This is a genomic window from Shewanella sp. MF05913 (assembly GCF_059758095.1).
In genome coordinates this window covers 1-57,671 of the sequence record NZ_JCAYNT010000010.1, presented here as the reverse complement: position 1 = coordinate 57,671, position 57,671 = coordinate 1, and the positions used below count along the sequence as shown (strand labels likewise).

Genomic DNA, 57,671 nt, shown 5'->3' with positions numbered 1-57,671 from the left:
TTACTGGAGCGGCACCAGAAATATACTCATCTATGAACACGCATCACTCCTTAATTATCGATGTTAGGGTATCGATAGCATCCAAAAACTCGAGCTGACTGACCTGAGACTTTAATCTTAACCACTCTTTATCTGTCGCTATATTATCTGATAATTGCTCGAGATAGCTAATAGCATCTAAATTTTGCTCAACTAATAAAGCCATTAACTTATCCATTTTGACTGACGATATACTGGTTATCGGCAATAATTGCGTTTTATCCAGCTCATTTGCTGTTAGCGCCACCGTTTCATCAGGAAATAAAGTGTCGAGCACATGTAAACTGTCGTTAATTTGCCCTTGGATCTGACTCAAATAAACATTCGCATCTATTTTAACATTATGTTTTATGTTCTGTTCAAGCAATGCAGCAAAAGCGGCTAAACGCTTTGCACCAATATTACTGGCGGTACCTTTAATGGTATGAGCAATTATGCTTATTTTATCGGTGTCTTGTTGTGTAAACGCCTGGGTTAATGCTGAGAGTTGTTCTGACATTTCTACCGCAAAGTGATGTTTTACATCGATAAAAAATGCTAACTCACCACCAAAGCGCCTTAATATCGACTCAGGGTCTTCAATAATCACATCATCGTCGCCTGTGGGTTCATCAGGTGACTCAATTAATGCATTTATATCATTTACACCGCCCAATAAAGGTGCACTTTGACCTAACAATCCCAACATACAAGGCAGTAAACGCGTCATGTCTATCGGCTTGCCAATATGTTCATTCATACCAGCATCAAGACATAACGCCTTGTCCGCCAATGAAGCGTTGGCGGTCATCGCTAAAATCACCAAATCATTAAATCGACCATCAGCACGGATTAAACGCGTTGCCTCTAAACCATCCATATCTGGCATTTGCATGTCCATAATAACAATATCAAATGTGTTGCTAGATTGGGTCACCCACTCCACACCTTCAACACCGCCTTTGGCTAATGTAACAACCGCACCTTGTAATCTAAGTAGTTCATCAATGACTTGACGATTTAATTGATTATCTTCAACTACCAGCACTCTAATGCCTTGCAAGGCTAAGTGGGTTACTTTTTTCGTTTCTAACGGTATTTCTTCACCGCTAATAGCCTGATGTACCGCCTCAAGCATTAAGTTAGCCGTAATCGGTTTGGTTAACATATTCACAAAAGGTTGTTGCTCATACTGCTTAGTTTGCTTCATCACCTCAGAGCCGTAAGCCGTTAACATAATAATGGCTGGTGCGGCGCCTTCAGGAAACATTAATTGAATATGCTGTGCGGTTTCTAGGCCATCCATTTCAGGCATGCGCCAATCCATAATAATCACGTCATAGTGGTTGGTGGCATGTAAACTTTGTTCAATAAGATTAATAGCCTGCTTACTGTTGCTTGCTTCGTTAACATAAGCGCCATGAGCCATAAGTGTTTTTGATAAAATTTTACGACTCATTTTGCTGTCATCAACAATAAGAATATTTTTACCTTGTAAATCAATATCCAAATAAGTATTTTTCATCTCGACAACAGTAAAAGACAAATCAAAGCCAAAACGACTGCCGTGACCTAACTCACTGGTTAAGGTTAATTCGCCCCCCATTAACTCCACTAAACGTTTGGTGATAGCAAGCCCTAACCCAGTGCCACCAAATCGCCTTGAGGTAGAGGACTCCGCTTGCACAAAACCTTGGAATATTTTATCAGCCTGTTCTTTGCTGATCCCGATGCCGCTGTCTGATACTGAAATGGTCAGTTTCACTTCATCCTGGTTAAGCTGATGACAATGCACCCCAACAATCACATGCCCCTGTGAGGTAAACTTAATCGCATTACCAGCAAGATTGAGTAAAACTTGCCTTAAGCGCTGCTCATCACCTTCGATAAGGTAAGGAAGCTTTGGATCAAGGTCGAAAATCACTTCTATACTTTTACTGTGAACATTGGTCGCTAACATCACCGCAAGTTCACGCATCAAGGTTTCCATTTGAAATGGATGAAGATCAAGTTCAAGCTTACCCGCATCAATTTTTGAGAAATCCAAGATATCATTGAGTAACCCCAACAAGGATTTAGCCGCTATTTCTGCTTTGGTCACATAATCAAGTTGTTGCCGGGTCATATCAGAATGTTGTACTAACTGGAGCATGCCCAATACCGCATTCATCGGGGTGCGAATTTCATGACTCATATTGGCTAAGAATGCCGACTTAGCGGCGCTAGCAACATCGGCAGCCTGTTTAGCCAAACGCAATGTATGTTCTAATTCACGCTGCTCTGTGATATCGCGGTTAATCCCCACGACACGGACCGCTTTACCCATTTTATCGTAACTGATTTGCGCGCCAGCATGGATATAGCGCACCTGTTCTGCACGATTGATAATTCTAAAGGTCGGTTGATAAGTTGAATGGCTCTCAATGGCCTGTTGCAGTGCTTGTTCTGCCATATAAAGATCATCAGGGTGAATGCGCTGTTGCCAATGTCGATAATTAAGGCCTTCTTCTTTTATCTCAATTGGGTAGTCGTACATCACAAACATACGATCGTTCCATTGCAATTCATCCGTTAATAAATCAAAGTCCCATATACCCAGCTCTGCAACTTCGGCGGCTTTGACTAATTGATTACTGGCCGACACTAACGCTTCCTGCTGTTTCAACATGGTATCGATATTAACAGCAACCCCAAGATAACCAACAAGCTCTCCAGACTCATCACGCATTGCGGTAACAGATAACGACACCTGGCATTGAGTGTAATCTTTGCGGACATAGGTCCAAATACGCGTTTCGGGACCAAAGTTTCTGGGCTTATACACAAAGACATCAAATGCACTGATCTCTTCGCCAAATTCCTCGGTTAATTCTTTACCGCGCGCCCTAACTTCGGCAGGCACATGCATTATTGCCGGACTCATTTTGCCGACAATTTCACTCGCACTATAGCCCAGCAATAATTCAGCTCCGCGGTTGAATATGGTAATCAGCCCCTCACTATCAGTTGAAATAATGGCAATTTCAGAGGCCGCAGCAAGCACATTGGTCAATAATGAGGTCAGTTTAAGGTTTTCAAGTTGAGTATGCTTACGCTCGGTAATATCAATTCGCAGAGCAATACAGCGTTCTAACTCACCATGACTATCCATAATGGGAGTAATGACGGTATCAAACCATTTCGCATCACCTTGCTTATCATGGTTACACACTTCACCGTGCCAGCTATCCCCATTAATAATGGTTTCCCACATGTCTTTCCAAAATGCATCATCATGGTGATTTGATTTTAAAATAGAATGCTTTTGGCCTACCATTTGCGCACGCGTATAGCCAGAAGCAATACAAAAGTTGTCGTTAACCGCTAATATCACGCCATTTTTATCTGTTTCAGAATATAAGAGCTGTTGGTTAATATTATCGAGTAAGGTTTTATTTTCAGAAAGCGCTTGCTGCAAAGCTTGTGTACGCTGAGTGACTTTCAATTCAAGTTCGGCATTCAAACTTAAAATTTGTTTTTCTGCGTTTTGTTGCGCAGTAATATCTCGAATGGTTTGACTCACCCCAGTAATCACACCGGACTCATTGTAAATGGCTAATGAGGTCATTGTGGTTGAAAGCAATTCGTTATCTTTGCGCTTATGATAGCCAATAAAGTTTAATAGTGGTTTACCCTTTAGCACTTGTTCAAAAAGTGCGTTTTCCTGGCTTTGCCCTTCGTCGGCAACAATAAAACCATGCTCTTTATACCCAACAACCTCAGGATTGGTGTAGCCAAAAGTAAGCTCCGCACCTTGATTCCACCCAGTGACAAGACCGTCGCAATCGTAACTAATGATGGCATCTTGTGAGTGCTCTAAAATGTTGGCGCGTCGTTCATTATCGGCTAAGACCAGTTGCCTTCTGCCTAAGGCATAACTATAAAAGGCAACAAAAGACGCCAACAATAAACTCAAAATAAAGCCATAAATAAATGCAATATTCGGCGAGGTTAAATGCAATCTACTGACAAAGTTAGGGTAAGCAACTAATGATATTTGCCAATGACGACCAAAAACTTCACGTTCGACGGTAACAATATGCTCAGTTAACGGGCTTGAGTCGTCGATATGGTTTTCATAAAAGCTCACCATATTGGCAGTATCGGTAATGTCTTTGACCAATAACTTAGTGTTTACTCGCGATAACGATAAATCGTCAAACACTTCATTGGCCACCAGTGGTGCATAACTCCAGCCAAAAGCTTGCTGCTCCCTTAACGCTGGTGTGACAGGGGTTCCACCAGCACGATAAATCGGCATTAAAATTAAAAATGCCTGTAACGGACTCCCCGAAGCCTGTACTAATGTTATAGGCCCGGTTAATCTTACCTCTCCAGTTAACATCGCATCTAAAGCCGCTTTTTTACGATTGGCTTCAGAGGCGATATCTAATCCGACAGCGGAAAAGTTACGCGCTATAGGCTCAATATATTGAATGATATAGCGCTCACCATTATGATCACTAAGCTGCCTAACACCGAAGGTGGGCCAATCATCTAATTGCGCTGCGGTAATAAAATTGGTTTCTTCAGCAACACTCACGCGCCGAATAAAACCAAACCCTCTTGCGCCAGGAAACTCCTCATCGATATCACGCGTCAAACTGTATTTCTGAAACGCTTCTCGATTAATACCCTTCTCACCTACGGTAAAAATAATACCTCGCGCACTGCGTAAGCCGTACTGATACAGCTGGATACGATCAGTAATATTATTGGCGACCTGCTCTGTGACGGCCTTAAGTTCATTAACAATGATGTTATTGTTTTGATTTTTAACACTTAACATCGCGCCCACACTCATGACTATGCCAACAGCGAAGACTCCGATACCCAATTTAAGCGCGTTTTTATAATTAGCAAATCTGGTCATGTTTATGCGTTTCAAGTTAAGGAAGTTTAACTGTGGACGATAACCTTCTTTTTTACAAGCTACACATTGAAAAACATACTATTTTCACAAATTAAAGGCCGTTGCGCTACAATGACTACGTTGGTGACACTGCACTTGGGATTACTCAAAGGTATATTGTTAATCGTACTGCACAAAGGTGAGTTACAACTGTAGCTGAAACCCTTAATCGTAAAAAAAAGAAATTGAAATAGAGTGCGGCAATCAAATTTAAGTCCGTAAAATCGTGCAGCCAGTCATCTTTATTGACATCAAACACATCATCCAAAATCTACACAAGCATCAACAACGTTGAGCTTTTTGTATTGAAAAGTCATGCAATATCGCTCGCACAAAAAAGGCTACCTCGAGGTAGCCTTTTTTTGTTATCTGTTCACCATTATCGGCCTACGGTTGTCTCGGCCAGGGCGTCAAATTGGATAATGTAATAACGCCCATCGCTCATATCTTGTTGGTTATTCACCGCTGGCGATAAGTGTAACTTATTCACCGCAACCAGAATTTTGCCATCTGCCGTGGTAGCAAAACCATCTGCCCAACTGAACTTATCGGCGTCTTGATGCAAAATATGGTATTGGCGATCCGTATCAATATAGCCCACTGCATTGTGGGTCATGTCAGTCACATAAATGTTGCCGCTATTGTCTATGGTGATACCATCACTGATAGGCTTATTGGCATAAAATTCGACTTTGCTGCGCAACATATTGGCCGAAATTTTAGCGTCTAATAAATATTGAGTGTGAACTCGATATAGCTTCTCACCGCTCAACGCGCCAAAATAAACCCACTCATTGTTAATGTCTAACGTAATCGAATCGATACCAATACGAATAGGCTGACCGCCAATCGATAATGTTTTGCCATCAATCACGGCATCAATATCTTCTGGACGAGTATAAATGCTGCTGTCTAAGACTCTGCGGGCCTGACCAGTGGTTAAATTAACCACCAGTAAACCGGCGTTATCGCCACCAGCAGGATCGCTGATGTAAACCGCTTCATGATCGCGGTCGACCGCTAAGTCATTCAAAAATGAATTGACCGGCAATACTGCGGCCGTTAACTCAATGGTTTTATACAGTTGGTTATTTAACGTGTCCCAACCGATTAAATGCCCTGCTCTGTCATGACCAGTAGCCGTTTCAAGCATCCATAAAATACCCTGTTCATCAATCACAACGCCGAGCACAGGGTTAAGTTTTTGATTAAATTCACGACTTGGATAATCCATTATCGTACCGTCTTGCTTAAGCTCTACAATTCGCGCATCCACACCGTAAAAGTGATGATTACTCATAAAAACACGACCTGTTGCAGACACAGCTACATTACCTGGAGGGTGTTGTTTATCGAGCTCACGAAAAACAGAATAATCAGCTGCAAATGTTGTACTACTCAATAGCGTCAATGCGGTAAACATTGATACCAATACCCATTTAATCGACATGAATATAAACCTTATAGTGTCTTCAACGTTGCAATAATGTCTTGTGGGTCCATGCGATAAGTATAATCAGCATTCACAAATGCATCGGCAATGATGCCGTCTTTCGTTACCACAAACGTCGCCGCTAATGGGAAATCAAATTGGCCAGAACCATTATGTTTTTCAACTTCCACACCAAATTTAGCGTACAAAGCACGGATTTCATCGGGTAATGAAAATACAACCCCAAGTGCTCGCGCATAATCGGCATTGATATCAGACAAGACTTCAAATTTAAGTTCATTTTTTTCAGTTGTCGATAATGAAATATCGGGTAATTCAGGGGTTATCGCGACAAATGTGGCCCCCAGCTGTGCAAACGTGTCCAAATGCTGCTGATATGCACGTAACGCTAAATTACAATAAGGACACCAACCACCACGATAAAACGTAACCACTAATGGCCCATTGGCGAGCAAATCCCCCAAATTACGAATTTGGCCTAATTGATTAGGTAACTCAAAATGCGTTAATACATCACCGATTTTCGGCGCTTTTTCAATTACACCTGATAATTGCAGTTTTTGTGTCGCATCCGACATAATCGCCATTAACTCAGGAGGGATTTTGACGGCACTGGCTTCGCGTTGTTGATCGAGTTGGGTAGATAAAGACATTGTTACGCTCACTTCTAACTTGAATATACATTCAAAATAACGATTATTGCTAAGATAAGCAAGCTTTTTTGAACAATCATTCAAGTGGTGTTATTATTCTAAACAAGCCTTATGGATAACTCATTCAATCAGGCTATTTTAACTATGCAGTAGGATTGAGGAATAAGCGCTATGGCGAAGAAACATTATCAACGCGAAGACGTATTAGATAAGGTTATTACTTTATTTTGGCAACAAGGCTATGCCGCATCAAGTGTCCAACAGATCACCAAAGCGACGGGATTGAAGCCGGGCAGTATTTACCATGAGTTTGAAAGTAAAGAGAAGCTGTTTCAGGAAGCGTTAGCTCGCTATGCCGCGTCTTCAATTGCTTCAATTCACCAAAAAATGGCCAATGCCTCTAACGTCAATGAAGGTATCAAGCAAATATTGACTGATTTAATAGAACAGTCAAAATCCTGTGATTATTGCGGCTGTTTTTTGATCAAAACACAACTTGAGTTGGCTTCACAAGGTAATACCTTGTACCAATTTGCATCAGCGCAATTAGCCAGCATAGAAAAAATTTATGTCGATTACCTCAGTCGCGTTTATAGCGACCAACTGGCTAAAACGTATGCAGCACAACTGATGACGGTCATTTTTGGTATTCGTATATACGGTTACCAGGCAGACTCGGCCAATACCATCACCCAAACATTCAACGCGCTGCTACCCTGGTTAAATGAGCACTAATCCGAATAAGTGCGATAAGAGCTCATTATCGCCATATCAACAGAGCTTTCAGGTCAAAAACGGCTTGAAAGCTAAAGCGGTGTATCTGTAAGTGATTTAATGACCTCATAAAGCCGCTCTTGAAATGACGGTGTCGCATCAGCTGCTAAGGTGATAAAAGCACCAACCAATACCTGAGTTCGATATTCAGCCAAACTAATATAGCCATTTACCCAATCATGTCTGGCCAAACGTTGGCAACCAAACAACTGTTTAGCCAACCAGGCTTCGTCAACCTGACCTTTTAAAAAACCATTATTTTTGGCATCGACACATACTTGCGTAGCAATCGCTAACGATTTATTAAAGATGCCGTTAGGTAATTCATGATCAAAAAACTGAGTGCGTTCACCTGCAACAAATGCTGCTTTATAAAAGGCTTCATTGGCCGCAAAAAGATCTAACAAACTGTCAATAAACGCTTCGGTAGCCACAATAGGATCGTGAATATTAGGCTGCGCTAAAGCGACTTCAACCTTAGCCACCATCTCAACAACAAGCTGTTCAAAAATATCGCTTTTTTTACCCAATAAGTTATGAACAGTAGGAATACTCAACTGCGCCTTAGACGCCAACTCATTGATGGTAAAGGCTTCAAAACCATTATTCGAAATAAGCTCTCTGGCGATAGAGAGTAACCTCTCTTTTCTTAACGCTTTATTGGCTTGGCGAGTGGCATTACCACGGGCATTACTTATCTGTGTCATGGGGATGAGCCTAAAATAAAACTTGACCACAGATTTTATTATGCGTTAAATTTTACTTACAATAAAAACTGCAGAATAAAAACTGTAAAATAAAAACAAGGCCCTCATTATGAACCAAGATATAACTAAATCAATCAACGCATGTGCCGCGCACTATGGCGAACACGCTGAACAAATGAAATCCTACCTGCTTAATGGTCAAGCCCAGGCTTATAAAATGAATAACCGCGGCCCGATTAAGTTTGATGAAAACGGCGCCCTTGCCAAAGATATCCTTGCTGAATATCAACAATGTGGGTTTTACATATTTGAAAATGTACTCAGTGAAGCCGAGCTTGATGATGTTAAAGCTGATTTAGCCCAAATGCGCAGCACATTTTCAGCCGCGCCCTATGGTAAAACAACCGCTGACGGTAAGCCTGCGCTCGGTGCAGATAATATTGCGCCAAGTTTAATCTGGTCTAAATCGTTAGGCGATCCTCTCGGTGGCACCGCTATTGCAAATGGCCGTCACCAGGTAAAACTATTTGAACCAACAGCCGCTAAAGATTCGCCAGAATATGCGCCATTTGTATTACTCGGCTCGCTGCAATTTTCAGAAGCGTGTTTACGCATTTACGGCCACCCACAATTATTACGTGTGGCCGAGTGCATCAATGGTGCCGATTTTGCGCCTTTTCATGAATGCTTATTTATTAAAGATCCGGGTGTAGGCGCCGCGGTGTCATGGCATCAAGACGGTGACACTCATTGGAACAGCCAGCATTTTGATGACGGGATTCATGGATTTAACTTTATGGCTCAAGTGTATGGCAGCACAGCTGTAAATGGCGTTTGGGTATTACCTGGCAGCCATAAAACTGGCAAAATCGACATCAAAAATCTTATCGAAGCATCAGGAAGCGAGCGTATTGAAGGGCTGGTACCTTTACTGTGTGGTCCAGGCGATGTGGTCATTTGCAACAGACAACTACTACATGGATCATTTGCCAATACCGGCTTTGAGCCACGTGTCACCGTCAATTTCGGATTTCATCGTCGCTCATCAGTGCTCGGCGTCATGGGGGCTGGCATGCACAGTGAAGCGCAAGAATACACAGAAGCACTTATCGATGAACGCTCTAAAGTGATTGGTTACGCTATTGATGCGCGTCAGCAAAAATACCCCGACGAAACCCCTTATCAATATCAACCATTTATCGATAAAGGTGTGCAATACACCTGGGATCAACACGCTAAAAAAGACATTAAAGATTACAACCTACGCGATCTCAGTATATAACGTTCACGCTTTCTGGTCTCAATGACAGAAAGCGCACTTTAAGGTTTTAAGATGCCCATCTCACGAGACATTTATCCTGTAATACACTTGCCATTACAACCAGAATAATCATTCGACATATTAAGTGTAGAGGTGTGTTTAAACCGTTATCTCAAGACAAGTATGGCGAGTATTATCATTCAATAATCTCATAGCACATTTGGCTTAACGTTAAGTACACGATACGCTGTCATTAATATTGGCAGTGTGTAAAAGCTGATTAAGTTAATTCAGCAATGTCGCTCAGATATGTAGTCTGAGCATTTACCCTGCTACGTCATCAACGCCGGCGATTAAAAAATGATGACTCACAGAGCCCTGAGTTCGTGCGTTTAAATGCGGCACATACCCAGGATCTTGCATAAAGCCTAACGCTGCTTCTTTTGAAGGCCACTCAATAATAATTCGTAACGCGGCATTATCACCTTGGCCTTCTAAACGCTCATGTTGTGAGGTACGCGCTAAATATTTTCCACCGTATTTAGCCAAAATCGGTCCAGATTCGGCAACATATGCTGCGCCCCAATTAGGATCGGTGGGGGTGACCTCTAACACTGAATAATAAGCCATGCTGTACCTCACAATGTTGATAACGTAAAAACAAAGTCACTATCTTGCAAAACCTCCAAAAGGCTTCAACATTTTAGGCGCTAATGCAGCATGACGAACTCGAAGCTCTTCTGGTAAGTCACCTAAATGTACCATACGTGTTGCTGGAGCGGCAGCAACCCAACGTTCAGCATAATTGTCCCAGTTAGTAATGTGGATATGAGCCGATTCAATTGAACCAAAACGCTCATATACTAAAACGTCACCATCGTCAGACACAAAGTATTGATAGTTTAAGGTGCCGCCCTCTTTGCGAGTTGCAGCAACAATCTCATTCATAACGGCTTCAAATTCATCACGTTTACCGTCTGCAATTTTAGCCTCTACAATCCAACCGATATTTTCAAACATATATTACTCCATGACTTTATTAATGCCCTGTCACAAGACAAAGCGCTGTGAGTGCTTAGTGAATGAAGCAAAGTATATGGAATCATTTACAAATTGATAATAGGGGATAAAATAGAAGTAGTTTATAGATTTTGTTGATAATTGTTGATTAACCTTGAATATCGAACACTTAAAATTATTTATTAGAGTGGCTTCAACCCATAACATTAGCGCTGCAGGCCAAGAGCTTGGATTGTCACCCGCGGTTGCCAGCACTTATATTAATAAACTTGAAGAGCATCTCGGCGTGCGTTTAATGCACCGCACTACCCGTAAAATTGCACTCACAGAAGCCGGCATGTCTTTTTTACCTCACGCAGAAGATGTATTAGCCAGTATTGATGCTGCCCGCTCAGCAGTGGGCGTGGGTAATTCTGCGCCTACAGGTAATTTGCGTGTCACTGCACCAACATCATTTGGCCGCATGCATCTCACGCCGGCGTTAAAGCCCTTTTTAGCCGCGTACCCTGGTATTGATCTCGACTTACGCTTTTCTGATTCGATTGTTGATATGGTAGAAGGCGGGTTTGATATCGCAATCCGCAATGCAGAGCTTAAAGACTCCAGCTTAATAGCGCGCAGATTAGCCAGCGACAACCGAATTGTATGTGCTTCTCCCGACTACCTTAAACAATACGGCCAGCCAAAGACCCCAGACGACTTAGTCAATCATCAGTGCATTGCCCTAATGGGATTAGAGCAGTGGACGTTTAAAGTAAACGGTGGCACAAAAAGCATAAAAACCAAAGGTCGAGTCCGCACCGACAGTGGCGAAGTCGTCAGAGATGCCTGCGCTGATGGCGTGGGAATTGCCATTAGCTCAACCTGGTGTACTTATCAGCATTTACGCCGAGGTGATTTAGTGCCTATTTTGACCGACTACCCGTTAGCCAGCCAAACGTCAATTTGGGCGGTATACCCAAGCTCACGCCTACTTGCGCCTAAAGTCAGAGCCTTTATCGACTACTTTGCCGATTACTTCGGGGATACTCCCTATTGGGATAAACCTTAACCTTCAGTTTAAAAGGCATTAGAGGTTGAGAGACATGGAGCCCAGCAGAAGTGTTATACGTGATAATAAGATTATCGTGGCTAACGTTGATGCGGAGTTTAACAGTCCTGATAAACCAATAAAACCGCTGACCAGCCTATTACACGATCCGTTATTAGGCTTCAGTAACCCGAATACGCTTTACGTGTCTTATGCTTCGTCACATATCAAGAGAACAAGTAAACCTGATGCTGAGATAATCTCATCACTTGCAATCTGCTTCATCTTACATCATAGATTTTTTCGCTTATTTCCCTCACATTTATCCGCCTTACCATTCATTGCTACGCCACTCAGTATTTCGTTTTTATGCAAATATTATTGGATAAACGATCGTTTTATGGCAACCTGAATATACTTGTTAAATGATATTGTTTTGACATCCTGTTTAATGGCTTATTTGATGCCACAAGAGTGACAGCCCCATATGATATTAATGCCAAGCGGTTCAATAACAGAAAGGATTAAGCATTGCTAGCACTCATCAAAAAACACCGAAACAGTACTGCAGAGCTGCAACAAGCTCGGGTTATTTCGTTGTTTTCATTGGTTGGAATGTCAATCACGTTATTGATGGGATTAATAAGCTTATTGGGTGAAAACACCACCCTCACAATCGTGTTGTTTATTGCCAGTATCACCTACCTGCTCGCCTTCTTTTCTGTCAAAAGGTTTGACCTCAGCATTGGTGCCACACTGGTTATTTATTCGCTGTATTTATTGATGTTTTATTTGGTGTTTAGTGGTGGCGTTTCCCAAACAGGCCCATTGTGGATTTTCATTGTCGCGCCGGTATCGGTTTACGTGTTGGGTTTACGTCACGGCTTAATTAACTTAACTATCTTCCTCAGTATCGTTAGCATTATTATGTTTTTACCCCAGCAATGGGTTACTCATGCGCAGTACAGCAATGAATTTGCGCTCAGACTGATTATCTCGTTTTTAACCATGTCATTTTTATCAGCCCTGTATGAATACTCCAGAATGCAATCATACAAAAATGCACTTGAGCTCAGCAGGCAATACCAAGAGCTCGCCATGCGCGACCCTCTCACAAAATTGGCCAACAGGCGCAATGCCGCGGCTATCCTAGAGCAAGAGAAATCAAGGTTGCAGCGTAATAATGAACCGCTTTCAGTCTTATTGTGCGATTTAGACCACTTTAAACTGGTCAACGATAAATACGGTCATAATGGCGGGGACATGGTGCTGACTGAATTATCAGCCCTCTTTAAAGAGCAAGTTCGACAACAAGATTGTGTCGCACGCTGGGGCGGCGAAGAGTTTTTGATTATTCTGCCACAAACCTCCTCTGAGCAAGCAAGCATCATCGCTGAGAAAATCCGTAGCAGCGTTGAACAATTCACAATCCACTTTGTTAAACACCAGATCCGCATCACCATCAGTATTGGCATCGCACAACTTGCTGAAGATCAAACTATCGATGAATTGATCAACAATGCCGATAAATGTTTGTATCAAGCTAAAACATTAGGCAGAAATCGGGTTCATCCTTAAATATGACTGGGTGTATGGCTTACAGCAAGCTGCAGTTAGCTTTTTATCTTCTCTAAAATTCATTTTACTGACATTAAAAAGCCCCAAAATATTGGGGCTTTTTAATCTATCTACTCAATCCAATTACTGCTCTGCAGTTTCAGGATAAAGGCTGTTCCACCATTGCGGTTCATCTTTGAGTTTCATATCAAACCAGGCCATGGTGGTGTTCCACCAATCAAAGCGCGCCTGACGGGTGTTGATGTGATGGTCCTGATCATTAAACTCCACCAGCTCCACCTCTTTACCTAACAACTTAAGTGCGGTGTACATGTAATGGCTTTCGCCCACCGGCACGTTGGTATCAGCATTGCCGTGAATGAGTAATAACGGGGTAGTGATTTTATCGGCATGATAAAGCGGGCTTTGTTCAACATAAAGCTCAGGGTTATTCCACGGAAAACTGCCGCGACTCGCCACACCAGAATACCCATAACCCCACCAGCCATGTCCCCAATACGATGACAAATTACTGATCCCAGCATGTGACATCGACGCGGCAAAAATATCGGTTTGTGTGGCCAAATACATAGTCATAAAGCCGCCATACGATGCGCCCATGTTGCCGACGCGTTTCGCATCAACATAACTATGGGCATTCAAGAATGCTTTAGTGCCTTCAATAATGTCATCTGCACTGTACTTGCCCCATGCATTAACATGGCGTCCGCTAAAGGCCTGGCCGTAACCGGTGGCGCCATTAGGTTGCAACACATACACCACATACCCTTGCGCGGCCCACAAGTTAAATGGCCAGCGACCGGTAAAGTGACGTCCAACCGGTGACGTTCCGCCATAGTAGTACACCAATGCAGGGTACTTTTTATTGGCATCAAAATCGGCAGGAAGATACACGCGACCATCAATGTTGTGGCCATGCTTGTTGGTAAAATCAAAGTCTTCGATTTTCCCTAAACGCGTATCAGCATAGCTTTGCTTTTGGCTGTCAAATAACACTTGTTTACGGCTTGAATTAAGCGACATGCTGTAAGCTTTTTGCGGCGCTGTGGCCGAGGTGCCTGCAACCACTAAGGTCGGTGTCGATTGCTTGGTGGCCACACTGAAACCATCAACCATATCAACACCGGTGTCGATAAGACTAAAACGGCTTTTACGCTTATCAAACCAATAAAGCGGTGAGCGATCGCCTTCGGTAACCGAGACCAATAAATCATCATTTTCAAGCTTGGTCATACTGCCAATAGCGGGGTCAAAGTCTTTGCTTAATGCGCTAACATTGCCCTTTGCATCACGCCAATATAACTGACCGTCATAGTCATTAACTTCAATATTAGGATCTTGCATGCCAACGCCATTCATAAAGCGCGGACCAGCCGTGATGTACATGCCATCATCTGCGTATAATGCGCCACTGAAGCTGCGATATTCACCAATCATGGTTTCGCTTAAATCCGCTACCTTAAGTTCGATAAGCTGAGTGATACCATGAGCTGGTGCTTTGTAATCAACAGGTGAGCGAGTGAGCAACACGCTGCCGTTATCGGCATTACTGTCTAACAGCGAACTGGTGATTTTACTGTCGGTAAGTTGGCGAATAAACCCCGAGGCCACATCTAATTGATAAAGCTGACTGTTGTTACGCCAATAACTCCAGCGATCTTCTAATGCTTGAAAGCGCTTTGAAGTGGCTTTGTCATCTGCTTTAAACGGCTTTTCCCAACTAAACAGTAAACTGTCGCCAAACCACTGTAAGCCAGACACATTATCAAGCTCAGTGGCGGCAATATCGATAGTTAAATCAGCGACATTGAATAATTGAATTTGCTTGTTAGCCGCAAACGCAAGTTGTTTTGAATCATCAGACCATACGGCGCTACTAGGACGACTCTCCTGCCAGCGATACAGCACGCTGTTGTTTGGCAATTTGCGCAGCTCTGTTACTTGAATAGGTTTATCGCCCTGGGCCGCCTGGTATTCAATCGTTGATTGCAGTAGATATTTACCATTTGGCGATAAGGTTAAATTGCTAATCACTTTTGAGTCAAAAAGCTGCTCTGCCGATACGCGTTGTGTTTGTTGCGCGCTAAAATCGAGCTCATCAACATCGCTTTTACCTTGCCAATCCAGGCTAAAAGGCACATCTTTTTGTAAGCCATCGGCAAGCAACATGAGTTGATAATCACCGTTAGCGAATTCAAGCTCGACCTTGTCTGCTGATTTCACTAACTGACCATTAAGGTACACTTGAGGGTTTTCAAGGCCTTTAACGGTTAATGTACCTTGCGTAAAGCGCTGTGTAGAAACAGGTAAACGATAAGCTAACCAGCCCTCTCCTTCTACTTTCGATGTGGCGGCTTGCCAGGAAAGCGCTTGATTAAATACCCTAACCTTACTGGCCTTATTTGCCTGACTGAGCTTTGCCACTACATTGGCACGCAAGGCATCAGCTTGAGCGCTTTTAGATAACGTCGTAGCAGAGGCTTGTGTCACCGGGCCAATACGCTCAATGTGCTTAGCATCAATCTCGACGCCGTGAGCCATGCTCGAAATGGCCATCGCTAAACTGGTTAACACCAGAGAAAAAGCTTTCATTACATGTCCTTTTGTTTTAATAAATCAGTGCGTAATTAACCAGTGCGTAATTAATCAGTGCGTAAAAAACCAGCTTGTAATAAATCAGTTTTTAATAGGCCAGTTAATTATTTTTAGTGAGTTATTTATTATTCATCGCTATCTATTTTCGATAATCGCTGAGGTAAACCACATTCGTGGTGTCTACCGGGCCTTCTTGAACATCAAGATCGTGTAACCAGGTATCGATAAACACATCGTTAGCAAAAAAGTGGCTACTGCGCCCTTTTGCATTTCGAGGGAATTTCCCCATAAAGGCGCTAAAATCAATAAATTCGTTTGGCATTAATAGCATTCCATCTTCATAACATTGTTGCTCTAAGTGCCAGGCAACCTCGTTTAAATGCCCTTGTACGCTGCGATCACCTCGAGGATGAAATGCACAGGTAGTAAATTTATCGTGATATCGTGCTAAGGCTAAATCAACTTCGATACTGTCCACGCCTTTTTTATTGGCTAAAAACGTGAAATTCGATACCATCATTTTCTCGAACATATTGAGAAAATCGATTTCATCACCCTTTTTTGTCGCCAAAAAAATCAAGCAATAACGGCTAACATAATCCATCACTAATAAGTATTTTTTGCGTTTAACCGTCACACAGTGCACCACCCAATGCCATTGAGTGCCATCGTGTTCTTGTGGTTCAACATCTAAGGGGAAAACAGGTGCAGCGACTGACTCTGCAATGGTTTTATGCGGCGCGGCTTCTAAACAAGACAACACTTCGCCTTTACGAGTCACACTAAAAAACTCTGCAGCCGCTTTGGTACAGTTAAACACTAACATTGGTATTCCATCGGGTAGAAACAAAAATTAAGCTGATTATATCAACAACAGGATATTCACGACCACAACACAAGGTTAATTAATGCCAAATATCATGCTTAGGGCCTGTTGATCTTTCAAGGTTATTTTTGCAGCTAATTGTTGGCCATTACTCACATATACAACTGCGCGGCAAAGACTTCGAGATGTAGTTATTCTACATAACAAGTCGATAACGCAGTAAAAATAACCAACAAACGCTGCCCGAAGGGTTCGGCTAAAAACGTTTTACTCTTTGTTGAATGAATTTTGCTTAGATGACTAGGCATCAATCCATTCGCCTCGATTAAAACGTTTTTAACTCGAACAAAATTTAACCAACAAAGAACAACCGGCCCTAATTTGTAAGCGCTTATTATCATTAGCATTACTCGTGAATGCACTCCCCGTTTGCCAGCGTATGTTAATGGTTATCTCGCAAAATACGGTCTCCACTGCTAAGTTAACGAGGGACTTATTCAATTCAAGGACTCATCATGCAGATCATTCACCATGGAGCGGTAAACGGCGTCACCGGTTCTTGTCATCAACTCGACATTAACCTACAACATCCGAGTAGCTATCTTATCGATTGCGGCTTATTTCAAGGAGCGGAAACCGCAGGTCAAAACTCAGCGGATCAATTGCAAATAGAATTTAACATCGACAATATAAAAGCCTTAATCGTTACTCATTGTCATATCGATCATGTTGGCCGAATTCCCTATCTACTCGCAGCTGGTTTCAACCAACCGATTTACGCCACTACGGCAACCGCGGCGTTATTGCCATTAGTGATTGAAGATGCATTAAAAGTGGGCGTGACTCGCGATAAAAAGCTGATCCAGGCCTGTTTAAATCAGCTCAACAAACTCATTGTGCCGGTAGACTATAACCAATGGGTTTCATTGCCGATAAACCTCAACAATGCGACTCAACCTGTTAGGCAAATTAAGCTTAAGTTTAAACCTGCGGGGCATATTTTAGGCTCGGCCTATGTTGAGCTTGACCTTAAAGGACCAAGCTACAAGCATAGAGTCGTATTTTCAGGTGACTTAGGCGCAACCTACGCCCCATTACTTGCCAGCCCTAAAAGCCCTTACCGAGCAGATACCTTAGTCATTGAATCAACCTACGGCGATAAAAATCATCAAGGCCGTAAAGATCGCAGCAAACAGCTCAAAGGTATCATCGAAAAAGCGGTAAACGATAATGGCGTCGTGCTTATCCCTGCTTTTAGCATTGGCCGCACGCAAGAGTTGTTATACGAATTTGAGCACATTATTTATCGCAATCAGCACAACCCAATGTGGCAAAATATCGACATTATTGTCGACTCACCAATGGCAGCCAATTTTACCCAACAATATCGTGCATTTAAGGACTTATGGGACAAAGAGGCTAAACAAAAACTCTCACAAGGCCGTCATCCACTCGATTTTGAACAACTCACCACCATCGACAGCCATCAAGATCACTTAGCGGTGATCAACTATTTAGATTCAGTCAATAAACCCGCTATTATCATTGCCGCATCTGGCATGTGCACGGGTGGCCGTATTAGTCATTACCTCAGCCGCTTTTTAGCCAAAGCCACTACCGACGTATTATTTGTCGGTTATCAAGCCCAGGGCACCACAGGTCGTGATATACAAAAATACGGACCTCGAGGCGGCTATGTGTATATTGATGAACAGCGCATAGACATTAAAGCGAAAATTCATAGCATTAGCGGCTACTCTGCTCATGCCGATCAGCACAACCTCATCAACTTTGTTAAACGCATGCACCACAAACCTAAACACATCCGCATCGTTCACGGCGACACTGAAGCCAAGCAAGCCTTAGCCAATGAATATCAAAAATTATTGCCAAATACAGAGATTGAAATCGGTAAGGAGTGATTCAACTCAGACTTTGTAGTGAGTATTGCTGGCCAATAATCGCCATTAGGAAGCATTAGGATTATTAGTAAGTACTAAAAATCAACACGATATCACGAGTAATGTCACGTTCTATAGCAACTACAATTCGTTAAGTGATGACTTGCGAGGGTGTAAAAGGGAACAACCATGACGACATAGCAACACCTTAATCAAAAATCGCTAAACGCATTAGGAGTGGTCACTGATTAATGCGCATTGGTATAAGTCATTATCGCCTTTACGTCATGCGACTAAACGATTATGATTCAGCCTTATCAACTGTTACGTATACTGTTCTGTTAACGAGCTCATTTGAGACGAGTCAAATCGCATGAATATCGAGACGTTGTAGACTTTTTAGCATTATAAAGGATCACCTGGGCATACCCAGAAAATGTATGGATACAACAATGAAAACACAAACGATAACGGTACTTTATTACCCAGCTGAACTGGCCATTAAACCCATAGCAGAAGTGTTATACGACCTTGAGGTTGGCGTAAACGGCCGCGTGATTATTCCAATGGAATATAAAGTGGATAAAATTATCGTGGCGGTATTTAAAGGAGAAGTTGAGCTGTTAAATGCTTTAGGCGATAGGGTCGCATCAGAGTTTAATGACGTGGCTTAACTAGCTGATTCAATTGCATTAAGTTTACAGTTAAATCACTCTCTATTGTATTTCCCCGAATAGGTCTCAATTGTGCTCGCAGTAAAAATCGGTAAAACGTGCTTATAACATATTTACGCGGTAAATGTTGTTCAAAGGTGTTTGGTTTAGAGAGTCAGCATATTGTCGATAACGCCGCTCAAAGTAACCACAGTCATAGTCTTCTGCGGCCAAAGCAAGCGGCGTCAATAAGCAATACCACTTAATCATTACAGTCGAGCGAAACACATTATAAAGCCGTAACGCTGACACAAAATCAAACAGCTAAATTATTTACAGGCGCTTATTTACGGGCATGGTTCGCAAAACCATGAGCATCTCCACTAAAACGTTTTGTATAAATCAGATACGTATCATCTTTAGCAAATGACCTTTCACTTGTTCCATTGAGATAGCGCCTAAAAATATCCCTGTTTTGCCCGTAACCACCATCAATGACTTTGGGTACAAACAAAAATGTTTTAATAACGACTCAACAGAAAAATCGGTAAAACAAGTATGTTCAACCGGCGTAAGGATTTGATGTGCTCTTTTGGTTAACGTTAATCGATCATGCTTTGTTTCAGCATTAGTATTCACATAAGGACTAATTGCCGCATTAATGTCGTGACGAGAAATATAACCAACACTTTTACTGTTATTGAGCACCATCACAACATCACTGTTGTCATGCATATCAATAAACAACTCAATTCTATCGTCTGGCTGAACATGTGGCGGTGTCGGCATCAAAAAATCAATAATCGTGGGTATTTTTTTCATCTCACTGACAAGAAGTTTAAGCTGCAACCTTTCTATAATAATATTCATATTACTAAGGGTATTAGCATGTTCAACTAACGACAGTGGTTTACTAAAAATATAACCCTGTACATAATTAACGCCCATTTCCACTAAAGCCTTAAAAACATCTAAGCTTTCCACCCCTTCAATGACAATTTCACCTCCCATTGAATGAATATACTGGGTAAACATTTTCACCATTAAGCGCTTTTGCTTATCTTTTACGATCCCATCTGTTATGAGCTTATTGATTTTAATTAACGTTAGAGGGAGCACTGATAAATCAGTAAAAGAGGTATAACCAGAGCCAAAGTCATCAATAGCCAACACGATATCGTTATCTGTAAGACGTTTAATATCGTCAAGAATGCTTTGGTTATCGGTAAACACAGCAGACTCAGTTAATTCAATGGTAATTCTGCCTGGGTCAATACCTGTCGAACGAATGAGTTCTAGCGTGTCATCAAGCGTAAAACGGTTTTTAGCACTATGAATCATTGACCGGTTAATCGACAACCCCAAATTATCATTCCCTAACACAGCAGCCAAAGCCGGGAGCTCATTTATCGCGGTGAGTAACACTTGTTTATCAATGATATTAATCCAATCATTTTCCTCTGCTAGCGCGATGAGCTCTTGCACATTATGATTAATTGACGTGTTTAGATTAAAACGAGCCAGCGCTTCAACCCTATCAATTTTTAAGGTTTTTACATTAACGATGGGTTGATAGGCTACATAAATCAGCTTATTGTCTAAACAGTTGCGCAAAGCCGATTCTAACTTTAACTTGCGATTATTAAGAATATTAATTTTTTGATTAAAATACTTAACGTTATGTTGATTAACCGAGCTAAAACCGACAGAAGATGTCTTTAATGCCTCTAGTGCATTCGATAATAACTGTTCATTCTCTTTGGCATCAACACCATCAATCGAAACACCAATATGACATTGAATTTTGTTGTCTAATTGTAATTGGTCCTCTTCCAGTAATATGCCGAATATTTCAGTTAAATCACTGTGAATAGTCTTAACTAATTTTGAAGAAATAAAAGTCCCACAAATTTGATCATCGTTTAACAAGCCTAATTTAACGATACTCTTAAAGTTTTTCAGCTTAGGAATAGATTGGTCAATTAACCATCGAGGTGAGATCGAGTTTTTTGATGAGTGAAAATAAGTATCCAAAACAAAAACGACTAAACTCTCTTGATTGCTCCGTAACGCTCGCATGTTGGTTAATGAATTGAAAAAATCAACTTTATGAGTCCAATCCCAGTTAGGCTTTTGTTGCGAAAACTCAGCAATTTCCGAGAAAGTAAAGTCCAATTTTTTTAATTGAAAAATATTGAGTGGGTTACAGTTGTTAGAGTCAGAGTAATGTAAAATGTTAGCTTTAAAGACTACGTGAGAGCCATCTTTATGGTAAAAAAATAACTCACCATCCCAGGTGCCATTGGTTTCACAATTGAACAAATACTCTTTGAATACATTGTTTTTATCATGGATAAAAGCGCTAATATCTTGGCCGATAACCTCATATTCTTCATAACCAAGATACTCAACAAGCATTTTGTTAATCAGTAATATTTGATTTTTATCATCGCATACAAACAGTAACCGAGAAGACTGATAAAAAAGCTTATTTAAAATAGAAGCTTCTTCTTTTTTAGAGGGCAATAAACGTTTAAAAAATAGACTACCAGTAACAAGTTTTAAATTACTCGAATAAATGGCAACTTCGACTAGGTACTTAACACCGCCAATGGTAAAGACCAAATGACTCGTCACAATATCTTTAGAAAAGATACTCGCTTCAATAATTTTTTTGAAATAAATCGCTTGATTTTTATCCAGCAAATCGACAAGTAACCGAAACTTTACTGCGCCAGGATTTTCAGGACCAAATATAATCTTTAATAGTTGTTCACTGTAAAATAGCTTTTCATCAATATTCCATTTCCAGAGAAAAGATTGATCAAGCAGATCTTTTTCGGCGCTCTCGAGCGTCATCATGATTCCATTCATTTCTAACTGCTTCCCTATGACTTGTCAGACATTAGCCTTTGCTCAAATCATCACTCTACTCAAATCTATCAAAAAAGTGAGTAGTCACTATTGGCCAAAATTTTTACCTTAGGCCGATAAGTGAATGCGATAAGTAGACTTGCTAATGTTGCATGCTGGCTACAACACTTAAATTCGTTATCGCAATAACGTAGTAAAGCTATTTATACATGCTACAACTTGTATACGCAACTCCACCTCAACCGATATCATGCTTATTTTGTATCGATTGTTCAAATTTTACGATTGTGTCAACAATTTCGAAACATAAGAGCGTTTGAAAGGCCAAATTGAGTAGGCAATTATCATCCATAATCTCAAGGTTGCTGTACTCTATTTAACATGACGATTGTTAGCATCTGAACATGTAAGTGACATTTTAGGGGGCGGTTGGATCAAGCGAAATGATGGAATGAGCCATTATTGAATTAGCCGTTAGCGAATGAAGATTGAACACGCAAAAGCGCGGAAACATGCATCTAACAAGTTGATTAGGTATAAACGTGACGCTAAAAGCGTCACGTAATGATAATCTATTACAGCGCGAAGCCAACCCAATCTAATCCAGAAAATCTTCAAACATGCCAAAACCCATCATGTCGTTCAATTCCTGCTGATGCACTCGTTGACTTAACAGTTCACGCATGGCTTGCACCGTCGTGACGTTATTGATCTTAGCGTATAATGCTTCGGATTCAACGATCAGCAGATCGCCATACTGTTGCAACGTTTTTGCGCGCGACGCCTTTCCGCCACCACCAAAACGACGCCAAATTTCTGATTTAATGTCGTTGCCATCCTGCATAAACTGATGATCTTGGTTGAGTAATGCTATTTTTAAATATAACGCGGCTTCAACTCGCTTTATCATGTCCTCGTCAGCGATGAGTTTATATTCGGGCAAATGTTCCTGCGCCATCATGAGTAACGCGAGTGCATCTTTATCTTTTTTAGCCTGGGAAAGAAGCTGCATTAAGTCTTTCTTTAAGGCTTTTTGCTCAAGATCTTGCTCCTTATCAGGATGAAGTTGATTAGCGAGTTGTCGATACAGTTTCGTCATCGCTTTATCTTCAAATAACGCAGTGCTCATCGGTAATTCAGAGTCATCATTTTCGAATGAAAAGTCATCACCCATGTCCCAGGCTGCTTCATCCCACTCAACATCATCTTCATGCTCATCTTGAGCTTCTGCATTATTGCTTTGGCTGAGCATGTCATGAATATACGCTTGAAAACGTTCAGGATGATGTATCATGTCAATAAGCTCTTCGTTGCTTAAAGGCAACCACTCACCGAACATGCCAAACAGATCTTCCCGTAGCGCCTCAAGCTCTTCATCACTCACAGATTGCTTTGGCATCGTCGATTGAAAATCAATCAATAACGAAGTAAAAAACTCTCGCAAATCAGTTGTGCTAATGGGATTAAATGGGTTGGCCTCAAGTATAGTGAGCTCCTCTTCAATCCAACCATAAAGCTCAACCCTTTGGTTACCCTTAATCGTTTTGCGTGGCACAAACGTGAGTAAATGTTGGATCCACTTTCCGGTCGCAGCACACACAACATGTTCTTTTGACTCGATTAGCGGTTTAAACTCTTCATAAAAATCATCTAACTTAGCGCGATAGCGTTGATTACGTGCTTGTTTTTTCTCAACGTCTTGCCACAATTTTTCGAGTTTTTGCGACTGTTTTTTAGATTTGTTGAGTTCAGAATTGTCGATAATGGTCATTAATGTCATGCAGAGTACCGTAGTTAAACTTATTTTATTTCATTAAGTGTATTATCAAGAATGATATCGTTTCATCAACCTTGACGCTAGGTTCTTGGTGACTAAATGTATAGAAAGCAGTGCTTGTTACCTACCCCATGATCATTGCCGAAGTGTGCTGTTTTCTTTCGATGGTCCCTAAACAGTGGAAGACTACTTCATTATCCGGTTTTGGACTGGAATGCGAAGTTGTGAGGTACATGGATGAGAATGGGAACATATTGATTTTGAGCACCGATTGATCCGTATTTAGCAAAACTGGGTCAACGAGGTGGTATGTGATGTGAAAACGCCGAAATCGGGTCGAGATCTGAAAATGTGTAACACTGTATATGATGCATTTAAACGGTTCAAAGCAGCCAATCGCTCAGGCAACAATTTTGTGTTTACAGAGCCTTCTAGTACACCACTGCATACCCATTATGTCAGTCGAACATTATGGTACCCGACATTGAAAAGTGAGGGATTAAAAAAGCGACGCCCCTATGGAACTGGTCATACGGCTGCGGTATTACATATCGCTGCCCTTGAAAATCCACTCTACATATCACAGCTACTGGGTCACAGTGATACACGGTTACTGTTTGACGTCTATGCCCCTTATGTCGTTAATGCGTCTCGCAATGATGGCAACGCTTTTGACCAACTCATGAGCTCAGAAGCTGTAGCGTCGTAAATGGGTGATCAACTGTTTTTTAAATTGCCCACTCACACTGAGTGAGCAATTGTGCCAGTTGGTACATGTGAATGTACAACCTTTCAGACAATCAATACTTAACAGTATTTTTGCTAACAACATTTGACCAGCCTATAACTTTATTTTCTAGAGAAAATCACTCAAACGCTTTAACAGTGCTTTACGACTATTATTGATCGCAATAAATCGCTTAAACCGCTGTTCAAAAGCGGTGATATCCCCTTTAAAATGGTAGGCTTCGCTCAACTGATGCAGATAGCGTGATGCCGCATCGTAACCACTGGCGCAAGTTCGATCCGCTTGCTCTTGTGCTTGCTGCCAGCAGCGCTCACGCTGATTGTAGAGATCCGTCAACATCTTCTCTTTTTCCGCTTTTGCAATCGCCATTTTTTTTGCGAGCGCTGCGGCTTGCTCCTGCTGTAATTGGCTTTGAGCTTGTTTAAAGTAAAGAGAAATCACGTCGGGGGTTAACCAATACTGATAGGTTTCGTCTTTGTTGGCAGATTCTTTTCGCGTCATCGCTAAGGCTTGATGACGGGTTAGCTGGCCTTGTTCAAAAAGCGTGCTTAATAGCGTGTTTTTCTCCGCTTCCGTGAGATTGTTTAGCCACGCATCAAACTGAAGCGAGGCTTGTTTGGCTTGGTGACTTGGTTGTGCGTTCAGTACCATGGCGAGTGCTTTAACCCAAGCCAGAGGAATATCATACAACGCAGCAAAAGCCTGTAATTCCTCACTAAGATGCTCAAAATCGAATTGAATTAAAGGTATCGCGTCCAGCTCGTCATTACAATCTAACGCTTTGAGCCACATAAAGTACACAAGGCGCCAATTACCTTGGATTAACTCGCTGCGTAAACCAGCTAAAAGTTGAAAAAAGTCGTCAGCATTTTCATCGTCAAAATATTCATAATACTCCTCGAGGGAAAAAATCAGCAATTGCCATTCTTCACTTTCGTGTACATGAAACCCATCACTTGAAAAACCAAGTAACGCATCAGGTAGAGTTCCCGCTGGTAGCTTGATGTAAGCATCGATTGTGCCCCAATCGGCATAGTAAAAACCAATGTCGAAGTATTTTAACATCAACTCAGCGGGTTCTGCCTTTAAGTCACTGTAGGTGTAATACACCTGAAAGGACGTAGCGCTGATCTCAGCGCGGCTTGAAACGGTTCTGAGTGATTGGCGTGCCTTAGCATCCAAGTGCCCGTCCAATCGCTCGAATTTATAATATTGATATTCGCTCACGATGACCTTGCTATGCGTTAATGGTGAATTGAAAGGTGTGTTTTAACAAAGGCTGTACCTGAACCACTCTGGCGACGGGTTCAGCGTTTAAATAACGTCTTGGGTCAATGGTCACAAATCCCCAAAACTGTAAAAATCGCTTAATAAAACGTGATTCAATGAGTATGCTTAAACTTCTTTCTGGCGAGAAGTCATCATCCACTGGGAAAGACTGTAGTAAATCGGGGAAAGCCGTCATAACCTCTTCAACCAGCAGATCCACACTGTTGTGGCTTTGAATACGCCACAGCATAAACAACCAAAAGGGTCGCAAGTCGATATCGTATTCAAAACCGTCCAAATACCCCCAGTTATATTTGCTGATTGCAGCTTCTAACATAGGTTTGAAAAATGCTTGTATACCTTCGGCCTGATACTGTTTTTGCGCTGATTTTTTCACATGGTAGCGGCCGCTGCGTTGATAAATAATACCGCTAACTTCGGCAAGCACTCGGGTGTAGTGCAACGCATTGAATTTATCTTCGATACTGCCCGCAAATTCGCTGATGCTAATATTTGTTGGGAACTGAGAAACGGCAAACTCAGGTAATAACTCACAGGCCTGTTTGACCAAGTTAGCCGGTAAGTTGCCTTTACTGGTGGCTTTGAATGATCCATCTTGTGCCATAGCCTCATCAAGAATGAGGGTTAAATAACGTATCACAGGGCTGGCTGAAAGGATGTATGGAGTGCTGATTGTCACCCACTGTAATTCATCGAAAGGCGCATAAAGCCAATTAGCCATTTGCGTTGGCGTCACACCACAAAAATCGGGATGAGGTTGATTATTGCGATCCTGGACGTTGTGCTGTAAAGCCGCGTTGAGTTCATCAAGGCTCAAATTTGGTTTCATTGCCAGCATGGCGTCGACACCATCGAAGACCTGGGCATGTTGCTTGGAAACGCTGCTCATACAACAACGTTTAAATTTTTTACCGCTGCCACAATGGCAAAGATCGTTACGACCAAGCTTCATTGTTGTGTCCCTTCTTATTATGGTAGAAAAAGCGCTGCGTTTTCCTGTTTGCGCTGATCCAGTCTCATTTTTCATCATAAAAGCCAAGTGACGCCAGTAGAGATCGGCACAATCCCCACCTTAAGGCCAAAGGGCTTAAACAATCGATTCAGAATATCTGTCTTATAGCTACCACGATCATTCTCAACGTCAGAAAGAGTCTTACGAGACACTTTAACCAAGTTTGCATATTGGTCTTGTGTGAGCCCTAACACCTCGACTCGCAGCGTTTTAAGCGCTTGTCCTTGGGTTAGCTCACCGTGTAAAAGCCTTTGTGTAATGGCATGAATCGCACGCTTTCGCTCGACCGTGCTAACGCCGCCGGATTGCTTAGAGGCTCGTTTAGCACCTTGCTTTGTTTGAGCCTCTAGAATGTTTTGAGATTGATGACGCTGCGGCACTTCAGTAGCAACCTCACTCCGTTGCTGTCGATTCGCTCTAAGACGGGCAATGGTTTCTTTAGCCGTTTCCGTAGTAGATGATTTATCACTCATACCAACCCCCAACGAGTTAGCTTGTCTTCAATATAAGTAAAGCCAATTGCAGGCATGTCGATGATCCGCTCAGGCACACCACGCGCAATTAACCGTTGCTTCAAGTCGAGACATTGCTGGGCCGTGAGCTTTAACGCTGCCATCAGCTCCTGAGCAGGCACCAGATCAGCGAGAGTGTCAGCAATGCCTTGAAAGTCATACTCTCCCCCGACTTCGAGCAGCGCTTCCCATTTTGTGGTTCTGGCCACCCCTTCAGGGTCAGCTTTCATCGGTGCAAAGTCATAGATAGGCGCCAGTTTTATCCAACCATCGTCTTTAAGAAACGCTGTATTACGGCCATGATTATCACTATTACCAAATATGATATTGAGTAAGTCTCGCCGCACCCACTCAAGCACAAACGCGCGTACGTCAAACTGATAGCCTTGCTCTAAGACCATATGGCTGTGAGTAATTTTATCGATCAGCGTTCTTAAGGTTTGTTCGTGATCTAGGGTAACGCCCGCACCTTTGCCAAGTATCGAATAAACCGACTCCATTGCGTAACGTTGTTGGCCTAACTCATTGTAATAGACATCAAAACGCGGCAGCCACAGTGAGGGATAGGAATGCCCTTCTTCGAGCCGCATGTTTGCAGTCGAGATTGTCTCAAAGCCCATGTCTGTCAGCTCGTGATAATAGTGGTATTCAGCACGCAGAATATCGCAATCAACTGGTGACAGAGAGCCTCTCGGATATTTGACCAAATAATGAAGGTCTCGGTTTTGTGACTCATCCTGATAACTATCAATCCAGATCTTTTGTTCATCGTCGCAACGTAATAACAGCTTGGGCGCTTCGCCACCAGCTCCCGTTGCACCACCCGCTGCCGCACCTCGATATTGCGCATAATCTAAGAAGTCAGATGCTCTATTTTTGACGTCGCCAACGGTGAACGTCAGCTTATCAGCAATAGCGGAGCGCTCCGGCAACGACTCCTTGACTCGCAAATGACCTACTGGCGCAATCGTGCCATATTTCAGCAATACAAAATTTTGCTCATCTACACTCAGATCAGCGATATCAAGGTACTTAAGCCAATAGCGTCGGCTTGCACCGCTAGGCATAATGTCGTCAAGAAAGTACAGCCATATTGGTTCATCAAAAAATAAGCTAACGGGGTGGTTTATAGAGACAGCGTGAATGTCGTCTTTATCTAGCTCAGCCAAAGCATAATCTTGCTCGTAATCTAACGAGGTAAGTCGATAATTACCTTGTTCGCTTTCAGGAAAAGAGAGCTGTGCAATACCTCTCCATTGGCCATTGGTGAAAGCCTGAATGGTCAAATGTTCCATAAGAGCTCCTAAACACCTAACGAGTAACCTACTACTCATTAAATCATAAAAAAGCCATTAATGAGTACATATTTACTCAGATAATACTATTAGTATAGAAAACATACAAAGATTTTATGGGTAACAAACGGCATTCACTAAGCAATTAGGCTAAAAGCGCATGGGGAATAGCGCTCACCGAACCCCGCTATCACCTCACGGCGCATTATCATCGCGTAAGTTCATCTGATACCAGCCAGCGGCTACCAACGCCCAGACGTTATGAAAGTCATAAACTAAGTCGTGGCGACTTGAGTCCTCATCACAATCGTCCTCTTTCTGTCTTGGTTATCTAATGAGGTGGGTTAATTTTACTTCGGCGATAACGCCGATAAGTGGGTCAGTTTTACATCGGCGTTGACAGCATAAAGCCAATTAGCCATTTGCGTTGGCGTCACACCACAAAAATCGGGATGAGGTTGATTATTACGCTCCTGCGCTTTGTGCTGTGTTGTAGAAAAAGCGCAGCATTTTCCTGCTTGCGCTGTTCCAGTGTCCTAGGCATTACTGATGAAGCGAATAATGGCAAACCACCACTTATGGCGGCCTTGATTCTACTTTTAACTGCGGTTAAAAGTGGGTGGGTTACCATAATTAATACTATAAATTCAGAAATTAGCGACTGAAAACCAAGTGTACTCTGTGTGTAATATTAATACCTCAGGTATTAAAATGTCTAAGATCAACAGGCTGACTTATGACAATGCCTAAATTATATCCATCGATTGAAATTGAACGTTTCGAACTTTAAACGAAAAATGCCACTACCTTTAAAGATAGTGGCACCGGTAAGTCTACAACGAGTAAAAATTAAACGTCTTAAACACCTGCGGTAGAAACAGCTTTGGCAATCGATTCAGCTTGCGCTTGCGACATTTCTGGGTCGGTTGATTCAACCATCACACGGATGAGCGGTTCTGTGCCAGACTTACGCAGTAACACTCGGCCGTTATTACCTAAAACAGCTTCCGCTTCTATCACGGCTTGTTTTACCGCTTCTGACGCAATAATGTCATCGGCATTGTTAGCGGTTAAACGAACGTTAAGTAATACTTGTGGCAACTTGTTCATACCAGAGGCGAACTCTGCCAATGATTGAGTCGACTGCAATAAAGCCTGCAGCACTAAGAGCGATGCGACAACACCATCACCGGTAGAAGCGTGGTCTAAATGTAAAATATGACCTGAGCCTTCACCACCTAATTTCCAACCGGTTTCTTTTAATTGCTCAACCACATAGCGGTCACCCACTTTGGCGCGTCTAAAGGGAATATCCATTTCTTTAAGAGCTATCTCAAGCCCAAGATTTGACATTAGCGTGCCAACAACACCACCGCTCATGGTACCTTGCTGTTTAGCGGATTTAGCCAAAATATATAAAATTTGATCGCCGTCCACTACATGACCATTATGATCGACAAACATAAGTCGATCAGCATCACCGTCAAGTGCGATACCCAAATCGGCTTCATGGATCATCACCGCGGTTTGTAAGCTGTCCAAGTGTGTCGCGCCGCAGTGATCGTTAATGTTTACGCCATTGGGTTTATCATTAATGCTAATGACTTCTGCGCCTAATTCGCGGTACACATTTGGCGCAATGTGATAAGCCGCACCATTGGCGCTATCAACCACAATCTTCATCCCTGCTAAGGTTAAGTCTTTAGCAAATACGCCTTTGCAGAACTCAATGTAGCGACCGGCTGCATCGTTAATACGGCGTACTTTACCCAATAATTCAGAAGACACACACTGCATCGCATTATGGTTTAACGCCTGGTCGAGTAACGCTTCGATTTCAAGCTCTTGCTCATCATTGAGCTTAGTGCCGGAGTTGGAGAAAAACTTAATGCCGTTATCATAAAAAGGATTATGTGATGCACTGATCACCACCCCCGCATCCGCTCTAAAAGTAGAAGCTAAATACGCCACTGCAGGCGTTGGCATCGGGCCAATTAATGCCACATTCACACCAGCGGCAGACAAACCGGCCTCGATGGCTGATTCAAGCATATAACCGCTACTGCGGGTATCTTTTCCAATCAATACTTCCTGAGTACCGGTAGAGGCTAAAACCTTACCCGCAGCCCAACCTAACTTCATTGCAAAATCAGGTGTAATCGGGAAAGTCCCCACCTTACCGCGCACACCATCGGTGCCAAAATACTTACGACTCATAAAAACTCCAAAAATAAAAAGTGCGCATGCGCAGGTTCTAGGAACTCGCAGGCTCGCCAGAGAGCGGACGACGTCCTTCTAGGTCCTAAGATCTAGATTCTAGGAACTCGCAGGCTCGCCAGAGAGCGGACTGCGTCCTTCTAGGTTCTAAGATCTAGATTCTAGGAACTCGCAGGCTCGCCAGAGAGCGGACTGCGTCCTTCTAGGTCCTAGCAGCGCAGCGTTCTCGAAGACCGAAGGTCGTCCTAGCAGACAGAAGGTCGCCCTAGAACCTAGCCGTGACGAAGTCACGCCCTAGTACCTAGCAGCGAAGCGCCCTTCTGTTAAACAATTAAGTGCTAACACCTAGATTCCGGCTTTAAAAACATCACCGGAATGACGTAATCGAGCAGTGTAGCGTCCTAGCAGACCGAAGGGCGACCTAGCAGCGAAGCGTCCTCGAAGACCGAAGGTCACCCTAGCAGACCGAAGGTCGCCCTAGAACCTAGCAGTGACGAAGTCACGCCCTAGCAGCGAAGCGCCCTAGGCTTTTCGCTCACGCTCAAAGCAAAAAACCAACTGACAAGAGTTGGTTTTTAAATTTGCTGCAAAAAATCAATGTTAAAGAATCTTCGCTAATCGTGCTTTAAATGCTTCACCCAATTTAGGGTCGCGTATACCATATTCAACAAAAGCAGCCATGTAACCAAGTTTGTCACCACAATCGTGTGACTTGCCGGTCATGTTAAACGCTTCAACAGTGTCTTGCTCAATGAGCATATCAATGGCATCTGTTAGCTGAATCTCATCACCGGCTCCTGCAGGTGTTTTAGCCAATAACTTCCAGATTTTTTCTGATAAGACATAACGGCCCACGACCGCTAAATTCGAAGGGGCTTCGCCCAATTCAGGTTTTTCCACCATGGCGTTAATTTGAGCAGATTCACCAGGCGCAATTTCAGCTCCATTACAGTCAGCAATACCGTACTTATTCACTTCATCGTCAGGTACTGGTGCAACCATAATTTGGCTAGCCAAGGTAGCTTTATAGCGAGTTATCATAGCGGCAAGGTTTTCAGTTTTTTGATCCGCTGTGTACGCATCTAAAATCACGTCTGGTAACACAACCGCAAAAGGATTGTTGCCAATACAAGGATAAGCACATAATACTGCGTGACCTAAACCTTTCGCTTCAGCCTGACGCACATGCATAATAGTCACATCTTTAGGACAAATAGCTTGAACCTCTTCAAGTAATTGGCGTTTTACACGCTTCTCAAGGGTAGATTCAAGCTCGTATGACTTATCAAAGTGGTTTTCAATTGCGTTTTTACTGGCATGTGTCACCAACACAATCTCTTTGACACCGGCAGCAACGCATTCATTAACAATGTATTGAATAAGAGGCTTGTCCACTAATGGCAACATTTCTTTAGGAATGGCCTTAGTCGCTGGCAACATACGGGTACCAAGTCCCGCAACAGGAATAACTACTTTCATTTAAAATCCTTGTAAAAATGAGCCTAATCTTATATTCGCTCTATCTAAAATGAGTTCGCAAAAATCTAATAAACAAATGTAAATAGCTAAGGTAAATAACTAACGTAAAAGGCAAATGTAAAGTGCTAAGTGCTAAGTGCTAAGTTAAATAACAAACATAACGAGAGTTAAGAGACTAAATTAATCACTTTTTTAGCTGCATCAGTGTTTTTAGCTTTTTGCTGATAGACTAAATCACAAATTCCATCAGTCGGTGCAAAACCGGTAGGCGTTTTAAGCAAAATATCACGAATCGCTTCATGGTTAAATGCATGGCAAGCTTGATCTAAGCGGTCTAAAATTAATGAGTATTCAGACCAGGATAAAAACAATTCATTTGCAGTCATGATGCGTTCATGGTCAGTACCGGTTACATCATCGCCAATAAGCAATTCTTCATAAAGTTTTTCACCTGGGCGCAATCCGCTAAATTCAATAGCAATATCACCCTCTGGATGTTTTTCACTACGGACTTCAAATCCACTTAAACGGATCATTTTTTTAGCTAAATCGACAATTTTTACCGACTTACCCATATCGAGTACAAATACATCACCGCCTTTACCCATTGCACCGGCTTGAATAACAAGTTGTGAAGCCTCGGGAATAGTCATGAAGAAACGGGTGATTTCTGGGTGAGTGACAGTAACAGGGCCGCCATTAGCGATTTGAGTTCTAAATAACGGCACAACAGAGCCAGATGAACCAAGCACATTTCCAAAACGCACCATACAAAAGCGGGTGTTATTTTGTTCGCGAGATAATGCCTGTAATACTAATTCAGCCATACGTTTGGTGGTGCCCATGACGTTGGTTGGGCGCACCGCTTTATCGGTGGACACCAACACAAAGGTTTCCACTTTTGCCGCTATGGCTGCACGTGCAGTATAAAGGGTACCAAAAACATTGTTACGCACACCTTCTACGACATTATGCTCAACCAAAGGCACATGTTTGTATGCTGCAGCATGGTAAACCGTTTGTACTCCAAAAGACTCCATAACGGCTTGTACTCGATTTTCACGCTGTACAGAGCCCATCATAGGCAAAATTCTAACGTTTAAACCGAGTTCTTTTGCAATGGCATTTAACTCACGGTCAATAGCATACAAAGCAAATTCAGAGAGTTCAAACAGAACCAATTTCTTAGGTGACTGCTTTAAAATCTGCCTGCACAACTCAGATCCAATCGATCCACCGGCGCCGGTGACCATGACCACTTTATCTTTAATATTTGAAGACAATAAATCTTCACGAGGGTTTACTGCGTCACGACCCAGTAAGTCATCAATTTCGACTTCCTTAATGTCACTATAAAGCTTAGTACCATTAACAAGGTCAGACATGGCCGGGATAGTAAGAACTTGAACTGCTAAAGGCTCTAACCTTGCTAAAATTTCTTGCCTTTTTGCTCGAGTAGCACTAGGCATAGCCAATAAGACTTTATTGACCGATTTTTGTTTAATTAATTTTTTTATTATCGAAGGAGAATGCACATGCACACCTTGAATAACATTACCTTGCAATGATATGTCATCATCGACAAAAGCAAACGGATGATATTCATGACTTTGCACAAGTGATGTTAATAACTGCCTACCGCTTACACCAGCACCATAAATAATGACAGGCTCACCAATACGCTTCATTCCAGAGCCGACCATTGAACGAACAATCGCCCTAGAACCGCCAATAAGCACGAGTGAAAACGCAGCATAGATAATCGGTACAGTTCGTGGCAGTTGAGCGTCAAGATAAAAAGCGAAAAGAACTAATAAGACAGTAGATAGAAATACCCCTACAGCAATTGCAGTTAAGGCCTGCGATCCCATATAACGTAATACCGCGCGATATAGGCCTAACTTGGCAAACGCAACTAAGCTTACTGGCACCACAATAAGCAAAAGCAACCAATAGTGAGTATTCGCTAACACGACAAAGTCATCGATACGAACAAGTAATGCAGCCCAAAATGCTAAACAGAGAAATACAGCATCAACTGATAGACTCACGAGACGCTTATGAGCTCGTTTCATACCAAACAAGATTTGGAAAAATTCCATTTTTCGCTCCAAATAAAAATTCATACTGTATGACATGTTACAATACGATAGGTCTACAAAGAAATGAGGTGGGGTAGTCTAGCACAAGTTACTTTCACCGATATGCAATACATCGTAAAATTAATGATAGGACTGAGCTAGCAGCGGAGCGATGCTCACAAAGTACACTTAACAGCTTTTTAAAATAATAAAAAGCAACTGAGACGTTTTTTGGTGCATCGATTTTGAATTGAGACATCGAGATTTTTAACAACGAGAGAAGATCGATCGCTTAGCAACTGTTCACCAATTGATAAACCTATTTTACTGCATCACCACTACCGCTACCGGTCACCGTCATCAAGATATACTTGAAATAGTTTTTGATATTAATCGTATCAATCATCTGTTTGTCAGTTTTTGCTAATAAGGCTGGCGTAGACATATCAATATTTTGTACTTGAGCCAAACCTGTTACACCTGGCAGAACATCGTAAACACTTAATGCATCACGCTCTTTAATCAGTTCTTCTTGGTTAAATAAATTAGGACGGGGACCAACTAGACTCATTTCACCTTTAACCACATTAATTAGTTGTGGTAATTCATCAATTTTAGTCTTGCGCAGGAAACTACCTAATTTTGTTATCGATGCATTATTAGCTAAGTGACTAGCCACTGATTTTGTCTCAACAGACATAGTACGAAACTTAATAAGCTTAAAAGCTTTCTTATTTTTACCAACTCGAGTTTGGACAAAAATTGGAGAACCAGTATCAAACATACCGATTATAGTAACGATAAGTAATACAGGCCAAAGTAACAACAAACCAAAGAAAGCTGCTAAAAAATCGATAAGACGGATCATTTTTTATTCTCAGAAAGTGAAGCCATTGCCTGCTCCATTGTATAAGGAGGGATCCACCCTAAGACTTCTTGAGCATTAGATGAATCAACTTGTAAGTTACCTAATAGCTGTTCCGCCATTGCAGATTTGCCAACTAATTGAGCAACAAGCCGCATAAGACTAACAGGTACAGGTAGCTGAATTAACTTTTTATTTAGGCCTTTAGCTATCGCATTAGTGAACTCTTTAATAGAAACAGTTTCACCATCAGAAGCGAGAAATGTATGTCCTGCTGCTTTGGGCTCACTGGCACATGTTATTAGCAAATCCGCTAAATTCTGGACAGCAATAAAATCTCGCTTATTTTCTGTTAAGCCAAAAGGAAGAAATGGTAATTTATCAACAAGTTTAGTTAGTGAGCCAAAATTTCCTGGTGCATTAGCACCATAAACTAATGTCGGCCGGACAATTACAATTTCAAGATCTGTTTCCTTTGCAATTTTTTTTAAACCTAATTCAGCCTCATATTTTGAACTAGCATAAAATGATTGAGGAGAAGGTTTAGAATAGCTCTGAAAAGGTGAGTCAACAGTTAAAGCACCATTAACACCAATAGAGCTAATAAAAACAAAGCGCTTAACACCTGCAGTAACAGCTTGGTTAGCTAGGTTAATTGTAGAATCAACATTTACACTTTGATAATCACTCAAAGTATAATTATTAAGATGAGCTAGACCTGCTAGATGAATAACAGTATCGACACTTTCTAATTCGGATAACCAATCAGTATCTTTCGTTAAATTTTTAACTATAACATCATCATCTGAAATTTTCGTTTTGTCTCTAACTACACATCTTACACTAACTCCCTTATTGGACAAATAAGAAGACAACGTTCGACCTATAAAACCACTGGAACCCGTCAATAAAATCTTCATTTATATTTATACCATACAACATTGATAAGGTAAGTAAAACAACACCAGAGAGATTTAAGTAAGTTAAACCCTTCCTGATTTCTATAAATATTTAGATAAAACTTAATTAATTTAATTTTATTTGAAGAAACAGAGTTTGGGACCAACCTGTAACTAGCGAGCTTTTCTGGGTGAGCGACAATAAAAAAATCATCTCTAAGAATTTTCAACCACAATGCAAAATCTTCATGACCACAATTTGGAAATTGATAATTTAATAAAATAGTACGCCGAATCATTGCCGTAAGACAACCAACTGAGTTATTTTTTAAAAGTTGATTATAGTCTACTATGCCTGGTGGGTCATAAGACAATAGATAATTACCAGTTTCATCTATTATATTGTAAGCAGTGCATGTAAAGTTAAGATTTAATGACTTCATAAATTTTAACTGTTTTTCCATTTTTGTTGGATGCCATAAATCATCAGAGTCTAAGAATGCTATAAATTCACCTTTCGCATGATTAAGGCCTACATTTCTTGGTGAAGAAGGTGAGCCAGAGTTTTTAGGAGTTGAAAGTAAAGTAATTCTGTCATCATTTATTTCATGAACTTTTTTACTTGTATTATCAGTAGAACAATCATCAACAACTATCAACTCCCAATATTCATACGTTTGATTTATAAGGCTTAATATTGAATCGGATATTGTAGATTCCGAATTAAAACAAGGCATAATTACTGAAACTAAACTATCTTTCATTTAACACCAAACCTTTGGTTTTATTAAGGTGGACTATTACTGCAGCAAAAAAGAACAAAAATGAAATATTAGTACTAAACAAAGATACCCCCATGATAAAAATCACAGTGAATAAAACAAAAATAAAATTGCGTTCCAAACGAATTATATAGAACGACATACCATAAAAAAATATACTACCTAATAGTCCCATTTCAAATATCGATATAGCAATCAAGCTGTGAAAATATTTATTAAAAATAATTGTACTAGAGGCTAACCCCAAACCAAACAAAAAACCTTCTGTTGAATACTTAGAAAGGTTATCTACAGCTCTCTCAATAAAATAAAGCCTTGCGGTCATACTTTGATCAAAAAATGAAATCGTATCTGGATTTGCTAAAAAACTAATCCAAACAAATGAAAAAATTAAAAGCAGAGATAATATAGGTATACAGAAACGTAACTTTAGCACCCTTGTACCATCGAATCTTAAAAAAACAGCTATGTAGAAAAGTGCAACCCAAGCACTGCGCGAAAAAGTAAATAAGATCAGAATAATTATCAACCAAATTGAATACTTAACATTATATAAAAGAACATTTTTTAAAAATAAAAGAAATACTAAATAAGAAATCAAAATTAGTGCTACGAAATTTGAATCCAAATAAAGTAAACTTCTTTTAAAAATATAAAAAGAATGCTCAGATAGATCAAAGTTCATTATGCGTGACAACAGTTCCACTACAAAATATGCATTAAAAACATAAATTAAGTTTTTAATAAATATATTGATTTTTCTTTTGTTATTCACAAAAGACCTAAGGAAAAGTGAAGTTATTGGAAATGACATCATGCCTATAAAAAATAAAATTGATGAGACCAAGCTACTATCAATTTCAGTAGATATTCCGAAAAAAATTCTATTTTTAAAACTATAAAGCTGACAAGTAAAAAAGAGAAGAGAAAAAAATATTGTAATTAAATCATTCTTCTTTAATCTGTTAATTGTATAAAAGAACAAAATATAAAACAAAAAGAGTAAACCAAGTAAAACTAGATATTTAACATCAAAGGGCAGAAAATTAAAACTAAATACAAAAGATAAAAGTAAACATAGAAGTAACAATCTGACCATATTAATACCCACTACTTCTTAAAGAGTAGATTTCTAATGACTGAAGAAAACCTCATAAAAAAACTAACCAAGGCAACAACAAAAAACATCTTTGAATTAACAACGACAAACCATGCGATCTTACTTTTTAAATCTTGTTTTTCTAATTCATGACCAATTACGTCACCAACAACCTCATGATTTAAAGTTTCATTTATCTTATTATAATTAACTTTCATCTTTTCAAAGCTTTTAGTTCTACAAAGATTCAACAAAATGCCGAAACTTTCTTTAATCATACAACAGACTATAAAATCACCATATAGTTTAGCTCTTTTAGCATGAAATTTTAATAGTAACAATGATGACAATATATGAATTTCTATATCCGGTGTGGATGTTGTAATTGCTCCTTCCCTTACTCTATAACCATAAAGTGCTTCAGGTATGTGATAAAAAGTCTTTGACATCGCTAATAAAATAGGAATGGTAGAAATATCTTCAAACTTCTCCCCCTTGGGAAATTGAACTAATTCAAAGTAGCTTCGCCTAAAAATCTTATTGCATGCATAAAACGGTTTTTTAAATGAATTAAAGATTGTGTCGAAAGAACAATCAATTACACGACCGCTTTCGGAATCTGAACTAAACCTAAATACATTAAAAGAAATTAAGTCAACATTTAAGTCAATAGCTTTTAATACTTTGTTTATTGCACCTTCCGTCAATAAATCATCAGAATCAACAAACGCAACATATTCATAGTTGGCATAAGTTAAGCCTAAGTTTCTAGCATCGGAAAGTCCACCATTAACTTTATCAACTATAACCACATTCTGAAAATTAGAGTAAGATTCTAAAATAGATCTACTACCATCAGTTGAACCATCATTGACTAGAATTAACTCAGTACCTTCATCTAATTGACAACATATTGAATCTATACAATCTTTTAGATAGCTCTCAACATTATACACAGGAACTATTATACTTAACCCTTTCATTATACTCCTAAAAAGCACTAATAAACACAAAAAACCAACATTAAAGTACTAATTAAAATACAGTATATAAAAATTTAATTTAGACATCAGTACTGTTGTTACGTTATTTCTATATGGACTTCTTATTCAGTACAACATACAGACCTATTTTTCTAAAAGGGGTTCTAAGTTAAGAATTCCCTCTCAAGACTTACTCTTAATTACTTTATAAAGTAGCAACTACCTAATTGTCAGTTCCCTAAAAGCAAAGTTATTAGTTTCTAAATTTCTGAATTACAGAATTACAGAATTACAGAATTACAGATACTGTAAACAACCCTAGGGTACAGGGCAACCGCATGAGTGTGCATTTTTTGCTCACAATGAATATTTTTAGTATAGAATCACTTCCAATCATTTTTGAGGTGATAACATTCTGAACAAATGTAGTTGGATACATACACTTAATTTGTTCATAAAACGTTCGCGATCTCACCCTGCCCTAGGGTAAGAGCATGAAAATTCACTTGCCAAAAATAACCCTTTCAAGGTTATCGGTGTTGCGATTGGCTTTGATTTTTTTTGCTCTTACTCCTTTCTTAAAGATCGTTTCTGACCGAAGACGATTCATGGCAACATGCCTAACACCTGCCATGATTTCCGGCGCGCCATTACGTCGGATACGACAATCATCTTCTTTCATTCCAACATCAAGTTTCCAGTGCAATCCATGGTTAGTAGACCGCAGGAACTTCCCCCGCAGCCTCTCGCAGAACGGTACGTGAACCTCTCAATTCATACCGCTCCCATCAAGCAAACGCACCTAAAATTCCTTGCTTCCAATGAGCAAACAAACGGGGATTCTGCTCTGAAATCCTTTCCAAGAATTTCATGGCTTGTGTTTTGTGACGTCGTAATGGCTTAAACTTTCGCCTTACCCAACGAACCAGAGCTTTGTTTACGTGTCTGCACATGCCGTACAGTGCTGAGCGATAGTATCGACCATAGTAGTTGATCCACCCATTTATCATCGGGTTCAACCACTTAGCCATTTGTGCTATGCTAAGATCTGTTTTCATCCGCACTCGTAACTTTCTGATTTTTAATCTCATTGATTTTAATGCTGACTTGCTCACCGCCGGCGAAAAGCTTAAAAATAGGCTGTTTCGCTTCCAGTTTTTGTAAACTCTGCGCATAAAGGTATAGCCAAGAAAATCGAAACTGGTATGCTCCGAATCACCTTTTTACTCCCATTTTTACAATACACTATTTTGGTTTTTGTTGGATGGAGCTCAAGTCCACAACCCTCAGAACAAACTTTCAGCACTTCGAGCATCTGCTTAGCTTCGGCTTCAGTATTGCAATGAACCAGTCCATCATCAGCATAACGACACCATAATGTTTTGGGGAAATGCTTTTGTAGCCATTTATCGAAAACATAATGTAGAAATAGGTTAGCTAATACAGGGCTGATGACGCCACCTTGCAGTGTCCCCCATCGACCTAGCTTTAAGTTCACCATCTTTCATTTGCATAGGCGCTACAAGCCAGCGCTCTATATACAACTTTACCCAAGCAAGCTGGGTGTGCTTATATACCGCTTTAAGTAGCAAATCATGCCGAATGTTATCAAACAGTCCTTTAATATCAAACTCAAGTACCCAGTTATAGTGCCAACACCGCTTGCGAGTGATGCCTATGGCATCAAGTGCAGATTTATTAGGTCTATATCCGTACGAGTCTGGTAGAAATATCCGTTCAACCTCAGGCTCAAATTCTAGCCTTACAACCATTTTTGCAATCCGATCACTTACTGTGGGTATATCTAAAATCCGTTCACCTCCACTTTTCTTCGGTATACTTACCGCTTTAACTGGAGGTGGAAAATAGGTGCCTGAAGATAATCGATTCCAAATCTTGTAAAGATTACCTTTTAGATCTCTTTCAAAATCTTCAATAGATTGATTATCAACTCCTGCACTGCCTTTATTAGCTTTCACTAACTCGTAGGCGTGCTTCACTGCCCATTTTGAAATGATAAATTGTTTTGCTTCCATCTATAGCTTCCTCCTACCATCTGGTAGTTAAGCTAAACATACAAGCAGCTTGACGCAACCCCTTCACTCCATATTGATTACAAACACTTCAACACTACTACGAGTTGCTCCGTCGCAGTATCACACATCGGTACTCTCATACTCATAAATTCAGTTACTTGTACTTCTTCCTTAGCATTGTGATGACTGGTTCCCGCAGTTCCAACAAAGAGCCCGATACAACGTCATGCCCACTATACGCCGGACACCGCTTACACAGCATTCGGAGTGTACCTGTAAAATTATCTCGAGAGACAGAAACGCCCTCGGTTTTGATGTCAGTCTCTGGATTACGACGCGTCAACATGGGTTCGCTATAACTCATCTCTTTGTACCATACCTGCCGAACTTAAGTTCGCGCTATACTTCAACGCTTATGACCATCACTCTTAATAACAGCCACTTGAAGTGGTTTGAATCCAGCTTCCGACAGCAGACTTCGGTGGACCTACCACCATCTCTTCATGAGCTTATGCTCAAGATTAGTAACCTATCCTTATGCGACTAACCTTTGTGCCTGCGGCACACTTTCAATACTCCAATGCTCTCGGGCACTTGCTGCCAACTCTTCTGCCGTTAGCGTGGCTGAACTGATGTAGTATCTAAAATTTAACTCTTTGGATACTTTGCCTTTTTCTTTTCGATAAGAAATGATCACCCCAATTGTCGTTAACATTGGCAAATCTGCCACTGCGGGTATTTGACTCATGTCATTGGTAACAATACAGCACCGGTACTCTTCTCTATTTCGTAGGTAATCCGCTTCCTGAAATAGCGTTTCATCCTGACATTGGCGGCTGATTTCTGGTCCTAGTAATTTCTCTACCTGGGAAAACAACATAGGCTGATTGCCTTTAAGTGCCAGCAGATAATTCGCTTCTTTTTTAGGAATACCATTTTCAAAAGAGACAAATTTGCGTAACCAATCGAGACGGTCGTGTCCAAAATCCTCAATTTCTTCCCACCCTTGGCAGCCAGCAATCACTGCGCTGATGGTAAGAAATAGAATATCAAAGAGTTTATGGACAACTTTACCTTGTTGACGAGGGTCATCAATGTTCGAAAAGTACTTGAATAGCAGTAGTTGCGGCATGGGTTAACTCACTTCTTACTAAAAAGAAGTATAAGATCACAAACTTAAGTCAAGGTAAAGCTTCGTGATCTTGCCCTGATCTATATATTGATTCAGTTACCAGATCTGATCATCGATTTATAACAAAGTTCATTGTGGTACTGTTTTTTTGTGTAGAAGAGTCAAGAATAAACCGGCAAAGATTTAAACTAAAAATCGAGTAGATAACAACATTACTCTTCAAGTTTTCGCCTTAATATAGTACTTGATGTATGATTTGTATATGGAAAATAATTAATCTCGACATTTACCTTTTTAAACTGTTCTTCAATTTCATTCCATTTATCACTACCTTCCCAATCATTACCAACAAACATCACATCAAAGCCTAAATTCCGATGGGCCTCAAATTTATCATAATTGGTTTGTGGTACTACTTCATCAACAAATTTTATCGACTCTACTATTTCTATACGCTCTAAAAAAGGGATTATAGGCCTCTTGTTTTTTGCTGACTCGGATAATTCATCACTTGTAACACCAACAATTAAATAATCACACTCAAGTTTAGCTCTTCTTAAAATATTTAAATGCCCAACATGAAACATATCAAAGACACCAGTTGTGTAACCTATTTTTTTCAAAATTTATCTCCATAACTACTTAGTAAAATATTTGTAAATGTGTTTAAATGCGGTTTTAAAACCATGGATCTTTGTCAGAAAATAAAACTTATAGGCTTGTCCCCAGAATTTTCTAGACACGTAAAATTCGAGGTTATCTAACTCTGCACCAATTTTTATTTTTTCTAAAACATTGCCTTTAACCAAGGTAGAAGCATAAGTTTTAGCCGCTGTTGGCATTCTCTTTGATACTCTAGGCAATTCCATATATGAGTTGCCATAACTAGATTTAAGGTATAAATCTATTTTGTTTGGAACTAAGACTTCAATACCGCAAAAGAACCTTTTTACCAATGGGTAAACAACTTCATAGTTGACTTTTTTAATCGGAGAAAACTGACCATGCCCTTTTACGATGTAGCCACCAGAAATACTGAAATCTGAATTTTCTGACATGTATGCTCTATATCCAGACAAGATCGATTCTTTAATTTTCATTGCTGATCTTAAAGTTGAATATTTAACTTTCCGAGATGAAAACCCATGCCCCTTGACTACGGTTGAACATAAATCCACTATCCTTTCATCTTCGATTAGATATTGTTTTTCTATATTTTTAACCGGAAGCAAATCAATTTTCACTGGTTTAATGAAACCAGACTTAGATTCATACACATTATCAGTTGTAGCAAAGTAATCACACCAACTTTCAACATCGTGGCTTGCATAATATAAAATGTATGGATTATCATCCTTAGTAAATTCAATTAATATTTTTTTTAATTTGACAAAATCATTAAAAGGAATGCATATGTCAATATCATCATCCCAAGGTATTAGGCCTTCATGCCTAACCAATCCTAATAAAGAACCACCATCAAGCCAGTAACTAATATTATTTTTTTTGCAAATATCAGAAAACACCTTCAATAGATTCAACATCTGTTCTTTATGAAGCTCCAATCCCTCTCGCGTATAATATTGAACTCCATTTAACTCTATTAAATTCATGCAAACCTCACAATTCAAATACACTTCATCTTACTTTTAACAACAAAATATGAACAAACAGCTCTTAAAACAAATAAAATTAAAGACGATGATAGCATCCCATTAATGACACTACCTGCGTTTAACAAGCCCATATAATTAAAAGTGACACAATAAATAATAAAAAACAGCGTTGACGATATCACGCTAAATAAAAAATACCTAGGATAGTTAAATGCAACAAGAATATTATTACCTAGAACCCAACTTGCAGCGCTTATAGGCACTAGCCAAGATAATTTTTTTAAGTATAAAGATGACTCTAACATTTCAGTTCCGCCAAAAATAGTCACTATATAATCACCAAAAGCATACATCGTAGTTACGAATAAAAATCCGTATGACACAAATACAAACAGACTAATATATATAAGTTTTAAATCATTTGACATTATCACTCTTGGGTATATTACTTGATTAATAATATCAATAGGAACTCTTGCAAGATCAATTAGTTTTTGAGCTAAATCAAATTTTGATAACGTAACGCTAGTAACATTTGCACCAAGAAATAATAATCCTAACCTAGAGTTCAAAATACTTGTCAACCTTGACAAAAAACAAATAAAGCCATCAGACAACAAATAAATTACAAACTTTAAATCTAACTTTTCATGCCTAACACCAGTAAAACTTAAAACATAAAAAGACGCAAATAACGCAATAAGAGATGTAACACTCATTAGAATAGGTAACATATATATACTTGATTTACTATCTATCAAAATGAAAACCAAAAACATAAGTAAAAATTTTGATAGCACTTGAATCTTGAGTGATAAAGATTGCTTTTCAATTCCAGTAAAATAATAGAACGGGAAATATGAATCAATCAAAACATTAAAGAAGCAAAAAGTATATAACATCAATGGAATATTTAAACCCCAAGTAATGACTGGCACAAAGAAAAATATACTAACTAAAACAGTAATGAACAGTTTTGCATATAAGACATTAAAAAAAATTTTCGATATATGCTTAGTATCACCAATATTTTCAGCAATATTTTTTGTTGCAGAAAGGTCAAATCCATAATTAATTATTACCTGTGCAAAAATTAAAATCGCAACGCAGTATATATATTGACCATAAGCTTCAAGTCCATAAACTCGTATTAAATAAGGATAAATAACAAATGGTACAACTATGAGCAAAACCTTTATCATTCCAAGAGATAAAAATGACTTCGCTATATGTCTATACACTTAAACCTCTCACTATTAGTAAAATATTTCAGCATTGTATTTGAGCTTTGCTTTATGAAATTTTCATTTATCTATCTCAGCCTTATAAATCACCCTGAGACACTTGCCATCCATTTTGAGACAGGTCAAACTTCACGAACCTGCATAGAGACTAGGTTCTAGGAACTCGCCAAAGGGCGGAGGGCGGACTGCGTCCTGCTAGATTCTATTAATCTTCTTTTCTAACAAAATATCTAATTAATACCAACATTACACCGAGCATTCCACCAAGCATGGTGCCTAACACGCATATTAGCGCACGTTTGGGTTTAGACTTTTCTTCTGGTACTAATGCGGGATCTATTGTTTTAAATACATACTCATCGCGCACTTCTGCAAACATGATTGTTTTTGCTTGTTCTTCAATGAGTTTATATAAAATTGAACGAATGTCGGCTACATTGGTTTGTTGAATTTTGGATTCTAGAAATGCAGTACTTTTAATCGCTTCTGCAACATCACGCTCTTTCATAACATTGTTAATGTCTTGCACTAACCAGTTAACCCATTGCTGAGCAACTGATGGAGATAAATGCTCTACAGATACAGTAACCATGCCGGTTTCTTTTGCAGAGTTAACTGCAATAATTTTAGAGAACTCTTTAAAGGCTTCTTGCATAGATGGTTCTGGCTTAAAAGGTGGATCGACTTCTCGTACCCAATTTTTTTGAGCGGCATCATACAAATCTACATCGTACGATAATGTATTGTCTGCCATGTTCCATTTTTCTGCAGCCATTAAATCAGGCAAAATGTCATGATTTTGGATAAACGCACTGGCAAATTGGCGTGATTTCATGACTTCGATGGCCATTTGAGTTTTATCAACGCCACCGCCGCCTAAATTAATTCCCGCCATACTTGCCAAACCACCAAACTGGCCCGCAAGTGCTGCTAAGCCACCACCGCCTTGCTCTGAGTCTGCTGGAGATAATAATGCTTCAGACTTGTATATGTTTGGTTGGTTAATCGCAAAAACAACTGCACCAACAGCAAACACAGCAGTGATAGCAATAATTAGCCACTTGCCTTGCCAGATTACAGAAAACAACTCACGAAGGTCGATTTCGTCGTTCTCAACGCTTCCCATTGGTTGGGTCGCATAGGGTTGAAATTGTGCATCTGGGTTTAATTGTTTATTTTGGTTATTCATAATTCTATTTTGTCTGGGAAGCAGTTGCTAGATTCTAGGACGCTTCGCGGCTAGAGCGCTACGCTGCTATAAAGTCAAAAGATACCAGCAGATATCTGCTAAGTGTTGAGTTTGTTGCTGGTTGTGTCAAAAGCAAAGCCTAGATTCTAGGACGCTTCGCGGCTAGAGCGCTACGCTGCTATAGAGTCAAAAACACAAGCAACAGCCTAGATTCTAGGACGCTTCGCGGCTAGAACGCTACGCTGCTATAGAGTCAAAAGCACAAGCAACAGCTTAGATTCTAGGACGCTTCGCGGCTAGAGCGCTACGCTGCTATAGAGTCAAAAACACAAGCAACAGCCTAGATTCTAGGACGCTTCGCGGCTAGAGCGCTACGCTGCTATAAAAGCAAAAAGCATCAGTGCTTCGTTAGATTACTCTATTGTGTAATCGGGGCTATCTTCTTTTATCTTTGCTTGTTTTTGTTTAATAAGAGTACCTAATATTTTGGCTAACTCTTTAGCTTCTTTTACCATCGACATAGCAATTTTTTTATCAAGATATTCGATTTCGGCTCCGATATATAGCTGAGTAACAAGCTCACCTAGAGACCCTTTTGCGTAGTATAGAAATCTTATCTTTTCTTTTAGGGTTTCACGCTCTTCTCCCTCAGCTATGTTTGAAGGAACAGATAATCCTGAACGTGTAATTTGATCTTTGAAACCCCAGTTACTCACAGACTCAGTCAACTTATAAATATCACAAGACAATCTAGAAGCTCTTTTCCATACATCCAGTTGTTCGAAACGCATATCAGTTCCTTCTGAAATTGAGTGTCTTGTTTCTAGTATCTAGAGTCTAGGACGCTTCGCTGCTAGAGCGGCCTACGGCCTGCTATAAAATCTTAGAAGCGTAGCGACCTAGCAGTGACGAATGTCGAGGTTCTAGAGTCTAGAGCGCTTCGCTGCTAGAGCGGTCGAAGACTAGGTACTAGAATCGAGGACGCTTCGCTGCTAGAGCGGTCGAAGACTAGGTACTAGAATCGAGGACGCTTCGCTGCTAGAGCGGCCTACGGCCTGCTATAAAATCTTGGGAGCGAACAGACCTAGTAGCATAGCGACCTAGCAGTGACGAAGTCACGGCCTAGCAGGACGCAGTCCGCCCTCTGGCGAGCCTGCGAGTTCCTAGAACCTAGACCCTCAGGCGAGCCTGCGAGCTACTAGCGCCTTCTTACAACGTTGCTACTGCGGCTACTGCGATGGCGCTATTATAGAGAATGGTGGTGACTTGGCCCCATAGGGTTAGGCTGTCTTTGTATTCTGTATCTAACGGTACAATGATGGTGTCGCCTGGTTCCATTTTACTGCTGCTGGTAAACCAGGTTGATTCGTTTGGCATGGCAACAGAACCGTCGGCTTTAATGATGTAAATACGATCATCATCAGCACGTTTACGTGAACCGCCAGACAAGTCTAGATATTGGTCGAATGTGATACCGTCTTTAAATCTGTGGGTACTAGGGTGCTGTACTTGGCCCATGACTGATACGGTTTGATTTTTAGGTGGGACGTATAATGCATCACCGTCTTCTAAATCAAGATTCGCTTCGTCTATGTCTAGTGCTATAGCATTTAAATCAACGATTAAACGCCCTGCTACTTGCACGTTTTCAAGCTCTTTAAGCATTAGTTGCGCATCGGCATAGCCAACTGTTGGGGTGTCTTTGGTTAATGCTTTAGCGGCTATTTCGCGGCGCAACTCATCTGATAGTTTAGCGAGTTCTAAACGCTCTTTATCTTTAACAGATTGGCGTAAAAATACGGCACTTTTTAATGATGCATCTTCGGTATAACTGCCGGCGCGTGCAATCACATCTTTAAGCGTTTCACCACGTTGTATAGAGTAAGTACCCGGGAACTTAACCTCACCTTTGATGGTTACCCAACGGGTTTCTTGCCAATCTGGGAGCATTCTAACCGTTAGAATATCTCTGCTTTGTAATGCGATATTTGCTGATGAATCATGCATTAATTCACTAAGGTTTAATTGTTGATGCTCGATTGTTACACCATCTATTTGTGAAATAACCTGACGGGTTAATTCGGCAGACATGGTGTATGAACCTTCTTCAAGGCCACCAGCCGCAATTAATAACTCTTTTACATCTGCATTTGTCGTAAGTGGATATTGGCCAGGGAAACGAACATTACCATTAATACTCACTAACTTAGCTGCATCGCCAAAACGACTTTGCTTTTTAAGTTGACTGATAACTGGTTCAAGAAGTTGTTCGCGGTCTTCATAATCGAACACTAAAATGGTATCACGCGGTTGTAATACCACGTTGAACTCAGAAAACGGTTCGGCAATTGCGCGGCCTAGTGCAATATGTTGCACTTCAATATCACCACGTTGATTAACTTCACGGACCAGTAATGCATAATCTAAATCTGCCGTAATCGTTAAGTTACCCCAAATTGATGGCAGTAAATCTGCCACTTTAATTTGGTTAACCCATTGATATTTACCTGGACGAATGACCGCGCCTGCGATAGTAATGGCATTGTCGATGCGGTTAGATGCTGATTTAACGTTTAACACATCGCCGTTTTTAACTTGGGTTGATAAACCGCTATTAGCGGTTAAATCGACGTTAATTACCGTTTTAACTGCTTTGTCACTAAAACGTTCAACCACACTAGCTTTCGGGAATGCACCAGGGTTTAAACCACTGGCCATTTTGATGACATCTGCCATTGTTTCGCTGTGTTTAAGCTCATAGATGGCAGGACGACGAACTTCGCCCATTACACTCACTGTACCACCCGCAGAAGGAATAAATACTACGTCACCTGATTGTAATCGTTTATCACCTGAAGCATCGCCGCGCATTAATAAGTCATAAAGATCTAATGACCCGACGGTTTTACCTGAGCGCTTTAATTGAATATTACGTAATGAACCGATTTGGTTAATACCGCCAGAGATAAACAATGCTTGGGTAATCGTAGATAAACTAGAAACAGTATAAGACCCTGGCTGGTATGCATCGCCAGCAACAAAAATACGAATTGAGCGCAATTCACCCATTGTAATGCTTGAGTTAATGCCAATCATACTTTGAGCGATTTTATCTTGAAGTAAGGTTCTCACTTCTGAAAAAGATAAGCCAACTAATGATATAGGGCCTAAATCAGGAAACTGTACTGCACCATCACGACCAACCATTAATTGGTAATTATTGTTTTCTTTACCATAGAGTTGAACATTAATGGTATCGCCAGGGCCAACCATATATTCAGCAGGTACTGGAACATCTGAAACTGGTGCAAACGTTGTAGGAGAACCGGCAAAGAGATCATAACCAAATGGCTTTAGTTGCTGCTCTTTTTTGTTATCTATTGCATCAGCAGTCGCTTCGGTTTTGGTTTTTTGGGTTAATGCTTCATCGTCTGACTGATCTAGTACATTATTATTGGCGCCGCGAGGTTCTACAACTTGGGGATTTGATACCGTTGTTGTTGCACTTGATGCTGACAGCATTGATGGGTCGATACCATATTGTTTTGCTATGCGCTCTTGCTCTGATTTTGGCAGTTGTTTAAATTGCTCAATCATTTGTGGGGATGGCGTCACAGCCTGTACTTGTGTACTGAAAATAATAATGGCTGACAAGCCAGCAATTAACATGTTTTTGGTTTTATGCAACACCAGGTATCTCCAATATTATTTTAAATTAGGTAATGGGTAATAGGGTCTAGGAACTCGCAAGCTCGCCAATCTTAGATTCTAGGAGCTCGCAAGCTCGCCAGAGAGCGGACTACGTCCTTCTAGGTTCTAGATTTTAGGGTCTAGGGTCTAGGTTCTAGCAGCGTAGCGACCTAGCAGCGTAGCGACCTAGCAGCGTAGCGACCTAGCAGCGTAGCGACCTAGCAGCGTAGCGACCTAGCAGCGTAGCGACCTAGCAGCGTAGCGACCTAGCAGCGTAGCGACCTATTTCAGACACGCTACCGACCCGCGTGGCGGCCAGAGGCCTTCGGCGTCTGCTTAACGAATGAAACTTTTCATTCGATGTCCTTCGGACACGCTACCGCCCATGGATTACGGCTTCCAACTTGCCCTTCGCAATGCGAATTTTTAACTTTTTTTGTCGTACTTATACTGTACTTATGCTTATAAATGAATCACAGCATAATAATCTAGCGCGAGATTATACTCAAAAACACGTTGAAATGCTTTAGTAAAAGCACTCGCTTGTTAACAAACTGCTTTAAACGCTATTAAATTGTGCTAATGGATATTCTTTAGCCAATTTATTGCCTTAAACCTAATACCCTCAACAAAAAGGCTTAACTACTATGGGCAATATCCTACAAAGGTAAGAGTGTATCTCTGCTCAAGGTCCCTTTTTGCTATGATTTCTCATTCAAGCTTACAGACTTAAGATTACTCAATTCGACTAAAATCCGTTTTTGCTGCCCCATAATGGTAAACAATACATGGCAGCGTTTATCTGGGTTGTTTTCGTCGAATATGGCCTCAAGGTCTTTAAAGGGACCGTCTACAAATGTGACTTTATCGCCTTTGGTTATCGGTTTTTCAACTTCTGGGACATGCCCTTGAACGCGCCTTTTCAGCGATGAAATAATTCGGTCGTCAATAGGGGTCATGTCTTCTCGACAGCCGACTATGCGATTAGCACCACGTGTATTGTGGATTTTGCTTACGCTAGTGACTTCTGGATCGAAATAGATAAACAGATAACTTGGGAAAAGAGGTGCCGTAACCATTTGGGTTTTATTACGAACCTTTTTTTGTTGGCTAATCATAGGTAAATAGCTTTCGACTTCTTGCAAAGCCAAATTTTGCTGTGCACGTAATTCTTCACGTGATTTGCAATACAGTAGATACCAAGATTTCATTGTTACTCGCTTGTTTAATTTACTCATCTGTCTGAGTAAGTGACGTCCCATTCACAGCAGTCAATAATAACAAACTTAGTGATTCTTTTGAAACCATTTAGGCTCTAAATGCCTATAAATACGCCACTTCTAGCACATAACCAACCAATAAAAGTGGAAGAATGGGTTTACCTGAATCTAACATATTGATTTGCCTCTACAGATAAATACATTATGGGTTTATGGTATGAGTGACGGTTAACTATAATTTATCTGTTTTTAGTAAGATAAAAAATAAACCTCGATTGAATATCGAGGTTTAGAGTAAGCATAACCATTATGTCTATTAAAAAACGAGCGCTTATTGGCCTGGTTTAGGTGGGTAATTCATCATGACAGAACCGATAGCCTGATTAATTGTTTCTACTCGCTCTTGTGGAGTACTTTGCTCTCTAACCGTGTCAGCAATCGTGCCGCGCCATATAAGCTTGCCGGTTTTATTGTCGACTAAATCAACCATTAATGTACCGACTTCGTATTCACGCACTATCGTTTCTGTTTGCATTGAACCGGCGAGTCCCCAGCGCGGACCATAGTATGGGTTGTATCCGAAATGGCTATTAAAGGTGTCTACGTTGATTTTTTTATCGACTTTTGTAATGTAATTAACTAATAAGTCAGCGTTAGGTTTATCGACTTTACTGATGCCTTTTTGGCTTAATTGAGTTTCAATTGCCGCTCGGACGCGTTGGTCCATGAGGCCATCTAAATGGTATTCAGTTTCGGTATTGTTTTTTTCTACCCAGGCGTAAGACTGGTATTGGCTAAAGTTTACCGATGGGTCAAAGTCTGAACTTGATTTTAAGGTGCTACAAGCGCTTAACGCTAATACCGCGGCGGCGATAAACAGTTTTTTCATTACAGACTCCAAAACAATATGTTAATGCATATAAGCTTATAGAGCACAAAGATGTTGTCAAGTTAACTAGAATTTATAAATGTCCTAGGAACTCGCAGGCTCGCCAGAGGTTCTAGGTTCTAGGAACTCGCAGGCTCGCCTGAGAACGGACTTCGTCTTTCTAGAAGCGAAGCGTCCTCGAAGTGACGAAGTCACGCCCTAGCACCTAGCAGCGTAGCGCCCTAGCCCCTGAAATAAAGCAAACACCTGGGTTCCGGCTCAACAGCATTACCGGAACGACGTAATCTAGCAGCGTAGCGTCCTAACAGTGACGAAGTCACGCCCTAGCAGCGAAGCGTCCTAACAGTGACGAAGTCACGCCCTAGCAGCGAAGCGTCCTAACAGTGACGAAGTCACGCCCTAGCAGCGAAGCGTCCTAGGTCCTAGCCCCTTTTTTTGACTATCCTTTATTACTGATCCATACGGTTTGATATGGTTGCAGTTGTATTGTTTTGGTGATGTCTTCGATTTGGATCCCGCTGAGTAAATCAATCCAATATTCTGAAATCACTAGATTGAGCTCATTAATGGGCAAGTCGGTTACTTGGTCTGACACGTTACTGATGCAAAAAATACTTTGTTTACGGTTGCGGCTTTGACGCCAAAAGCCAAACAGTTGCAGGCCGAGGTGTAAGGTAAATTGCGTGGCATTGGGGTGAAATGCAATTTGTTGTGTGCGTATATTAATAAGCCTTGTCATCGCAGACAGTACCTGGCTGTGAGTACTTTGCGCATCACTTAACTGTTGCTTTAAATTGTCTAGCTCCCAACGATGACGGTTGATGGCTCGGTTGTGCGAGGTATTGGCGAGCTTTTCATAATCATTACGCGTCCCCAGTAAGCTGTGTATGTATATTCCAGGTATGCCTTCTAGCGCCAGCATGATGCTATGAGCACACATAAAGCGTTGCATACCCCATAAATCTTTACCTTTTGTGGTGCCTTGCAGTGCATCGTAAAGTGCGATGTTCATTTCATACGGTTTTTGGGTGCCAGTTTCGGTGGTTCGTGCTGATATTTGGCCACCAAATTGCTTCATGGTATCGACGAGTGTTTCAATTTCATCGTCATCTAATAAGCCTTCAACCGGACGCAAACCAATACCGTCATGCGAGGCGATAAAATTAAAATATGTAGTGCCATCTTGTGCTGGCGGCATACTCATTAACCAACGCTTTAAATATAAACAACTGCCAGTGATTAAGGTGTTAATGAGCAAAGGAGGCAGTGAAAAATTATAAATACAGTGGGCTTCGTTGGCATTGCCAAAGTACGTTAGATTTTGCGTATTGGGGATATTGGTTTCGGTGATGATCATTGCATCGTTTTGTGCATGTTCAATGAGGGTGCGCAATAAACGGATTACCCCATGAGTTTGCGGCAAATTGATCGATTTAGTTCCTACCACTTTCCATAAAAATGCTACCGCATCGAGCCTAAAGATACTCACACCAGCATCCAGGTATTGACGAATAATCGTCACAAATTCGATTAATACTTTTGGGTTTCTAAAATCAAAATCGACTTGGTCGTGGCTAAAGGTAGACCACACATATTGCGTTCCGCTAGGTGTTTCTGTAGGTCTTAGCAGTGCCGATGTACGCGGCCTAACAACATCAGATAAATTATCGTTTGGTTGCGCGGTAAAAAAGTAATCATGACCTGGTCCATCACCTTTGCAGAAGTTATCAAACCACAAGCTTCGACTTGAGCAATGATTGATGACTAAATCTGACATTAAACGACGTTTACTTGCGATAGCACTGATATCAGCCCAGTCTCCTAAACTCTCGTTGACACTAGAGTAGTCAATAACGGCAAAGCCATCGTCTGAGCTGTAGGGAAAGAATGGCAAAATATGCACGCCATTGATACAACCAACATAACTGTCGATAAATTGTGACAATGTAGTCAGTGGCCGCTCACCTTGCTGTAAAACACTATCACCGTAAGTGATCATGATGGTATCTTTTTCAGACCAGTGATTGGCAAAAGGTTCTGGTACCTGGCTAAACTCGGTGATACGCATGATTTCTATGAGTGTTTGTGCCAAGGTGACAATCGATATATCGAGATCAATGTCTTTATAAATACACTCAAGTTGATGTTGCAGTTTTTGCTGTAGTCCATCCATTACTGACATAAGAATTCCTTAGCTAAACTCTGCATTATCTGCTTCAACTGCGGCTTTAAGTTGCTCAAGTACATCTGGCATGGCACTCACTACTCTGCTCCAGGTTGGCATAAACGGGGTTTCCATAGGATTATCTAAAAAGCGTTGCCCTGCGGTTACAATATTTTGCGCAAACATTTCAACGGCTTTTTCTTCTAAATGAATATCTGTGGTTAAGCCGTTCATTAACGCATCATTATGATATGTCTCAACATAATCAAGGGCGACACGGTAGTAAGTGGCTTTTAATGTGCGAAATGATTCTGTGCTGAAGGTTTCACCCTGGGTTGCTAATTTACGGAAAAACGCTTTGGTAATATCAATCGACATTTTGGATAAACCCGCCTCTTCGTTGTCGAGTGATAAGTCTTGATGTTTGTGATCATAATTGTCGGCAATATCGACCTGACAAATACGATTTTGGGCATAATTACGCTGCATTTCAGACAGCACGCCTATTTCTAAGCCCCAATCACTCGGGATGCGTAAATCGGTCAGTACATCGCGTCTAAAAGAGAATTCTCCTGCGAGTGGATACCGAAAACTGTCCATATATTCCAGGTATTCGTTGTAGCCGACCACTTTTTTAAGTGCCTTAATAAGCGGAGTGACTAATAAACGAGAGACTCGACCGTTAATTTTGCCGTCGGATAATCTGGCGTAATAGCCTTTACTAAATGCATAGTTAAATTGTGGATTGGCTACCGGGTAAAGTAACCTGGCTAATAATGACTTTTCGTAGGTGACAATATCACAGTCGTGCAAGGCGACAGATTCAGATTTACCCGACGCTAAAATATAACCCATGCAATACCATACATTGCGGCCTTTACCCAATTCGGTTGGGGCTAGCCCAAGCTTTTGTAATTTGGCGTCTAGCGCTTGTAAACGCGGGCCGTCATTCCATAAAATACGGTGATGTTGCGGTAATTCACCAAAAAAACTCAACGCATGTTTATATTGCGCTTCATCAGCACGATCTAATCCAATCACAATTTCTGACAAGTAAGGTACATCTTTAAGATTGGCCACAATGCCTTTTAAGGCGTCGCCTTCTAGCTCTGAAAATAATGACGGTAAAATAAGCCCTAATGGACGCGTTTTTGCAAATTTTAATAAGTCTTGTTCGAGTTCTTCGTGAGTGCGGCGGGTTAAGTTGTGCATTGTGGTAACAATGCCATTTTGATAAAAATCGGCCATGTTAAACGCCTCCTAAAGACATTGATGTTGAGGGAGTTGCCAGTGTCGGGGTTAATAAGGTTGCGGTAATACATTCAGCCCAACCTTTGGGCCCGCATTCCTGGCTTTTTATGGTGTGTTTTTTACTTAATACCGGGAAGTCATGTGTTGGTGATTTGATTTGAATCGCGATATCCGCGGCCTCTAACATGGCACTGTCGTTACCACTGTCACCTAAGGCGATTGTGGTTACCTCGCTTTGGTATTGTTTGGCATATATTTGAGCAAGCCAGTTCATGGCTTTGCCCTTATCGCTTGCTCCACCCACGTGTAAAAAGCGCCCACCTTGGAGCATATGCGCACCTAAAGATGTCATGTGTTTAATAAATTCTTGTTTACGCGTTTCATCGCCTTGCCACAACACTGGCTCCGAATAGTGTCGAACCAATGCTAGACGCGCCTTATCGGGCGCTAAATCTGTGACTTCACATAGCTCTTCAACACTAAATGATGAAAAACCAACATACTCATCTTCAAATTCAACTGCTTGCTGCGCTAATAGCTCCAGCCAATGCTCTCGAGGTGGGCAAAACTCTTTAACCCAGTAATAACCTTGCTCAAGTGTGCCTTGAGGTTGCTCATTGAAATAACCAATGGGGATATAAATAACCGCGCCATTTTCAGATATAAACGGTGAATTAATACCAATGGTTTGTTGCAACTTTTCCATTTCGGCAAAGGTTTTACTGGTATTGGCAATAATAGGAATATGACGCTCATTGAGCGCTTCAATCACTTCAATGGCATGATTAAAACTGTAATCGAAGTGGTCGAGTAATGTTCCGTCAATATCAGTGAAAATGAGTGGTTTAGTTGTCATATCATGTCCCTTTATCATCATTGAGTGCTGAGTGAACAAAGCTATAAAAGCATTAGCTAGCGATGTTAGGTTGCTAAAAAAGTAAGCTTAGAAGCTCATTCGTTTGCAGCTAGCGTCAATAGCCTTCAAAGCCATTACTAACCGATTTAACGCGCTTTAATCGCTGTTTATCCACTATTTATTCACTATCGTTAATCTATTGTCGCTCGTCACTTTACTTTGATTGTCTGTCATTACCTTTACAGTGAAGGATTCAGGATATGTGCCAAGCGTAAAACCATTGCACCTAAATGGTTCAATTAAATGTTAGCTACTGATATAAAAGAAATATTAAAAAGGTAAAAACCGATAAGGTAAAAGTGGTGATTGGGTGTAAAGACGGTTAATTGTGCAACAATGAATAGTCATCGCACTACTTTGGTGCAAATTAGTAAGTAAAAAAGTGTAAAAGCGGCAGGATGATAAAGTGCGATAAATGCTTATCACGATAACCGGTTTCGGAACGCTTCGCTTACAAAGACGAGATCTTAGGTTTCGCCGCTAAGTGCTACTAGGTTGTAGGTAATAAGTGCTTGGTTCTAGGGGGGGGCTCAAACCACACGTCGTCCTCGAATACTTTAATCGGGATCTTGGTGTCAATCTACTGCACGTCATCCTCGAATGCTTTTATCGGGGATCCAGGTGTTTCTGTTGATTTAGATTTTAAGATTTAATACGTAAAAGCTAACACCTGGATTCCGGCTTAAAAGCATTGCCGGAAAGACTGAGTCGTGGGCGGTGTTTCGGGGATCAATCATTGTGTTTCTTCACCGCATGTCATCCTCGAATGCTTTTATCGGGGATCCAGGTGTTTCTTTTGACTTAGATTTTAAGATTTAAGATTTAACACGTAAGGGCTAACACCTGGATTCCGGCTCAAAAGCATTGCCGGAATAATGAGATGGACCCACCCTTCTAATCGGCTTCATAGTGAGCCATGATAAGTTTGTACACTTTATCAACAAAGGGCGGGTCCGAATATGAAGATTACAACAATTGGTTTAGATATATC

Annotated in this window: 46 protein-coding genes and 1 pseudogene (1 of these 47 running past the window's edge); 7 read left to right on the top strand and 40 right to left on the bottom strand. The window is 40.8% G+C overall.

Going from position 1 to position 57,671, the window contains the following annotated elements; translation table 11 throughout:
* The 4 genes from AC19MV_RS12990 to AC19MV_RS12975 all read right to left on the bottom strand — a co-directional run.
* Positions 1 to 40, bottom strand: partial view of a diguanylate cyclase gene (locus tag AC19MV_RS12990; protein WP_498308072.1) — the beginning only. The gene continues 920 nt to the left of window position 1, outside the view; only the first 40 of its 960 coding nucleotides appear in the window; the start codon lies at positions 38 to 40; the stop codon falls past the left edge of the window.
* A gap of 3 nt (positions 41 to 43) precedes the next feature.
* A complete protein-coding gene (locus tag AC19MV_RS12985) occupies positions 44 to 4,930 on the bottom strand; it encodes a PAS domain S-box protein (protein WP_498308070.1) in 4,887 nt (1,628 codons plus the stop codon).
* Positions 4,931 to 5,348: 418 nt separating this feature from the next.
* Positions 5,349 to 6,419: an L-dopachrome tautomerase-related protein gene (locus AC19MV_RS12980; protein WP_498308068.1), complete on the bottom strand. Its 1,071-nt coding sequence runs from the start codon at positions 6,417 to 6,419 to the stop codon at positions 5,349 to 5,351.
* Positions 6,420 to 6,430: 11 nt separating this feature from the next.
* Positions 6,431 to 7,075: a peroxiredoxin-like family protein gene (locus AC19MV_RS12975; protein ID WP_432401573.1), complete on the bottom strand. Its 645-nt coding sequence runs from the start codon at positions 7,073 to 7,075 to the stop codon at positions 6,431 to 6,433.
* A gap of 171 nt (positions 7,076 to 7,246) precedes the next feature.
* On the opposite strand from AC19MV_RS12975, the gene AC19MV_RS12970 reads away from it, so the two are divergent.
* Positions 7,247 to 7,810 carry a TetR/AcrR family transcriptional regulator gene (locus AC19MV_RS12970; protein ID WP_498308066.1) on the top strand — a complete coding sequence of 188 codons (564 nt, stop codon included), beginning with the start codon at positions 7,247 to 7,249 and terminating at the stop codon, positions 7,808 to 7,810.
* 71 nt (positions 7,811 to 7,881) lie between these two features.
* Here the strand turns inward: AC19MV_RS12970 and AC19MV_RS12965 are convergent, their stop codons facing one another.
* Positions 7,882 to 8,556, bottom strand: a complete 675-nt coding sequence (locus AC19MV_RS12965; protein WP_498308064.1) for a TetR/AcrR family transcriptional regulator — start codon at positions 8,554 to 8,556, stop codon at positions 7,882 to 7,884.
* 109 nt (positions 8,557 to 8,665) lie between these two features.
* Here AC19MV_RS12965 and AC19MV_RS12960 point away from each other — a divergent pair, with 109 nt between their 5' ends.
* Positions 8,666 to 9,838 (top strand): phytanoyl-CoA dioxygenase family protein, encoded by a 1,173-nt coding sequence (locus AC19MV_RS12960; RefSeq protein ID WP_432401567.1) that lies wholly within the window; start codon positions 8,666 to 8,668, stop codon positions 9,836 to 9,838.
* A 303-nt stretch (positions 9,839 to 10,141) separates the two neighbouring features.
* Here the strand turns inward: AC19MV_RS12960 and AC19MV_RS12955 are convergent, their stop codons facing one another.
* Together AC19MV_RS12955 and AC19MV_RS12950 are read right to left on the bottom strand one after the other, a co-directional pair.
* Positions 10,142 to 10,447, bottom strand: coding sequence for a DUF1330 domain-containing protein (locus tag AC19MV_RS12955; protein ID WP_498308062.1), 306 nt, complete (start codon positions 10,445 to 10,447; stop codon positions 10,142 to 10,144).
* Between the two features lie 39 nt (positions 10,448 to 10,486).
* The gene (locus AC19MV_RS12950) at positions 10,487 to 10,837 is read right to left on the bottom strand and encodes a putative quinol monooxygenase (protein ID WP_498308060.1); all 351 of its coding nucleotides are present in this window, start codon (positions 10,835 to 10,837) and stop codon (positions 10,487 to 10,489) included.
* A 154-nt stretch (positions 10,838 to 10,991) separates the two neighbouring features.
* Here AC19MV_RS12950 and AC19MV_RS12945 point away from each other — a divergent pair, with 154 nt between their 5' ends.
* Both AC19MV_RS12945 and AC19MV_RS12940 read left to right on the top strand, forming a co-directional pair.
* On the top strand, positions 10,992 to 11,888 hold the full coding sequence (locus AC19MV_RS12945) for a LysR family transcriptional regulator (protein WP_498308058.1): 897 nt from the start codon (positions 10,992 to 10,994) through the stop codon (positions 11,886 to 11,888).
* Between the two features lie 510 nt (positions 11,889 to 12,398).
* A complete protein-coding gene (locus AC19MV_RS12940; protein ID WP_498308056.1) occupies positions 12,399 to 13,445 on the top strand; it encodes a GGDEF domain-containing protein in 1,047 nt (348 codons plus the stop codon).
* Between the two features lie 123 nt (positions 13,446 to 13,568).
* Here the strand turns inward: AC19MV_RS12940 and AC19MV_RS12935 are convergent, their stop codons facing one another.
* Complete coding sequence (locus AC19MV_RS12935; RefSeq protein ID WP_498308054.1) at positions 13,569 to 16,037, bottom strand: alpha/beta hydrolase family protein; 2,469 nt, start codon at positions 16,035 to 16,037, stop codon at positions 13,569 to 13,571.
* Between the two features lie 142 nt (positions 16,038 to 16,179).
* The gene (locus AC19MV_RS12930) at positions 16,180 to 16,866 is read right to left on the bottom strand and encodes a DUF6933 domain-containing protein (RefSeq protein ID WP_498308052.1); all 687 of its coding nucleotides are present in this window, start codon (positions 16,864 to 16,866) and stop codon (positions 16,180 to 16,182) included.
* A gap of 515 nt (positions 16,867 to 17,381) precedes the next feature.
* On the opposite strand from AC19MV_RS12930, the gene AC19MV_RS12925 reads away from it, so the two are divergent.
* On the top strand, positions 17,382 to 18,788 hold the full coding sequence (locus tag AC19MV_RS12925; protein WP_498308050.1) for an MBL fold metallo-hydrolase RNA specificity domain-containing protein: 1,407 nt from the start codon (positions 17,382 to 17,384) through the stop codon (positions 18,786 to 18,788).
* Positions 18,789 to 19,219: 431 nt separating this feature from the next.
* On the top strand, positions 19,220 to 19,441 hold the full coding sequence (locus tag AC19MV_RS12920; RefSeq protein WP_432399220.1) for a DUF2375 family protein: 222 nt from the start codon (positions 19,220 to 19,222) through the stop codon (positions 19,439 to 19,441).
* A 381-nt stretch (positions 19,442 to 19,822) separates the two neighbouring features.
* Here the strand turns inward: AC19MV_RS12920 and AC19MV_RS12915 are convergent, their stop codons facing one another.
* The gene (locus AC19MV_RS12915) at positions 19,823 to 22,282 is read right to left on the bottom strand and encodes a sensor domain-containing phosphodiesterase (RefSeq protein WP_498308048.1); all 2,460 of its coding nucleotides are present in this window, start codon (positions 22,280 to 22,282) and stop codon (positions 19,823 to 19,825) included.
* Positions 22,283 to 22,892: 610 nt separating this feature from the next.
* Complete coding sequence (locus AC19MV_RS12910; RefSeq protein ID WP_498308046.1) at positions 22,893 to 24,074, bottom strand: J domain-containing protein; 1,182 nt, start codon at positions 24,072 to 24,074, stop codon at positions 22,893 to 22,895.
* A 313-nt stretch (positions 24,075 to 24,387) separates the two neighbouring features.
* On the opposite strand from AC19MV_RS12910, the gene AC19MV_RS12905 reads away from it, so the two are divergent.
* Complete coding sequence (locus AC19MV_RS12905; protein ID WP_498308045.1) at positions 24,388 to 24,780, top strand: site-specific integrase; 393 nt, start codon at positions 24,388 to 24,390, stop codon at positions 24,778 to 24,780.
* Positions 24,781 to 24,927: 147 nt separating this feature from the next.
* Here the strand turns inward: AC19MV_RS12905 and AC19MV_RS12900 are convergent, their stop codons facing one another.
* From AC19MV_RS12900 to AC19MV_RS12760, 29 genes and pseudogenes are all read right to left on the bottom strand, one after another.
* Positions 24,928 to 26,046, bottom strand: a complete 1,119-nt coding sequence (locus AC19MV_RS12900) for a hypothetical protein (protein WP_498308043.1) — start codon at positions 26,044 to 26,046, stop codon at positions 24,928 to 24,930.
* Positions 26,047 to 26,056: 10 nt separating this feature from the next.
* The gene (locus tag AC19MV_RS12895; protein ID WP_498308041.1) at positions 26,057 to 27,061 is read right to left on the bottom strand and encodes a YecA family protein; all 1,005 of its coding nucleotides are present in this window, start codon (positions 27,059 to 27,061) and stop codon (positions 26,057 to 26,059) included.
* Positions 27,062 to 27,135: 74 nt separating this feature from the next.
* A complete protein-coding gene (locus AC19MV_RS12890; protein ID WP_498298900.1) occupies positions 27,136 to 27,594 on the bottom strand; it encodes a helix-turn-helix transcriptional regulator in 459 nt (152 codons plus the stop codon).
* The gene (locus tag AC19MV_RS12885; protein WP_498308039.1) at positions 27,591 to 28,928 is read right to left on the bottom strand and encodes a type II toxin-antitoxin system HipA family toxin; all 1,338 of its coding nucleotides are present in this window, start codon (positions 28,926 to 28,928) and stop codon (positions 27,591 to 27,593) included. Before AC19MV_RS12885 ends, AC19MV_RS12890 begins: the two co-directional genes overlap by 4 nt.
* 858 nt (positions 28,929 to 29,786) lie before the next feature.
* Positions 29,787 to 31,145: a phosphoglucosamine mutase gene (gene glmM, locus AC19MV_RS12880; protein WP_498308037.1), complete on the bottom strand. Its 1,359-nt coding sequence runs from the start codon at positions 31,143 to 31,145 to the stop codon at positions 29,787 to 29,789.
* 600 nt (positions 31,146 to 31,745) lie between these two features.
* A complete protein-coding gene (galU, locus tag AC19MV_RS12875) occupies positions 31,746 to 32,624 on the bottom strand; it encodes a UTP--glucose-1-phosphate uridylyltransferase GalU (protein WP_498308035.1) in 879 nt (292 codons plus the stop codon).
* 167 nt (positions 32,625 to 32,791) lie between these two features.
* On the bottom strand, positions 32,792 to 34,726 hold the full coding sequence (locus tag AC19MV_RS12870; protein WP_498308033.1) for a polysaccharide biosynthesis protein: 1,935 nt from the start codon (positions 34,724 to 34,726) through the stop codon (positions 32,792 to 32,794).
* A gap of 298 nt (positions 34,727 to 35,024) precedes the next feature.
* Positions 35,025 to 35,573 (bottom strand): sugar transferase, encoded by a 549-nt coding sequence (locus AC19MV_RS12865; RefSeq protein WP_498308031.1) that lies wholly within the window; start codon positions 35,571 to 35,573, stop codon positions 35,025 to 35,027.
* Positions 35,570 to 36,490: an NAD-dependent epimerase/dehydratase family protein gene (locus AC19MV_RS12860; RefSeq protein ID WP_498308030.1), complete on the bottom strand. Its 921-nt coding sequence runs from the start codon at positions 36,488 to 36,490 to the stop codon at positions 35,570 to 35,572. Before AC19MV_RS12860 ends, AC19MV_RS12865 begins: the two co-directional genes overlap by 4 nt.
* Entirely contained in the window at positions 36,487 to 37,233 is a 747-nt protein-coding gene (locus tag AC19MV_RS12855) for a glycosyltransferase family 2 protein (protein WP_498308028.1), read from the bottom strand. Before AC19MV_RS12855 ends, AC19MV_RS12860 begins: the two co-directional genes overlap by 4 nt.
* Positions 37,223 to 38,026 carry a hypothetical protein gene (locus AC19MV_RS12850; protein WP_498308026.1) on the bottom strand — a complete coding sequence of 268 codons (804 nt, stop codon included), beginning with the start codon at positions 38,024 to 38,026 and terminating at the stop codon, positions 37,223 to 37,225. The genes AC19MV_RS12855 and AC19MV_RS12850 overlap by 11 nt, the downstream gene beginning before the upstream one ends.
* A 335-nt stretch (positions 38,027 to 38,361) precedes the next feature.
* Positions 38,362 to 39,333, bottom strand: coding sequence for a glycosyltransferase family 2 protein (locus AC19MV_RS12845; RefSeq protein WP_498308025.1), 972 nt, complete (start codon positions 39,331 to 39,333; stop codon positions 38,362 to 38,364).
* A 502-nt stretch (positions 39,334 to 39,835) separates the two neighbouring features.
* Positions 39,836 to 40,015 (bottom strand): hypothetical protein, encoded by a 180-nt coding sequence (locus AC19MV_RS12840; RefSeq protein WP_498308023.1) that lies wholly within the window; start codon positions 40,013 to 40,015, stop codon positions 39,836 to 39,838.
* A gap of 106 nt (positions 40,016 to 40,121) precedes the next feature.
* Positions 40,122 to 40,424: a group II intron maturase-specific domain-containing protein gene (locus tag AC19MV_RS12835; RefSeq protein WP_498308168.1), complete on the bottom strand. Its 303-nt coding sequence runs from the start codon at positions 40,422 to 40,424 to the stop codon at positions 40,122 to 40,124.
* 38 nt (positions 40,425 to 40,462) lie between these two features.
* Positions 40,463 to 40,834, bottom strand: a complete 372-nt coding sequence (locus AC19MV_RS12830; RefSeq protein ID WP_498308022.1) for a reverse transcriptase domain-containing protein — start codon at positions 40,832 to 40,834, stop codon at positions 40,463 to 40,465.
* Positions 40,767 to 41,369 carry a reverse transcriptase domain-containing protein gene (locus AC19MV_RS12825; protein ID WP_498308020.1) on the bottom strand — a complete coding sequence of 201 codons (603 nt, stop codon included), beginning with the start codon at positions 41,367 to 41,369 and terminating at the stop codon, positions 40,767 to 40,769. The genes AC19MV_RS12830 and AC19MV_RS12825 overlap by 68 nt, the downstream gene beginning before the upstream one ends.
* Before the next feature lie 535 nt (positions 41,370 to 41,904).
* On the bottom strand, positions 41,905 to 42,300 hold the full coding sequence (locus AC19MV_RS12820) for an ISAs1 family transposase (protein WP_498308166.1): 396 nt from the start codon (positions 42,298 to 42,300) through the stop codon (positions 41,905 to 41,907).
* Positions 42,295 to 42,501 (bottom strand): annotated as a pseudogene (locus AC19MV_RS12815) (transposase family protein); the annotation flags it as partial. The gene AC19MV_RS12820 and the pseudogene AC19MV_RS12815, both read right to left, overlap by 6 nt.
* 212 nt (positions 42,502 to 42,713) lie before the next feature.
* The gene (locus AC19MV_RS12810) at positions 42,714 to 43,124 is read right to left on the bottom strand and encodes an FAD synthase family protein (protein WP_498308019.1); all 411 of its coding nucleotides are present in this window, start codon (positions 43,122 to 43,124) and stop codon (positions 42,714 to 42,716) included.
* Positions 43,125 to 43,139: 15 nt separating this feature from the next.
* A complete protein-coding gene (locus AC19MV_RS12805) occupies positions 43,140 to 44,114 on the bottom strand; it encodes a LicD family protein (protein ID WP_498308017.1) in 975 nt (324 codons plus the stop codon).
* 14 nt (positions 44,115 to 44,128) lie between these two features.
* Entirely contained in the window at positions 44,129 to 45,358 is a 1,230-nt protein-coding gene (locus AC19MV_RS12800; RefSeq protein WP_498308016.1) for an oligosaccharide flippase family protein, read from the bottom strand.
* Between the two features lie 208 nt (positions 45,359 to 45,566).
* Positions 45,567 to 46,550, bottom strand: coding sequence for a Wzz/FepE/Etk N-terminal domain-containing protein (locus tag AC19MV_RS12795; protein ID WP_498308014.1), 984 nt, complete (start codon positions 46,548 to 46,550; stop codon positions 45,567 to 45,569).
* Between the two features lie 413 nt (positions 46,551 to 46,963).
* On the bottom strand, positions 46,964 to 47,341 hold the full coding sequence (locus tag AC19MV_RS12790) for a four helix bundle protein (RefSeq protein WP_498298860.1): 378 nt from the start codon (positions 47,339 to 47,341) through the stop codon (positions 46,964 to 46,966).
* 418 nt (positions 47,342 to 47,759) lie between these two features.
* Entirely contained in the window at positions 47,760 to 50,219 is a 2,460-nt protein-coding gene (locus AC19MV_RS12785; protein ID WP_498308164.1) for an SLBB domain-containing protein, read from the bottom strand.
* Positions 50,220 to 50,941: 722 nt separating this feature from the next.
* A complete protein-coding gene (gene rfaH, locus AC19MV_RS12780; protein ID WP_498308012.1) occupies positions 50,942 to 51,451 on the bottom strand; it encodes a transcription/translation regulatory transformer protein RfaH in 510 nt (169 codons plus the stop codon).
* A 340-nt stretch (positions 51,452 to 51,791) separates the two neighbouring features.
* A complete protein-coding gene (locus tag AC19MV_RS12775; protein ID WP_432399241.1) occupies positions 51,792 to 52,349 on the bottom strand; it encodes a DUF4136 domain-containing protein in 558 nt (185 codons plus the stop codon).
* Between the two features lie 439 nt (positions 52,350 to 52,788).
* Positions 52,789 to 54,531: a sugar phosphorylase gene (locus tag AC19MV_RS12770; RefSeq protein WP_498308010.1), complete on the bottom strand. Its 1,743-nt coding sequence runs from the start codon at positions 54,529 to 54,531 to the stop codon at positions 52,789 to 52,791.
* 9 nt (positions 54,532 to 54,540) lie between these two features.
* Positions 54,541 to 55,761, bottom strand: a complete 1,221-nt coding sequence (locus AC19MV_RS12765; RefSeq protein ID WP_498308008.1) for a glycosyltransferase family protein — start codon at positions 55,759 to 55,761, stop codon at positions 54,541 to 54,543.
* 1 nt (position 55,762) lies between these two features.
* Complete coding sequence (locus AC19MV_RS12760; protein WP_498308006.1) at positions 55,763 to 56,620, bottom strand: HAD-IIB family hydrolase; 858 nt, start codon at positions 56,618 to 56,620, stop codon at positions 55,763 to 55,765.
* Positions 56,621 to 57,671 lie beyond the last annotated feature (1,051 nt).

Bases quoted from the DNA above. Each gene is read 5' to 3' on its own strand.
- AC19MV_RS12835 (WP_498308168.1), bottom strand. From the start codon at position 40,424: ATGAGATTAAAAATCAGAAAGTTACGAGTGCGGATGAAAACAGATCTT.
- AC19MV_RS12925 (WP_498308050.1), top strand. From the start codon at position 17,382: ATGCAGATCATTCACCATGGAGCGGTAAACGGCGTCACCGGTTCTTGT.
- AC19MV_RS12920 (WP_432399220.1), top strand. From the start codon at position 19,220: ATGAAAACACAAACGATAACGGTACTTTATTACCCAGCTGAACTGGCC.
- AC19MV_RS12765 (WP_498308008.1), bottom strand. From the start codon at position 55,761: ATGGCCGATTTTTATCAAAATGGCATTGTTACCACAATGCACAACTTA.
- AC19MV_RS12860 (WP_498308030.1), bottom strand. From the start codon at position 36,490: ATGAAGATTTTATTGACGGGTTCCAGTGGTTTTATAGGTCGAACGTTG.
- glmM (WP_498308037.1), bottom strand. From the start codon at position 31,145: ATGAGTCGTAAGTATTTTGGCACCGATGGTGTGCGCGGTAAGGTGGGG.
- AC19MV_RS12855 (WP_498308028.1), bottom strand. From the start codon at position 37,233: ATGAAAGATAGTTTAGTTTCAGTAATTATGCCTTGTTTTAATTCGGAA.
- rfaH (WP_498308012.1), bottom strand. From the start codon at position 51,451: ATGAAATCTTGGTATCTACTGTATTGCAAATCACGTGAAGAATTACGT.
- AC19MV_RS12970 (WP_498308066.1), top strand. From the start codon at position 7,247: ATGGCGAAGAAACATTATCAACGCGAAGACGTATTAGATAAGGTTATT.
- AC19MV_RS12760 (WP_498308006.1), bottom strand. From the start codon at position 56,620: ATGACAACTAAACCACTCATTTTCACTGATATTGACGGAACATTACTC.
- galU (WP_498308035.1), bottom strand. From the start codon at position 32,624: ATGAAAGTAGTTATTCCTGTTGCGGGACTTGGTACCCGTATGTTGCCA.
- AC19MV_RS12840 (WP_498308023.1), bottom strand. From the start codon at position 40,015: ATGAAAGAAGATGATTGTCGTATCCGACGTAATGGCGCGCCGGAAATC.
- AC19MV_RS12985 (WP_498308070.1), bottom strand. From the start codon at position 4,930: ATGACCAGATTTGCTAATTATAAAAACGCGCTTAAATTGGGTATCGGA.
- AC19MV_RS12775 (WP_432399241.1), bottom strand. From the start codon at position 52,349: ATGAAAAAACTGTTTATCGCCGCCGCGGTATTAGCGTTAAGCGCTTGT.
- AC19MV_RS12935 (WP_498308054.1), bottom strand. From the start codon at position 16,037: ATGAAAGCTTTTTCTCTGGTGTTAACCAGTTTAGCGATGGCCATTTCG.
- AC19MV_RS12845 (WP_498308025.1), bottom strand. From the start codon at position 39,333: ATGAAAGGGTTAAGTATAATAGTTCCTGTGTATAATGTTGAGAGCTAT.
- AC19MV_RS12890 (WP_498298900.1), bottom strand. From the start codon at position 27,594: ATGAGTGATAAATCATCTACTACGGAAACGGCTAAAGAAACCATTGCC.
- AC19MV_RS12960 (WP_432401567.1), top strand. From the start codon at position 8,666: ATGAACCAAGATATAACTAAATCAATCAACGCATGTGCCGCGCACTAT.
- AC19MV_RS12865 (WP_498308031.1), bottom strand. From the start codon at position 35,573: ATGATCCGTCTTATCGATTTTTTAGCAGCTTTCTTTGGTTTGTTGTTA.
- AC19MV_RS12965 (WP_498308064.1), bottom strand. From the start codon at position 8,556: ATGACACAGATAAGTAATGCCCGTGGTAATGCCACTCGCCAAGCCAAT.
- AC19MV_RS12790 (WP_498298860.1), bottom strand. From the start codon at position 47,341: ATGCGTTTCGAACAACTGGATGTATGGAAAAGAGCTTCTAGATTGTCT.
- AC19MV_RS12955 (WP_498308062.1), bottom strand. From the start codon at position 10,447: ATGGCTTATTATTCAGTGTTAGAGGTCACCCCCACCGATCCTAATTGG.
- AC19MV_RS12950 (WP_498308060.1), bottom strand. From the start codon at position 10,837: ATGTTTGAAAATATCGGTTGGATTGTAGAGGCTAAAATTGCAGACGGT.
- AC19MV_RS12870 (WP_498308033.1), bottom strand. From the start codon at position 34,726: ATGGAATTTTTCCAAATCTTGTTTGGTATGAAACGAGCTCATAAGCGT.
- AC19MV_RS12975 (WP_432401573.1), bottom strand. From the start codon at position 7,075: ATGTCTTTATCTACCCAACTCGATCAACAACGCGAAGCCAGTGCCGTC.
- AC19MV_RS12895 (WP_498308041.1), bottom strand. From the start codon at position 27,061: ATGAAGCTTGGTCGTAACGATCTTTGCCATTGTGGCAGCGGTAAAAAA.
- AC19MV_RS12825 (WP_498308020.1), bottom strand. From the start codon at position 41,369: ATGGAAGCAAAACAATTTATCATTTCAAAATGGGCAGTGAAGCACGCC.
- AC19MV_RS12770 (WP_498308010.1), bottom strand. From the start codon at position 54,531: ATGTCAGTAATGGATGGACTACAGCAAAAACTGCAACATCAACTTGAG.
- AC19MV_RS12885 (WP_498308039.1), bottom strand. From the start codon at position 28,928: ATGGAACATTTGACCATTCAGGCTTTCACCAATGGCCAATGGAGAGGT.
- AC19MV_RS12930 (WP_498308052.1), bottom strand. From the start codon at position 16,866: ATGTTAGTGTTTAACTGTACCAAAGCGGCTGCAGAGTTTTTTAGTGTG.
- AC19MV_RS12915 (WP_498308048.1), bottom strand. From the start codon at position 22,282: ATGATGACGCTCGAGAGCGCCGAAAAAGATCTGCTTGATCAATCTTTT.
- AC19MV_RS12795 (WP_498308014.1), bottom strand. From the start codon at position 46,550: ATGAATAACCAAAATAAACAATTAAACCCAGATGCACAATTTCAACCC.
- AC19MV_RS12785 (WP_498308164.1), bottom strand. From the start codon at position 50,219: ATGTTAATTGCTGGCTTGTCAGCCATTATTATTTTCAGTACACAAGTA.
- AC19MV_RS12980 (WP_498308068.1), bottom strand. From the start codon at position 6,419: ATGTCGATTAAATGGGTATTGGTATCAATGTTTACCGCATTGACGCTA.
- AC19MV_RS12805 (WP_498308017.1), bottom strand. From the start codon at position 44,114: ATGAATTTAATAGAGTTAAATGGAGTTCAATATTATACGCGAGAGGGA.
- AC19MV_RS12910 (WP_498308046.1), bottom strand. From the start codon at position 24,074: ATGACATTAATGACCATTATCGACAATTCTGAACTCAACAAATCTAAA.
- AC19MV_RS12830 (WP_498308022.1), bottom strand. From the start codon at position 40,834: ATGGTGAACTTAAAGCTAGGTCGATGGGGGACACTGCAAGGTGGCGTC.